General features: G+C 73.6%; 36 protein-coding genes, 6 pseudogenes and 1 riboswitch. Of the genes and pseudogenes, 20 read left to right on the top strand and 22 right to left on the bottom strand.

What is annotated here, in order from left to right:
• Positions 1–94: 94 nt before the first annotated feature.
• Positions 95–370, top strand: a pseudogene (locus ACFWMZ_RS23340) (MerR family transcriptional regulator); the annotation flags it as partial.
• Positions 371–388: 18 nt separating this feature from the next.
• On the opposite strand, the gene ACFWMZ_RS23335 reads toward ACFWMZ_RS23340, so the two are convergent.
• Both ACFWMZ_RS23335 and ACFWMZ_RS23330 read right to left on the bottom strand, forming a co-directional pair.
• Positions 389–1,117: an ArsR/SmtB family transcription factor gene (locus ACFWMZ_RS23335; RefSeq protein ID WP_383184065.1), complete on the bottom strand. Its 729-nt coding sequence runs from the start codon at positions 1,115–1,117 to the stop codon at positions 389–391.
• 71 nt (positions 1,118–1,188) lie between these two features.
• Positions 1,189–1,743, bottom strand: a complete 555-nt coding sequence (locus ACFWMZ_RS23330; protein WP_383184063.1) for a hypothetical protein — start codon at positions 1,741–1,743, stop codon at positions 1,189–1,191.
• A gap of 205 nt (positions 1,744–1,948) precedes the next feature.
• Between ACFWMZ_RS23330 and ACFWMZ_RS23325 the strand changes: the two genes are divergently transcribed.
• On the top strand, positions 1,949–2,890 hold the full coding sequence (locus ACFWMZ_RS23325; protein ID WP_383184061.1) for an oxidoreductase: 942 nt from the start codon (positions 1,949–1,951) through the stop codon (positions 2,888–2,890).
• Between the two features lie 306 nt (positions 2,891–3,196).
• Here ACFWMZ_RS23325 and ACFWMZ_RS23320 read toward each other — a convergent pair whose 3' ends face one another.
• Both ACFWMZ_RS23320 and metE read right to left on the bottom strand, forming a co-directional pair.
• Complete coding sequence (locus ACFWMZ_RS23320) at positions 3,197–4,186, bottom strand: PRC and DUF2382 domain-containing protein (protein WP_383203867.1); 990 nt, start codon at positions 4,184–4,186, stop codon at positions 3,197–3,199.
• A 334-nt stretch (positions 4,187–4,520) separates the two neighbouring features.
• Positions 4,521–6,805, bottom strand: a pseudogene (metE, locus tag ACFWMZ_RS23315) (5-methyltetrahydropteroyltriglutamate--homocysteine S-methyltransferase).
• 207 nt (positions 6,806–7,012) lie between these two features.
• Positions 7,013–7,163, bottom strand: a riboswitch (cobalamin riboswitch).
• Positions 7,164–7,983: 820 nt separating this feature from the next.
• Between metE and ACFWMZ_RS23310 the strand changes: the two are divergent.
• Complete coding sequence (locus tag ACFWMZ_RS23310) at positions 7,984–9,813, top strand: coagulation factor 5/8 type domain-containing protein (protein WP_383183294.1); 1,830 nt, start codon at positions 7,984–7,986, stop codon at positions 9,811–9,813.
• A 213-nt stretch (positions 9,814–10,026) separates the two neighbouring features.
• Here the strand turns inward: ACFWMZ_RS23310 and ACFWMZ_RS23305 are convergent, their stop codons facing one another.
• Entirely contained in the window at positions 10,027–12,294 is a 2,268-nt protein-coding gene (locus ACFWMZ_RS23305; RefSeq protein ID WP_383183292.1) for a heavy metal translocating P-type ATPase, read from the bottom strand.
• Positions 12,295–12,543: 249 nt separating this feature from the next.
• On the opposite strand from ACFWMZ_RS23305, the gene ACFWMZ_RS23300 reads away from it, so the two are divergent.
• Positions 12,544–12,867, top strand: coding sequence for a hypothetical protein (locus tag ACFWMZ_RS23300; RefSeq protein WP_383183290.1), 324 nt, complete (start codon positions 12,544–12,546; stop codon positions 12,865–12,867).
• Here ACFWMZ_RS23300 and ACFWMZ_RS23295 read toward each other — a convergent pair.
• Positions 12,845–14,005, bottom strand: coding sequence for an alkaline phosphatase PhoX (locus ACFWMZ_RS23295; protein WP_383183288.1), 1,161 nt, complete (start codon positions 14,003–14,005; stop codon positions 12,845–12,847). The genes ACFWMZ_RS23300 and ACFWMZ_RS23295 overlap by 23 nt on opposite strands.
• A gap of 530 nt (positions 14,006–14,535) precedes the next feature.
• Between ACFWMZ_RS23295 and ACFWMZ_RS23290 the strand changes: the two genes are divergently transcribed.
• Entirely contained in the window at positions 14,536–16,263 is a 1,728-nt protein-coding gene (locus ACFWMZ_RS23290; protein ID WP_383183286.1) for a stealth family protein, read from the top strand.
• Here ACFWMZ_RS23290 and ACFWMZ_RS23285 read toward each other — a convergent pair.
• On the bottom strand, positions 16,242–16,805 hold the full coding sequence (locus ACFWMZ_RS23285; RefSeq protein ID WP_383183284.1) for a TetR/AcrR family transcriptional regulator: 564 nt from the start codon (positions 16,803–16,805) through the stop codon (positions 16,242–16,244). The genes ACFWMZ_RS23290 and ACFWMZ_RS23285 overlap by 22 nt on opposite strands.
• 156 nt (positions 16,806–16,961) lie before the next feature.
• Here ACFWMZ_RS23285 and ACFWMZ_RS23280 point away from each other — a divergent pair.
• Positions 16,962–17,129: pseudogene (locus ACFWMZ_RS23280) on the top strand (MFS transporter); the annotation flags it as partial.
• A gap of 198 nt (positions 17,130–17,327) precedes the next feature.
• Here the strand turns inward: ACFWMZ_RS23280 and ACFWMZ_RS23275 are convergent.
• From ACFWMZ_RS23275 to ACFWMZ_RS23250, 6 genes are all read right to left on the bottom strand, one after another.
• Positions 17,328–20,456, bottom strand: coding sequence for a ThuA domain-containing protein (locus ACFWMZ_RS23275; RefSeq protein WP_383183282.1), 3,129 nt, complete (start codon positions 20,454–20,456; stop codon positions 17,328–17,330).
• 142 nt (positions 20,457–20,598) lie between these two features.
• Positions 20,599–21,471, bottom strand: a complete 873-nt coding sequence (locus ACFWMZ_RS23270) for a sugar phosphate isomerase/epimerase family protein (protein WP_383203865.1) — start codon at positions 21,469–21,471, stop codon at positions 20,599–20,601.
• Positions 21,468–22,679: a substrate-binding domain-containing protein gene (locus ACFWMZ_RS23265; RefSeq protein ID WP_383183278.1), complete on the bottom strand. Its 1,212-nt coding sequence runs from the start codon at positions 22,677–22,679 to the stop codon at positions 21,468–21,470. Before ACFWMZ_RS23265 ends, ACFWMZ_RS23270 begins: the two co-directional genes overlap by 4 nt.
• The gene (locus ACFWMZ_RS23260; protein WP_383203862.1) at positions 22,676–23,695 is read right to left on the bottom strand and encodes an ABC transporter permease; all 1,020 of its coding nucleotides are present in this window, start codon (positions 23,693–23,695) and stop codon (positions 22,676–22,678) included. Before ACFWMZ_RS23260 ends, ACFWMZ_RS23265 begins: the two co-directional genes overlap by 4 nt.
• Positions 23,692–24,711 (bottom strand): ABC transporter permease, encoded by a 1,020-nt coding sequence (locus tag ACFWMZ_RS23255; protein WP_383203859.1) that lies wholly within the window; start codon positions 24,709–24,711, stop codon positions 23,692–23,694. Before ACFWMZ_RS23255 ends, ACFWMZ_RS23260 begins: the two co-directional genes overlap by 4 nt.
• The gene (locus tag ACFWMZ_RS23250) at positions 24,708–26,228 is read right to left on the bottom strand and encodes a sugar ABC transporter ATP-binding protein (RefSeq protein ID WP_383183272.1); all 1,521 of its coding nucleotides are present in this window, start codon (positions 26,226–26,228) and stop codon (positions 24,708–24,710) included. The genes ACFWMZ_RS23255 and ACFWMZ_RS23250 overlap by 4 nt, the downstream gene beginning before the upstream one ends.
• Before the next feature lie 166 nt (positions 26,229–26,394).
• Here ACFWMZ_RS23250 and ACFWMZ_RS23245 point away from each other — a divergent pair, with 166 nt between their 5' ends.
• From ACFWMZ_RS23245 to ACFWMZ_RS23220, 6 genes are all read left to right on the top strand, one after another.
• On the top strand, positions 26,395–27,588 hold the full coding sequence (locus ACFWMZ_RS23245) for an ROK family protein (protein WP_383183270.1): 1,194 nt from the start codon (positions 26,395–26,397) through the stop codon (positions 27,586–27,588).
• Positions 27,589–27,934: 346 nt separating this feature from the next.
• On the top strand, positions 27,935–28,936 hold the full coding sequence (locus ACFWMZ_RS23240; RefSeq protein WP_383203856.1) for an asparaginase: 1,002 nt from the start codon (positions 27,935–27,937) through the stop codon (positions 28,934–28,936).
• 293 nt (positions 28,937–29,229) lie between these two features.
• Positions 29,230–30,360 (top strand): glutathione-independent formaldehyde dehydrogenase, encoded by a 1,131-nt coding sequence (locus ACFWMZ_RS23235; protein ID WP_383203853.1) that lies wholly within the window; start codon positions 29,230–29,232, stop codon positions 30,358–30,360.
• 56 nt (positions 30,361–30,416) lie between these two features.
• A complete protein-coding gene (locus ACFWMZ_RS23230) occupies positions 30,417–30,797 on the top strand; it encodes a hypothetical protein (protein ID WP_383203850.1) in 381 nt (126 codons plus the stop codon).
• Between the two features lie 201 nt (positions 30,798–30,998).
• Positions 30,999–32,219 carry an MFS transporter gene (locus tag ACFWMZ_RS23225; protein WP_383203847.1) on the top strand — a complete coding sequence of 407 codons (1,221 nt, stop codon included), beginning with the start codon at positions 30,999–31,001 and terminating at the stop codon, positions 32,217–32,219.
• A 74-nt stretch (positions 32,220–32,293) separates the two neighbouring features.
• Entirely contained in the window at positions 32,294–33,127 is an 834-nt protein-coding gene (locus tag ACFWMZ_RS23220) for an aldo/keto reductase (RefSeq protein WP_383183261.1), read from the top strand.
• A 101-nt stretch (positions 33,128–33,228) separates the two neighbouring features.
• Here the strand turns inward: ACFWMZ_RS23220 and ACFWMZ_RS23215 are convergent, their stop codons facing one another.
• Positions 33,229–34,452, bottom strand: a complete 1,224-nt coding sequence (locus ACFWMZ_RS23215; protein WP_383203844.1) for a lytic murein transglycosylase — start codon at positions 34,450–34,452, stop codon at positions 33,229–33,231.
• Between the two features lie 71 nt (positions 34,453–34,523).
• A pseudogene (locus tag ACFWMZ_RS23210) lies at positions 34,524–34,850 on the bottom strand (hypothetical protein); the annotation flags it as partial.
• Positions 34,851–34,957: 107 nt separating this feature from the next.
• Between ACFWMZ_RS23210 and ACFWMZ_RS23205 the strand changes: the two are divergent.
• A pseudogene (locus tag ACFWMZ_RS23205) lies at positions 34,958–35,644 on the top strand (helix-turn-helix domain-containing protein); the annotation flags it as partial.
• Between the two features lie 246 nt (positions 35,645–35,890).
• Here ACFWMZ_RS23205 and ACFWMZ_RS23200 read toward each other — a convergent pair.
• The 4 genes from ACFWMZ_RS23200 to ACFWMZ_RS23185 all read right to left on the bottom strand — a co-directional run bounded on the left by ACFWMZ_RS23200 (position 35,891) and on the right by ACFWMZ_RS23185 (position 39,647).
• Positions 35,891–36,475: a TerD family protein gene (locus tag ACFWMZ_RS23200; RefSeq protein ID WP_383177709.1), complete on the bottom strand. Its 585-nt coding sequence runs from the start codon at positions 36,473–36,475 to the stop codon at positions 35,891–35,893.
• 253 nt (positions 36,476–36,728) lie between these two features.
• Positions 36,729–37,271, bottom strand: coding sequence for a DapH/DapD/GlmU-related protein (locus ACFWMZ_RS23195; protein ID WP_383203841.1), 543 nt, complete (start codon positions 37,269–37,271; stop codon positions 36,729–36,731).
• Positions 37,272–37,303: 32 nt separating this feature from the next.
• Positions 37,304–39,229 carry a glycoside hydrolase family 15 protein gene (locus ACFWMZ_RS23190; protein ID WP_383177715.1) on the bottom strand — a complete coding sequence of 642 codons (1,926 nt, stop codon included), beginning with the start codon at positions 39,227–39,229 and terminating at the stop codon, positions 37,304–37,306.
• A 193-nt stretch (positions 39,230–39,422) separates the two neighbouring features.
• A complete protein-coding gene (locus ACFWMZ_RS23185) occupies positions 39,423–39,647 on the bottom strand; it encodes a hypothetical protein (protein WP_383203838.1) in 225 nt (74 codons plus the stop codon).
• 279 nt (positions 39,648–39,926) lie between these two features.
• Here ACFWMZ_RS23185 and ACFWMZ_RS23180 point away from each other — a divergent pair, with 279 nt between their 5' ends.
• Positions 39,927–40,100, top strand: a complete 174-nt coding sequence (locus tag ACFWMZ_RS23180; protein WP_383177718.1) for a hypothetical protein — start codon at positions 39,927–39,929, stop codon at positions 40,098–40,100.
• Positions 40,101–40,310: 210 nt separating this feature from the next.
• Here the strand turns inward: ACFWMZ_RS23180 and ACFWMZ_RS23175 are convergent, their stop codons facing one another.
• Positions 40,311–41,096 (bottom strand): SAM-dependent methyltransferase, encoded by a 786-nt coding sequence (locus ACFWMZ_RS23175; RefSeq protein WP_383203835.1) that lies wholly within the window; start codon positions 41,094–41,096, stop codon positions 40,311–40,313.
• Between the two features lie 183 nt (positions 41,097–41,279).
• A pseudogene (locus tag ACFWMZ_RS23170) lies at positions 41,280–41,702 on the bottom strand (molybdenum metabolism regulator); the annotation flags it as partial.
• 258 nt (positions 41,703–41,960) lie between these two features.
• On the opposite strand from ACFWMZ_RS23170, the gene ACFWMZ_RS23165 reads away from it, so the two are divergent.
• Positions 41,961–43,406, top strand: a complete 1,446-nt coding sequence (locus tag ACFWMZ_RS23165; RefSeq protein ID WP_383203832.1) for a glyceraldehyde-3-phosphate dehydrogenase — start codon at positions 41,961–41,963, stop codon at positions 43,404–43,406.
• A 192-nt stretch (positions 43,407–43,598) separates the two neighbouring features.
• On the opposite strand, the gene ACFWMZ_RS23160 is transcribed toward ACFWMZ_RS23165, so the two are convergent.
• A complete protein-coding gene (locus ACFWMZ_RS23160; protein WP_383203829.1) occupies positions 43,599–44,210 on the bottom strand; it encodes a DUF6716 putative glycosyltransferase in 612 nt (203 codons plus the stop codon).
• 130 nt (positions 44,211–44,340) lie between these two features.
• Between ACFWMZ_RS23160 and urtA the strand changes: the two genes are divergently transcribed.
• From urtA to urtE, 5 genes are read left to right on the top strand one after another with little or no spacing between them, the layout of a single operon-like run.
• A complete protein-coding gene (gene urtA, locus ACFWMZ_RS23155) occupies positions 44,341–45,594 on the top strand; it encodes an urea ABC transporter substrate-binding protein (RefSeq protein WP_383177730.1) in 1,254 nt (417 codons plus the stop codon).
• A 58-nt stretch (positions 45,595–45,652) separates the two neighbouring features.
• On the top strand, positions 45,653–46,549 hold the full coding sequence (gene urtB / locus ACFWMZ_RS23150; protein ID WP_383177732.1) for an urea ABC transporter permease subunit UrtB: 897 nt from the start codon (positions 45,653–45,655) through the stop codon (positions 46,547–46,549).
• Positions 46,546–47,703 carry an urea ABC transporter permease subunit UrtC gene (gene urtC / locus ACFWMZ_RS23145; protein WP_383177735.1) on the top strand — a complete coding sequence of 386 codons (1,158 nt, stop codon included), beginning with the start codon at positions 46,546–46,548 and terminating at the stop codon, positions 47,701–47,703. Before urtB ends, urtC begins: the two co-directional genes overlap by 4 nt.
• Positions 47,700–48,497 (top strand): urea ABC transporter ATP-binding protein UrtD, encoded by a 798-nt coding sequence (gene urtD, locus ACFWMZ_RS23140; protein ID WP_383177738.1) that lies wholly within the window; start codon positions 47,700–47,702, stop codon positions 48,495–48,497. The genes urtC and urtD overlap by 4 nt, the downstream gene beginning before the upstream one ends.
• Complete coding sequence (gene urtE, locus ACFWMZ_RS23135; RefSeq protein ID WP_383177741.1) at positions 48,494–49,192, top strand: urea ABC transporter ATP-binding subunit UrtE; 699 nt, start codon at positions 48,494–48,496, stop codon at positions 49,190–49,192. Before urtD ends, urtE begins: the two co-directional genes overlap by 4 nt.
• The last annotated feature ends 85 nt before the right edge of the window (positions 49,193–49,277 follow it).

Raw genomic sequence — 49,277 nt, 5'->3', positions numbered from 1 at the left:
CCCTCGTACTGGACGTACTCGGGTGATTCGGGCGTACGGCGAGAGTGCGTGCCAGGCGTCGCAGGCCCACGAAGATCCGCCGGACAGGGCCTAGCAGGCCAGGCTGGTGCGCCCGCGCCGGGACCCGCTGACGGGATACCGCGTGTACGACGCGGCCACCGTGCGGGACACCCGGATGGTCCACCAACTGCGGCGCGGAGGCTACCTGTTGGAGCAGATCGCCCCGCTGGTCGGCCAGGTGCGGGCGGCGGGCGGGAGGGCACCGCAGGCGGGCGTGCTGAGCGACTGGCACGGCCGGCTCTCCGCGCGCGGCCGGGCGCTGCCGGCCGGGGCGGCGGAGCTGGACGCGTACCCCGGCGCGCGCGGCTGAGGCGGTGGCGCCCGCCGCTCACTCCGGCAGCCGCCACGCCTCCGCGCAGACGCCGAGCAGCGTGCCCAGCCGCTCCTCGCCCTCGGGAGTGACCTCGACCGCCCGGCTGGTGCCGACGCGGCGGCACCAGCCGCGGTCCAGGGTGTGGCGGCAGAGGACCGCCCCGGCGTGACCGGCGAGGTGCGGGCGGCGCTCCGTCCAGTCCAGGCAGGCGCGGGCGACGGGGCGGCGGCCGGGCACCGCGAGGTCCAGGCCCTGGTCGGCGAACCAGGTGCGGCCCGCGCCGGTGGGCGTCAGCTCGCTTTCGGGGTCGAGCAGGCCGCGCGCCACCATGGCGTCGGTGACGGCCACGCCGATCCGGCCGGCCAGATGGTCGTAACAGGTACGGCCCCGGGCCAGGCGGCTGCCCGCGCGGACCGCGCGCAGGCCCACGGGCCGCTCGCCGCCGGGGGCGGCCCGGGCGGCGAGCGCCTCGACCAGGCGGGCCGCGCCGGGGTCGGCGAGCCGTACGTACCGGTGGCGGCCCTGCCGTTCCTCGGCGAGCAGGCCGCCCGCGACCAGCCGGGTCAGGTGCTCGCTCGCGGTGGAGGCGGCGACGCGGGCGCGGCGGGCCAGCTCCCCGGCGGTCCAGGCGCGGCCGTCGAGGAGGGCGAGGCACATGACGGCCCGGGTCTCGTCGGCGAGCAGGGCGGCCAGTGCGGCCACCCGCGCGGCGGCGGAGCCGGGGGCCACCGGATCGGTTCCCATGGCTCCAGGATGCCGCGCGAAGGGTTCGGCGGCGGCCGAAGGGTCGCCGCCGAGCCCCTGGGGAGTCGGCCCTATTCCTCGAAATAGGCGTCCAGGACCGCGTCCAGCGCGGTCAGCCACTCCTTGGCGGTCTCCTTGCCGTCCGCCTCGACCTCGGCGGGGTAGCGCCAGGGGCCGGGGGTGTGGACGGCGACCAGGAGGCGGCGGCCGAAGCGGGAGACGGAGGACTCCACGGCGGCCACCTCGGACCAGGTGAACTCGGCCTCCTGGTCGTCGAGGCGGAGCCGTATGCCGTCGGCGTCGGCCGTCACCGAGGCGCGGCGGTCGGCCGCCTCGAAGACCGGGCCGTCGGCGGGCGCGGCGGTGGCGGAGGCATCGGTGTCCGCCTCCTCGGGGTCCGCCGCCTCCTGTTCGGCGTCGGCGGCCGCCCGCGCCTCGGGCGCCGCGGCGGCCGTGGCCTCGGGCGCCGCGTCCTCGGGCGGGGCCGCGGCGTCGGGGGTGCCGCCCGCGGCGTCGCCGTCCTGCTCCGCCGGGCCGGCCGAGGGGGCGGTGATGCCCGGAATGTGCGCCGGTGAGGTGGTGGCGACGTACACGGGCGGGGCCTTGGTCTCTATGCGCTCGTCCACGGTCCGCAGTATGGACGACGAAGCTGTGGGCCCACCAGCCGCCGCCCGCCCACCGGACGCCCCGTCAGCCGTCCGGCCCGGCCCGGCACCCCGCGTACGGGCGGCGCCGTACGCTGTCCGTCCCCGTGTGAAGCCCCCGCCGCCGGGCAGGCGGCGGGGAACCGCAGTAGCACCGCCCACCGGCCCCGTCGGGAGACGAACACCCATGGCTCCGCGCACCACCCCCCGCCCCCTGCCCGACCTGACCGGGACCACCGCCGTGGTCACCGGCGCCAACGGCGGCATCGGTGCCGCGACCACGCTGGCGCTGGCCCGGGGCGGCGCGCGGATCGTGATGGCCTGCCGCGACCTCGGCCGGGCCGAGCGGACGGCGGACGCCGTGCGGCGGGCGGTGCCCGAGGCGAAGGTGCCGCTGGTCCGCCTCGACCTGGCGGACCTCTCCTCCGTCGCGGAGGCCGCCGAGGAGATCGGCAAGACCTCCGGCGGCCGGATCGATCTGCTGATCAACAACGCGGGCGTGATGGCCCTGCCGGAGCGCCGTACCGCGGACGGCTTCGAGATGCAGTTCGGCACCAACCACCTGGGCCACTTCGCGCTCACCGCCCATCTGCTGCCGTACCTCGGCACCGAGGGGCCCGCCCGCGTCGTGACGGTCTCCTCGCTCGCCCACCGGATGGGCCTCATCGACTTCGACAACCTCAACGCCGAGCGCGGCTACGGCGCCTGGCCCGCCTACGGCCGCTCCAAGCTGGCCAACCTGCTCTTCACCGCCGAACTGGCCCGCCGCGCCCGGCACGCCGGACTCGACCTGGCCGCCGTCTCCGCCCACCCGGGCCTCGCCGCCACCGAACTGGGCCAGGCCGGGCCGAAGATGGCCGGGCGCGCCTGGGCCGCCCGGATGGAGCGGGCGACGCGGCTCTTCACCCAGTCAGCCTCGTCGGGCGCGCTGCCCGTCCTGCTGGCCGCCACCGACCCGGCCGCGCGCGGCGGCGCGTACTACGGTCCGGCCGGGCCGCTGGAGTGCCGGGGCGGCGCGGGCCCGGCCCGGCTGTCGGCGCGCGCCAAGGACCCGGTCACCGCGCGCCGCCTGTGGGACGTCTCGGCCGCGCTGACCGGCGTCGACCCCGGGCTGGAGCCCGCCGCGTGACCGCTCCCCCGGTCGGGGGAGCGACTCACCGGCGCGCCCGGCGCCGGAGCCGGCGCACCGCGCATCAGACCAGCACGATCACCAGGACCGCCACGAGGAAGACGCCGATCAGGGTCAGCGCCACCTGAACCAGGGCGCTCGGGGCCACCCCCCTCCCGCCGTGCACGGCGTACGCGTACGTGTCCCGCGGCGGAAGGGTGCCCGGGGCGGGCCCTCTCCACGCCCGGACGCACGGGCGGCCGGCCGGACACCTAGGTGTCCGGCCGGCCGGCTGCCCCGGGTCGGCTCCCGGGTACCGGGACGCCGTCAGCGGGTCGGGCCGCTGCGGCCGCCCTTCCAGTCGTCCTCGTCGGCGCCGCCGGTTCCGGTGGTGCCGTCGTCGTACTGGATCTCCTCCTTGCGGACGGTGTCGCTGACCTCCCGCTGCTCGGTGACCTTCTCCGTCTCCAGGCGCACCCGCTCGACGGGGACGGCCTCCTTGCGGACGACGGGGCGTTCGGCGTGGAGCGTCACCTCCGCCTCGGCCTCGCCGATCTCGGTCCCGCGCGTCCGGTCGCCCTCGCCGATGGGCTCCCGGACCAGGTGCACCTCCTCGTGGCTGACGGGGACGGTCGTGGTGACGTTCTCGGTCACGACCACCTTCCGCAGGCGGGCGCGGCCCACCTCCTGCTCCTCGGTGCCGACCCGGAGCTGCTCCTCGGAGCGCACCATCTCGTCGGCGTACTTGGCGCGTTCGTCGTCGCCCATGTCGGCGCCGGAACGGCTCATCGCGGGCGATCCGGCCCCGGCTCCGGCCAGCGGCCGGTCCTCGGGGGGCCGGCCCGTGCCGGACTGGCTGCGGCCACCGGCACCGGCGGCTGCTCCGGCGGCACCCGCCGCCGCGGCCTTGGTGCCGGCGTCCATGCCCGTGCCCTTGCCGGACGTGGTGTCCGTACGGCCGCTGAGCTCGTCGCCGGTCTTGCCGCTGCCGCCACCGCGGGTGACCCCGTAGTGGGCGTACAGCTCGCGTTCCTCGGCGGCGTCGAGATGCTCGTCGGCGTCGACGCGAGGGGCGTCCTTGATGGTGTCCTTGGCGTAGGCGAGGTGCAGTCCCTCGCCGTCGTGGCCCGCCCCGGCCAGCGGTACGAAGGTCTCCTTCATGCCGAACATGCCGGTCTTGACCGTGACCCACTCCGGCTTCCCCGTGCCGTCGTCGAGGAAGACCTGTTCGACACTGCCGACCTTGGCTCCGTCGCGGTCGTAGGCGGTCAGCCCCACCAGCTGGTCGGTGGTGAGGAAGCTGTCACCTGCTGTCATGTCGTGATCACTCCTTGGACGGCGCGTGGCGGAGGATTCCGGGAGCACCCCCATGGGCCCACACACCCACGTCCCCATGGCGCACCCGGAACGCGGCCGCGGCAACCCGGGCCGGCCCGCGCCCCGCCCCCCGTGGCACGCGCCACACCCGGCAAGGCGCGCCCATGGGGCTCCGGGGGCGTCCGTGAAGCGGGTTCCGGAAACCGGGAGCATTACTCCATACGAGTGAACGCCTTCCGCGAGGCCCGGTCTCCCCGCGGTCGGCACGGCGGAGCCGGGGCGCCCGGCGGGCACCCCGGCTCTCTGCGGCGCCCCCTCTCAGGGGCGCCCCCGCTCAGGAGGCGGTCAGGGTGGCGCGGACGGCGCGGGCCGCGGCCACCAGGTTCTCCAGCGAGGCGCGGGTCTCGGGCCAGCCGCGGGTCTTCAGACCGCAGTCCGGGTTGACCCAGAGGCGCTCGGCGGGGATGGCCGCCAGCCCCTCGCGGAGCAGGGCCGCGGCCTCCTCGGCCTCGGGGACGCGCGGCGAGTGGATGTCGTACACCCCGGGGCCCGCCTCGCGCGGGTAGCCGTGGGCGGCCAGCTCGTGCGCCACCTGCATGTGGGAGCGGGCGGCCTCCAGGCTGATGACGTCGGCGTCGAGGTCGTCGATGGCCTGCACGATGTCGCCGAACTCGGCGTAGCACATGTGGGTGTGGATCTGGGTGCCCGGCGCCACGCCGCCGGTGGTGAGGCGGAAGGCGCGGGTGGCCCACTCCAGGTAGGCGGCCCGGCCGGCGGCGCGCAGCGGCAGCGTCTCGCGCAGCGCCGGCTCGTCGACCTGGATCACCGAGGTGCCGGCCGCCTCCAGGTCGGCGACCTCGTCGCGCAGGGCCAGCGCGACCTGCCCGGCGGTCTCCCCAGCATGGTGACGGGCCCGGTCAGCATGGCCTTGACCGGCCGGTCGGTGAGCGACTGGGCGTACGTCGTCCAGCGGACCGTCATCGGCGCGGGGCGGGAGATGTCCCCGGCGAGGACCGGCGGGCGGACGTAGCGGGTGCCGTACGACTGGACCCAGCCGTGCTGGGTGGCGAGGTAGCCGGTGAGCTGCTCGGCGAAGTACTGGACCATGTCGTTGCGTTCGGCCTCGCCGTGCACCAGGACGTCGAGCCCGGCCTTCTCCTGGAAGGCGACGACCTCGGCGATCTCGGCGGCGATGCGCTCCTCGTACCCGGCGGTGCCGATCCGGCCCGCGCGCAGGTCGGCGCGGGCGGCGCGCACCTCGCCGGTCTGCGGGAACGAACCGATGGTCGTGGTGGGCAGCAGCGGCAGCCGCAGCCGCTCCCGCTGGGCGGCGGCGCGCTCCGGGTACGGCTGGGGGCGGCGCGCGTCGGCCTCGGTGACGGCGGCGGTCCTGGCGCGGACGGCGGGGTCGCGGGTGAGCGGGGAGCGGGCGCGGGAGACGAGGTCGGCCCGGTTGGCGGCGATCTCCGCGGCGATGGCGCCGGTGCCCTGGGCCAGGCCCTTGGCGAGGGTGACGATCTCGGTGGTCTTCTGCCGGGCGAAGGCGAGCCAGCGCAGGATCTGCGGGTCGATGTCGCGTTCGGGCGCGGTGTCGAGCGGGACGTGCAGCAGGGAGCAGGAGGCGGCGACGTCGACGCGGTCGGCGAGGCCGAGCAGGGTGGCGAGGGTGGCGAGCGACTTCTCGTAGTCGTTGATCCAGATGTTGCGGCCGTTGACGACGCCCGCTACGAGCCGCTTGCCGGGCAGGCCGCCGACGGCGGCGAGGTCGTCCAGGTTGGCGGCGGCGGCCTCGGTGAAGTCGAGGGCCAGCCCCTCGACGGGGGCCTTGGCCAGCACCGGCAGCGCCTCACCGAGGCGGTCGAAGTACGAGGCCACCAGCAGCTTGGGCCGGTCGGTGAGGGCGCCGAGGTCGCGGTAGGCGCGGGCGGCGGCGTTCAGCTCGGCCGGGGTGCGGTCCTGGACGAGGGCGGGCTCGTCGAGCTGGGCCCATCCGGCGCCGGCGGCGCGCAGGTCGGCCAGGACCTCGGCGTAGACGGGGAGCAGCCCGTCGAGCAGGGTGAGCGGCTCGAAGTCGTCGGCGACGCCGGGGGCGGGCTTGGCGAGCAGGAGGTAGGTGACGGGGCCGACGAGGACGGGGCGGGCGGTGTGGCCGAGCGCGAGCGCCTCTGCCACCTCGGCGACCTGCTGGGCGGAGTCGGCGGTGAAGACGGTGTCGGGGCCGAGTTCGGGGACCAGGTAGTGGTAGTTGGTGTCGAACCACTTGGTCATCTCCAGCGGCGCGACGTCCTGGTTGCCGCGGGCCATGGCGAAGTAGCCGTCGAGCGGGTCCGCGTCGACGGCCGTGCGGTGGCGCGGGGGGACGGCGCCGACCATGACGCTGGTGTCCAGGACGTGGTCGTAGTACGAGAAGTCACCGGTGGGCACCTCGTCGATGCCCGCCTCGGCCAGCTGGCCCCAGCGGGAGCGGCGCAGCGCGGCGGCCGTCTCCTTGAGGGCGTCGGCGGTGACGCGGCCCTTCCAGTAGCCCTCGACGGCCTTCTTCAGTTCCCGGTTCTGTCCCTGGCGGGGGTAGCCGTACACGGTCGGCCGTGCTGCCGCGGCTGCGGACTTCGCTGTCACGGAACTCTCCTTCGCGAGATGTCTCCTGGCATCCCGGGGACGGGACGCGAGCGCGAAGGGACGACGGACCGGACGGCGAACCCGCGCCCGGGGGCGCGCCCTGTCCGTCCGATGTGTACTCCCCCGGACTTCGTCCGAGGGTGTCCCCGACCCGCCCACGAGGTCACCGGGATGTCCGCACACGATCGTCGCGTGCGGGCGGCGGGCAGGTCTTCGGACTCGCGGGCACGTCCATCTGGGCGGACATCTACTGGCCGTCGCTTCCCGGGTCCGTGTCTCCGGACCCAGTGCGTATGACGGCGGTCGTTCCCACTCACCGCTGCGGGGCAGTCCCGGATTCCCCCCGGGTTCCCTCTTACGACGCCCTGCCTGGCGGACAGGGCGAACCAGTCGCACCGGTCAGCGTAGCGGGGGGTCGTCTCGCGTGGGCGGCTGTTCACATGCCGGGATCCGGGGGTGGGACGCGGCCGGGGCGACGGCCTCCCCGCCGTACGGCCAGACGGCGAGGGCGCGCAGGGTGACCGCTGTCTCGGCGCGCAGGCAGGAGTGCGCCGCCGTCCCCCCGTGATCTTGCGGGACGTCCACGCCGCTGACCTGCGGCCGAGCCCCGGCGGGCGAGCAGGGCCCGGGTCCGCGGGACGCGTCCCCGGCTTCCGGTTCGCCGCACCGTCAGGCGGCCGCCGCCCGGAACCCGTTCATTCGCGGGCTGGGACGGGGTGCGGGAGCTCCGGAGTTCGTCGTCATGTCTTCCCAGTGACGAACGTGTTCGTCACGAACAAGTCCAACACGTACGCGTTCGTCGGCGCCCGGTCGGACGCGCACGTCGCCGTTGCCGGGATCGCCCCGCCCGAGCCCCACCCGCCCGGAGCGGCATCCCGGCAAAAGCGGAGGCCAGGCGCCCGCCGAGCACCCCCGTCGGCCGACTCTCGCCCTCACTTCACTTCCTGACGCCACGCCAGGACTTCCTTCACGTCTTGTTACAACTCTTGACGCACCAGGTTTCCGGGAGAACCATCAGCCCCCATGGAGAGCGCTTCCACAGCGCTCTCCCGCCTTTCCCTGTGCTCAATCGGCCCCACCCCCGCACCCCCCAGCGCCCCCGCACCGGCCGCCGGCAGCAGCCACGGACGGGACGGCGGGCCCATGTCCCCCCACTCCGACAGCTCAGGAGAGCCGACATGCTCACCACCTTCTTCCAACCCCCACGACCGGGCGGCGGGCCCCGTCCCCGAGCCCGGCACCGCAGAACACTCTCGGCGCTCGTCGCGGGCGCCCTCACCGCCACGGCACTGGTCATGCTCCCCGCCACCTCGTCGCAGGCGGCACCCGCACCCGCCGCCCAGAACAACGTCGACCCCGTCGAGGGCGGCGGCGACCTCGGCCCCAACGTCCACGTCTTCGACCCGTCGACGCCGGACATCCAGGGCACGGTCGACCAGATCTTCAAGGAGCAGGAGTCGGCGCAGTTCGGCGAGGGACGCCACGCCCTCATGTTCAAGCCGGGCACCTACGACGACCTCAACGTGCAGATCGGCTTCTACACCGCCATCTCCGGGCTCGGCCTCTCCCCCGACGACACCCACTTCAACGGGGACGTGACGGTCGACGCCGGCTGGTTCGACGGCAACGCCACGCAGAACTTCTGGCGTTCGGCGGAGAACCTCTCGCTCAGCCCCGTCAACGGCACCAACCGCTGGGCCGTGTCGCAGGCGGCGCCGTTCCGCCGGATGCACGTCCGCGGTGGTCTGAACCTGGCGCCCGACGGCTACGGCTGGGCGAGCGGCGGCTACATCGCCGACTCCAAGATCGACGGCGAGGTCGGCCCCTACTCGCAGCAGCAGTGGTACACCCGCGACAGCTCGGTCGGCGGCTGGACCAACGGCGTCTGGAACATGGTCTTCTCCGGTGTGGAGGGCGCCCCGGGGCAGGGCTTCCCGGAGCCGCCGTACACCACGCTGGAGACCACGCCGATCTCCCGTGAGAAGCCGTTCCTGTACCTGGACGGCGACGACTACAAGGTGTTCGTCCCCGAGAAGCGGACCAACGCGCGCGGCGTCTCGTGGGAGGGGAACCAGCAGGGCGAGTCACTGCCGCTGGACCAGTTCTACGTGGTGAAGCCGGGGGCGACGGCGGCGACCATCAACGCCGCCGTGGACCAGGGGCTGCACCTGCTGTTCACGCCGGGCATCTACCACGTGGACGAGACGATCGACATCGACCGGGCGGACACCGTCGTCCTCGGCCTCGGCTACGCGACGATCATCCCGGACAACGGGGTGACCGCGGTGAAGGTCGGCGACGTCGACGGGGTGCGGCTGGCCGGACTCCTGATCGACGCGGGCACCGAGAACTCCGAGACGCTGGTGGAGATCGGCGAGGAGGGCTCCTCCGCCAGTCACGCGGACAACCCGACGACCGTGCAGGACGTCTTCATCCGCATCGGCGGCGCCGGCCCCGGCAAGGCCACCACCAGCCTCGTCGTCAACAGCAACGACACCATCGTCGACCACACCTGGATCTGGCGCGCCGACCACGGCGAGGGCGTCGGCTGGGAGACCAACCGGGCCGACTACGGCGTCCAGGTCAACGGCGACGACGTGCTGGCCACCGGCCTCTTCGTGGAACACTTCAACAAGTACGACGTGGTGTGGGCCGGTGAGCGCGGCCGGACGATCTTCTACCAGAACGAGAAGGCGTACGACGCGCCGGACCAGGCGGCCATCCAGAACGGCGACACCCAGGGGTACGCGGCCTACAAGGTCGAGGACTCGGTGGACACCCACGAGGGCTGGGGCCTGGGCAGCTACTGCAACTACAACGTGGACCCGACCATCCGGCAGGAGCACGGCTTCCAGGCGCCGGTGAAGCCCGGGGTGAAGTTCCACGGGCTGCTCACCGTGTCGCTCGGGGGGATGGGGCATTACGACCACGTGATCAACCAGGTCGGGGAGCCCACTCAGGGATCGGACACGATCCCTTCGACGATCGCTGAGTTCCCTCTGCCCTAGCGGGGTGGCGGCCGTAGGCCGCCTCGGGTGGAGTCGTGTACGGGAATGGGAGCCGGTCCCCAGGGGGCCGGCTCCCGGCGTCGTCCCCCGGGACGTGGGGTGGCCTCAAGCGCCGGCCGGGCTTGAACCAGCGGCCTCACCTGCCGCCCGGGCTCGGTACAAGTGGCCTCAAGCGCCGGCCGGGCTGGATTTCGGGTGAGGTTCAGGCCCCGCTCAGGCCCCCCGGAACGTGCGGAGCCTCAGGGAGTTGCCGACCACGAAGACCGAGGAGAAGGCCATGGCGGCTCCGGCGATCATCGGGTTGAGGAGGCCGGCGGCGGCGAGGGGGAGGGCGGCGACGTTGTAGGCGAAGGCCCAGAAGAGGTTGGACTTGATGGTGGACAGGGTGCGGCGGGCGAGGCGGACCGCGTCTGCGGCCACGCGGAGGTCGCCGCGGACCAGGGTGAGGTCGCCGGCCTCGATGGCGGCGTCCGTGCCGGTGCCCATGGCGAGGCCGAGGTCGGCCTGGGCGAGGGCGGCGGCGTCGTTGACCCCGTCGCCGACCATGGCGACCGTACGGCCCTCGGCCTGGAGGCCCTTGACCACCTCGGCCTTGTCCTCGGGCATCACCTCGGCGATCACCTTCTCGATGCCGACCTCGCGGGCGACCGACTCGGCGGCGGCCCGGTTGTCGCCGGTGAGCAGGACCGGGGTGAGGCCGAGCGCGCGGAGCCGGCGGATCGCCTCGGGGCTGGTCTCCTTGACGGCGTCGGCGACCTCCAGGACCGCGCGGGCCTCACCGTCCCAGGCGACCGCGATCGCGGTGCGCCCGGCGGCCTCGGCCTCGGCGTGGGCGCGCTCCAGGCCGGCGGGGAGCTCGATCGCCCACTCGGTGAGGAGGCGGGGGCGGCCGACGAGGACGGCGTGCCCCTCGACCACGCCCTGGACACCGAGCCCGGCGACCCCGGCGAAGCCCTCGGAGGCGGGGAGCGGTCCGGTGCGGTCGGCGGCGGCGCGGGCGACGGCCTGGGCGATGGGGTGTTCGGAGGCGTGCTCCAGGGCGCCGGCCAGCCGCAGCACCTCGTCCTCGGAGATGGTGCCGGCGGTGTGCACGCCGAGCAGGGTCATGCGGCCGGTGGTGACGGTGCCGGTCTTGTCGAGGACGACCGTGTCGACCTTGCGGGTGCTCTCCAGCACCTCGGGGCCCTTGATGAGGATGCCGAGCTGGGCGCCGCGCCCGGTACCGACCATGAGGGCGGTCGGCGTGGCGAGACCCAGCGCGCAGGGGCAGGCGATGATCAGTACGGCGACGGACGCGGTGAAGGCGACGGTCAGTCCGGAGCCGGAGCCGAGCCAGAAGCCGAAGGTGGCGACGGCGAGGGCGATGACGACGGGGACGAAGACGGCGGAGATGCGGTCGGCGAGCCGCTGGGCGGCGGCCTTGCCGTTCTGCGCCTCCTCGACCAGCTTGGCCATCCGGGCGAGCTGGGTGTCGGCGCCGACCCGGGTGGCGGCGACGACGAGGCGGCCTCCGGCGTTGAGGGTGGCACCGGTGACGGCGTCGCCGACGCCCACCTCGACGGGGACGGACTCACCGGTGAGCAGGGAGGCGTCGATGGCGGAGGAGCCCTCGACCACGGTGCCGTCGGTGGCGACCTTCTCGCCAGGGCGGACCACGAAGTGGTCACCGGTACGCAGCTCGCCCGCCGGCACCCGCTCCTCGCGGCCGCCGCGCAGGACGGTGACCTCCTTGGCGCCCAGCTCCATCAGGGAGCGCAGCGCCGCCGAGGCGCGGCGTTTGGAGCGGGCCTCGAAGTAGCGCCCGGCGAGGAGGAAGGCGGTGACTCCCGCGGCGGCCTCCAGGTAGATGTTCCCGGCGCCGTCGGTACGGGCCACGGTGAACTCGAAGGGGTGGGTCATCCCCGGTGTTCCCGCGGTGCCGAGGAACAGGGCCCAGACGGACCAGAGGAAGGCGGCCGAGGTGCCGACCGAGATCAGGGTGTCCATGGTGGCGGCGCCGTGCCGGGCGTTGGTCCAGGCGGCCCGGTGGAACGGCCAGGCGGCGTAGACCACGACGGGCGCGGCCAGGGTGAGGGAGAGCCACTGCCAGTAGGTGAACTGGAGGGCGGGGATCATCGCCATGGCGATGACGGGGACGGCGAGGACGACGGCGGTGGTCAGCCGCTGGCGCAGGGGGCGCAGCTCCTCCTCGGCCCGCGCGTCGGCGCCGTCGCCCGTCTCCGCGCCGCCGGGGCCTGACCGGGGCGGCTCGGGTTCGCGAGCGGTGTAGCCGGTGGCCTCGACGGTGGCGATGAGGTCGCCGACCTCGACGGGGTCGGCGTAGGAGACCTTGGCCTTCTCGGTGGCGTAGTTGACGGTGGCCTCGACACCGTCCATGCGGTTGAGCTTCTTCTCGATGCGCGCGGCGCAGGAGGCGCAAGTCATCCCGCCGATGGCGAGTTCGACCTGCGCTGTGTCCGCTGCCGTCGTCCGGCCACTCATGACCACTGCTCCTCCGTCGCTCACGGGTCCTGCGGGCCTCACAGGTGCCGCCTCCAGGGACGTGCGGTGACGGCCTCCGGGGCGGGCCCCCACCCCTCGAATACCACCAGGGGGTACCCGTCATTGTCAGGTATACCCCCCGCCCGTATGCAACGCAAGCCACTCCGGCCGCTTGACTTGGTACCCCCCCGGGGTAAGTTGAAAGGGAGATCACCGGGCGCGGAAGCGCCCCCGGACGAGGGAGCGGCCATGAGCACAGGAGTACGGATCGGGCTGTACGCGGCCGGTCTCCTCGTCGCCTTCGGCGCGGCGTACGGCGTGGGCGCGCAGGTCGGCCCCGAGCCGGCCCGCCCGGCACCCACCGAGCACGACGAGCACGCCCCGAGCGCGCCCGGAGCCCCCGGCGGGGAGAGCCAGGAACACGGCCCGGATCACGGCGCCGCCCTGCCCGCCCCCGACCTGCGGGCGGTTCGCGCACGCCGAAGGGCCGTCCGGCGCCCCGGGCGGCGGCGGGCCGGACGGCCCTCGGGTGATGCGGAGGCGGACGGGGTCAGCGGCGGAACGGGCCGGTGACCTCGTAGGTGATACCGCCGGAGGAGCTGCCGCTGGTCCCCCGCTGGCTGGAGAAGTAGAGGCGGGTGCCGTCGGGCGAGAAGGCGGGTCCGGTGATCTCGGAGGCGGACTGGCCCTCGATCCGCAGGAACGGGGTGACCACGTCGTCCGGCGTGATGACGCAGATGTCCATCGACCCGCCGTCCTCGGCGACGTACAGGTCGCCGTAGGGGCTGCCGGTGACGTTGTCGACGCCGGTCAGGGGCGCGGCCCCACCGGGGACCAGCGAGTCGTCGTAGGTGAGGTCGAGGCGCTGGGCCGCGGCGTCGTACCGCCAGACCCGGTTGTCGCCCTTGGTGGTGAACCAGCAGGTGCCGTCGGCGTAGTGGCAGCCCTCGCCGCCGTTGAACCGCTTGGCGCCGGAGACCTGGTCGCGGGTGGCGGTGGAGGCGCCGGACGGGTCGGGGACGGGGGCCCAGGTGACCGGACCGCTGGTACCCGACCCCATCCGGAGCACCTCCAGCCGACCGGCGGAGAGGTCGCCCCAGGTGGCCGGAACGAAGCGGTAGAAGCAGCCGTCGGTGACGTCCTCCGTCAGGTACACCACCTTGCGGACCGGGTCGGCCGCGGCGGCCTCGTGCTTGAAACGGCCCATGGCGTCCCGCCGCACCGCCGCCTTCACGCCCCACGGGTCGGTCTCGTAGACGTACCCCCGGTCGACCTCCTCACAAGAGAGCCAGGTCTGCCACGGGGTGCTGCCGCCCGCGCAGTTGGTGCGGGTGCCGGAGAGGACGGCGTAGGCGCCGGTGACGGCACCGGCCGCGGAGAACCGGATCGCCCCGGCGCCGCCGTTCGGGCTCACCTCCGAGTTGGACACATAGATCCAGCCACTGCCGTCGGCGTAACAGGCGCCACCGTCCGGCGCCGGGTGCCAGGTGTACGAAGTACCGGCGACCCGCCGGCCCGAGCGGGCGACGACCCGGCTGCTGAACCCGGCCGGAAGGCGGACGCCCTGAGCGTCCGCCGATCCGATCGGCCCGTACGGACCGGCGCCGGGCTGGGCGGGTGCCGCGTGGGCCGCGCCCGCCCACAAGGTGCCGCCGAGGGCGACGGCCGAGCCGCCGACGACCGTGGTGCGCAGGAAGGTTCGACGTTCCACTGCCACTCCGTGGGGGTGTTGTCCGCCCCCCGGCCCGCTGACCGGAGGGTCCCGCTCGGGCGGAACGTTAAAGGCCCACAATTGACCGAGCATGGACAACCGGTGAACAGCGACCCGGGCGACCACCCACCACGCGGACGCCATCCTCCAGGCCCTCCTCCCGCGGCGGCCGGGGGCGCGCTACCGGGCCCGGTGGGCGCTGGGCCCGTCGGAGTCGACCAGCGAACCCACGAAAGGTTGTACGAGACGAGGACGCATTTCGGCAGCAAACGCGACACGGCCGTCTCACGCTTGCCGGGGCGGCGTAGCGGCCCTCACCGTCGAACGGCAGTCTGAACAGGTACGGAGAACGTGCCCCGAGGGCACCGGCCGAGGGAACGGTCCCGTGCCGCACGGGCGCGTCCGCGCGTCCAGCGGTCGGCTCCGGCTGCGCACCTGCCCTCACGCGGACGAAGGAGAGACCGCCAGGCGAGCGGCCACCCGGCGGGCCAGTACCGTCCTTCCCCTTTGACAGACCAGATCGGATACGCATGTCGACGTCCAAGCCGCTCCTCTCCCGCCTGCGCCGCGAGGCGCGGCGGAGCGTCCCCCCGGCCGAGCAGACGGCCCAGAAGGCGGCGGAACGGCGCAAGGCCCTGCTGGCGGCGGACCCTGATCTGACCGAGGTCGAGGTCGGCGGACGCGCCTGGGTGGGACGCCGCGTGCGCAGCCTGGAAGAGGCCGAGGCGGCCGGACGCAACCTCACGCTGATCACGGAGGCGCTGAAGCACGCGGGCGTCGACTACTTCATGGTGCCCGGCCGCTCGGTCCAGCGGTACGTGGTCGGCGTGCGGCTCTCGGACCGCAAGGCCCTGCTCAGCGCCGTGCGGGAGCTGTACGCGACCACCGGCCTCTACGCGGCGGAGCCGGGCCTGAACCCCTGGCCGGAGGAGGCCGCGCTCTACGCCGAGGGCGCGCTGCCCACGGAACTGAAGCGCCGGACGGTCATCCGGTTCGGCGAGATCCTCCTCGGCCCCTCGGGGCAGATACTCGCCGGGCTGGTCAGGGGCTGCGACGTGGAGTTCTGGCGGGAGGGACAGCAGCTCCTGGAAGAGGCGGGGCAGGGGAGCGAGCGCGCCGCAGAGATCCTGAGCGGCCTCCGGTACCAGGCACCACCCGCCCTGCTGACCGGTGCGCTGGTCGGCCCCCGGCCCAACGCGGTCTCCGACGTGGTGCCCGCCGATGACCAGACGCCGGCCACCCGCACCGCCGGCGGGGCCGGCCACCCGACCTTCGCCGGGTTCAACGAGCCGGTGATCGACACGGTCGACTTCCCCCTCGACGTCGTCTACACCTGGGTGGACGGCGACGACCCCGTCCTGGCCGCCAAGCGCGAGGCGCACCGGACGGGCGGCGCGCCCGGGACCACCTCCCGGGAGGCCGGAGCCTCCCGCTACACCAGCCATGACGAACTCAGGTACTCCCTGCGTTCCCTGCAGATGTACGCGCCCTTCCTGCGGAACATCTACATCGTCACCGACGGCCAGACCCCGTCCTGGCTCGACACCTCGGCGCCCGGCGTCCAGGTCGTCGACCACAAGGACATCTTCCGCACGCCGGATGCCCTGCCGGTCTTCAACTCCCACGCCATCGGCACCCAACTGCACCGCATAGCCGGTCTTTCCGAGCACTACCTGTACTTCAACGACGACATCTTCCTCGGCCGACCGGTCACCCCCGGCCACTTCTTCCACGGCAACGGCATCGCCAAGCTCCCCTTCTCCCCCTCGCAGCTCGGCCTCGGCCTCCCGCACCCCGAGGAGCCCGCGCCGAACTCGGCGGGCAAGAACGTCCGGCGTCTGCTGCGGCAGGAGCACGGGCGGATGACGGTGAACAAGTTCGCCCACACCCCGCACCCGCAGATCCGCTCGGTCATGCGGGACATCGAGGAGCGGTTCGCGGAGGACGTCGACCGCACCGCCCGCTCGCGGTTCCGGGCCCCGACCGACATCGCGATGGGCGCCTCCTTCCACCACCACCAGGCCTTCCTCACCGGCCGCGCCGTACCCGCCACGTACAAGACCCGCTACGTCGACGTCGCTCGCCCGGACGCCGACGAGCGGCTGGAAGAGCTGGTCGCCAACCGCCGGTTCGACTTCTTCTGCCTCAACGACGTCAACACCCCCGTCGAGGAGCAGGACGCCGTCAACCGGAAGATCAACACCTTCCTGGAGACCTACTTCCCCTTCCCCAGCCGCTACGAGCGCGGCGACGCCTGACCCCCTGCCGTGATCCGCTCCACCGCCTCCACCGTCACCGCGCGCTCGTGCGGCTCCGTGTCCAGGGCGCGGTGGAGGGAGAGGCCCTCGATGAGGGCGTCGAGCTGGCGGGCCGTGGCGGGGTCGAAGTGGCGTTCGAGGATGTCGCGGCTGCGGGCCATCCAGGCGCGGGTCAGTTCGCGGTAGGCGGGGCGGCGGGCGGCGAGGGTGTAGAGCTCCTGGGTGAGAATCAGGTCGCGCTGGTTGCCGCTGGAGAGGTGATGAACCAGGCCGACCACGGCGGCGCGGGCCTCGTCCGCGGTGGTGGCGGCGCCGAGGCGGTCCTCGAAGACCGCCACGATGGTCGAGGAGAAGCGGGTGAACGCCTCGCGGAGCAGTTCGTCCATCGAGGCGAAGTGGTAGGTCATCGACCCCAGGGGAACCCCGGCGCGGGCCGCCGCCTTGCGGTGCGAGACACCGGCCACACCGTCCTCGGCGATGAGGTCCAGCACGGCGGCGAGGATGCGCTCCCGCCGGTCGGGGTCGGTCTGTCCGGTCGCCACCTGATCCTCCTGGTCGTGCGGGCGGTCCTGCCGCCCGGGGGTTCACCGTAGCGCCGGGCGGGGGCGCGGGATGACCCCGCCGGGCGTACGGTCATACACCCCGGGGCGTACGAACGTACATTCCGCTGCCCTGTGTCCGCCGAGGATTCTTCCGCGCTGGACTTCCCCACCCGCCGCCGGCGTGCGGCGCTCTTCGTCTTCGTGCTGGTCGCCGGGGTCGGCATGGCCTCCTGGGTGGCGCGGACCCCGGCGGTCCGGGAGGCGCTGGGGGTGAGCACCGGCGGGATGGGCGTGGTGCTGGTGCTGCTGGCGGCCGCCGCCGTCCTCGCCCCCGCGCTGCCCCCGCGCTGCGGCCGCGCGAGCAGCGGATGACGGCGACGGCCGTACCGCCGCGGACCGCTACGGCGGCGGGACGGCCGCTGGACGACGGCGCCGGCCGTCCCTGATATGGGGTGGGCCGCCCGTTCCTGGGGGGACGGACGGCCCACCCATCTGCCGGGCTCCTGGCCGGAATCGGGCCGGTCAGGGGCTGTGGAAGGTGACCGCGTCGAGGTCGAAGGCGTTCTCGTCCGGGGTGGTGAAGACGAGGTAGAGCTTGTGGGTGCCCTCCACCGCCTCGACGTCCACCGCCTCGGTCTCCTCGTACGCGTCCCAGTCGCCGGTGGCCGGGACGGGGGTGGTGGCCAGCAGCTCGCCGTCAGGGGCGTCCGCGCGCAGTTCGACGGCGCCGCCGCCCTCGGGTGAGGAGAGGCGGTAGGTGACGCCGGCGACGCCGGTCTCGACGCTCATCGGGTCGAAGGCGATCCAGTCGCCGTCGGAGATGTCCCCGATCCGCTTGCCGTTCTCGGCCCCTTCCTGGCTGACGATCCGGGTACCGGACTGGTCGTCGTGGTACTCGGCCTGCTTGTGGCGGGGCTGGAGGACGGACCGGCCGTAGCCGGTGAGCTCGCTGGTGCCCTCGGCGCCGTGGTCGGTGTAGCGGGCGTTGAGGACGTAGGTGAGGTCGGCGCCCTCCGGATGGCCGCCGAGGTCACCGGTGTCGACGGTGCCCTCGCAGCCGCGCAGGTCGGTGGTGGGGTGTTCGTGGTCGTCGTGGCCGAGGGCCGGGTTGAGGACGACCTCGGAGCAGTCGACCTCGCCGTCCTCGGGGTCGGTGACGGTGATCCTGTACGGGATCTTGTCGCCGAACTCGATGAGGGTGCCGTCGAGGGGGGTCTCGACGGTGACCTTCGGGGCGGTGTTGCCCGCGGTGACGGGGATGTTGGCGTAGCCGGACTTGCCGCTGGAGTCGGTGACCTTCAGCTGGGCGGTGAAGTCACCCCTCTCGGTGTAGGTGTGGGTGGCGTCGGCGTCGGTGGAGTCCCAGGTGCCGTCACCGTCGAAGTCCCAGGCGTACTCCAGGCTGTCTCCGTCCGGGTCCTCGCTGCCCTCGCTGGAGAAGTCGACCTCCAGGGGGACCGGGCCGTCGGTGGCGGAGGCGGCCGCCTTGGCGACGGGGTTGCGCTGGCCCTGGGCGTAGTCGATCCGGTAGAGGCCGGAGTCGTTGTTGCCGCCGCCGAACTCCGAGCCCCATTCGAGGAGGTAGAGAGAGCCGTCGGGGCCGAAGGTCATGTCCATGGGCTTGCTGAACTTGCTCGTGGAGAGGAAGTCGTTGATCTTCAGCAGGGAGCCCTCGTCGTCGAAGCGGATCTCCTTGACGTAGTCGCGGGACCACTCGTAGAAGAAGGCCGCGCCGTCGTAGTAGGCGGGGAACTTGGTGGGCGAGGGGTTGTCGGCGTCGTAGTGGTAGACGGGGCCGCTCATGGGGGCGGAGCCGCCGCTGCCGACCTCGGGGAAGGTCTCGGACTCGCCGTAGCCGTACCAGACTTCGGGGAGCTGGACGGGCGGGAGTTCCTTCAGGCCGGTGTTGTTGGGCGAGTCGTTGACGGGCTGGTCGCAGTCGAACTTCTCCCCGACCTCGCCGGTGTCCGGGTCGTAGGGGGCGTAGGGCTGGTTGTCGCCGTGGCAGAAGGGCCAGCCGTAGTTCCCGGCCTCCTTGATGACGTTGTACTCGACCAGGCCCTCGGGCCCCCGGTCGGTGGTGGGCAGGCCGCGGTCCGGGCCGTAGTCGGAGGCGTGCACGTCGCCGGTCTTCTGGTCGACGGTGAAGCGGAACGGGTTGCGGAAGCCCATCGCGTAGATCTCGGGGCGGGTCCCCTCGGTGCCCTCGGCGAAGAGGTTGCCGTCGGGGACGGTGTAGCCGCCCTCGTCGGTGGGGGTGATGCGCAGGATCTTGCCGCGCAGGTCGTCGGTGTTGCCCGCGGTGCGGGCGGCGTCGAGCCGCTCCTTGCCCTCGCGCCAGTCGAGCGGGGCGTACCCCTGCCAGTCGGGGTCGAGGTTGGGCGGCACGTCGTCGCCGACGCCGAGGTACAGGGTGCGGTCGGGGCCGAACTCGACGGCGCCGCCGGTGTGTCCGGGCTCGGGGAAGGTGCGGTCCCGGTAGGCGGGGACGTCCAGGAGTTTCTTCTCGCTCTCCTTGTCGAGGGTGCCGTTCTCGACGGTGAAGCGGGAGAGCCGGTTGACGTCCTCCTCGGCCCCGGCCGGGGCGTAGTAGAGGTAGACCCAGTTGTTCTCGGCGAAGTCCGGGTCGAGCTCCATGCCGACCAGGCCGTCCTCGCCGCCGGTGTAGACGTCGAGCTTCCCGGCGGTGCGGGTGGTGTGCGAGGCGGGGTCGAAGATGTTCAGCTCGCCGCTGCGCTGGACGTAGAAGACCCGGCCGTCGGCGGCGACGTCGAGTTCCATCGGGTCGGCGGTGTTGTCGTCGAGGGTGACCTTCTCGTAGCCGTCCCAGACGGTGCCGCCGCAGTCGCCCGGCGCGTTCCCGGCAGCCCACTTCAGGCCGCCGACGACGTGCTCGCGGAAGGCCTCCTCCTCGTACGAGGCGGCGTCGTGGCCCATGGCGGTGGCCCAGACCTTGCCGCCCTCGGAGGTGCGGCACCAGGAGATCGGGTGGTCGGCGCCCATCGCGGAGCCGCCCGGGTCGTAGGTGGTCTCGTCGGCGGTGACCAGGACGTGCACGTCACCGCGCGGGTTGGCGTCGAAGTTGTACCACTCCTCGGCGCGCTCCCAGCGGTCGGGCAGGTGCTGGGTGGAGGGGTGGACGCGGTCGGCGACCTTGGCGGTGCCCTCAAGGACGCCGGGCGAGTGGGCGGGCATGTGGGCGCCGCCGTTGATCAGCTCGTCCCACCAGGGGAACTCCTCCTCGACGCCCATGTCGAGGGTGTTGTGGACGGCGACGATGCCGCCGCCGCCCTGGACGTAGCCGCGCATCGCCTCGCGCTGCTCCTCGGTCTCCCAGACCATGCCGGAGTTCTGGAGCATCGCCACGGCGTCGAACCCGGCGAGGTTCTCGGCGTCGAAGACGACCGGGTCGTCGCTCTGGACGACCTCGAAGCCGTTCTCGGCGGCCTCCTCCTCGAACATCTGGATGCCCGCGGGGATGGAGTCGTGGACGTAGCCGACGGCGCCGGTGAAGAGCAGGACGCGGAAGTCGGCCTCCTCCTCGTCGGCCGCGGCGGGGGCTGCGGTGGCGGGCAGGGCGGTCAGCGCCAGGAGCAGGGCGCTGCCGAGGGCGACGGCCGATCTCCGTAAGGCGCGTGCGTGACGGCGCATGTGCGGTCCTCTCTGCGGCTCGTGCGGTGGGGGTCCCGTCGGTTCCGGTGCGCTGCCGGCGGGGGCTGGGTGGGGGTGCTCCGGCCCGCTGCCCGGGCTCCCGTCGTGGGGGCGGGAGCCCGGGCGGCGCCGTGGGGGGAGGTCAGGGGAGGGTAATGAGCGCGCCGCGCAGGAAGGCGAGGCCGTCGACGGCGAGGGCGTCCTGGCTCTCGGCCAGCGGCCGCCAGACGGAGGCGGCGACGGCGATGGAGGCGTTGTGGGCGGTGAACGACTCGATGCAGAGCGGGCCCGTCCAGCCGCCCGCCACCAGTTCGGCGAGGAAGCCCGTCCAGTCGAGCGCGTCGGCGCCGGGTGCGCCCCGGTCGGCCGCGCACACCTGCACGTGGGCGATACGGCCGCGCGCCTGCCGGGCCGCGCCGGGCAGGGAGCGCTCCTCGATGTTCTGGTGGTAGGTGTCGAGGGCGAGGCCGATCAGCTCCGGGGGCAGGTCGCCGAGGCCGTCGAGGGTCTGGGCGACGGTGTTGAAGAGGCTGGTCTCGTACCGGTTGAGGGGTTCCACGGCGATCCTCACGCCCGCGTCCCTGGCGTGTTCGAGGACGGGCAGCAGGTTCTCCCGCCACTGGCGGCAGGCGTCCGCGCGGGCCGCGTCGTCGAGCCGCCCGGTGCGGCCGACGGAGCTGTAGACGGGCCCGGCGACGGCGGGCGCGCCCAGCGCGTGGGCGGCGTCGACGCAGGTCCGCAGGTAGTCCTGGGTCTCCTGCACCGTACGGGCTCCGGCGCGGACCAGTTCGCGGCCGGGTGGCATGACCGCGATCACGGCGGCGGGTGTGAGGCCGGTCTCGCCGAGGAGCGCGGCCGCCTTGGCGGGCTCCCAGTCGCCTGGGTTCTCCAGCGGGAGTTCGACACAGTCGAAGCCCCATCCGGCCAGGCGCGGCAGCAGCGCCGTCAGCTCCCGGCCTGTCACCGGCGAGTACCAGATCCAGGGGTTGGCGCCGAGCGGCAGCGCGGCCGTCATCCCTTGCCTCCCCACTTCTCCGGGAAGCCCGGCAGTTCCTCGCAGCCGCACATGGCGTAGTGCAGCGGCGGCATGCCCGGCTTCAGGTAGGTGTCGAGCTCCTTCTCGGTGATGACGGGCTGCGGCAGGGTCCACTCCTCGGGGACCTGTTCGCCGCCGAGGATCTTCAGGGCGGCGATGACCGGGGTGCGCCACTGGAAGGTCGGGTAGGCGGGGGCGATGGCGGTGAGCTCCTTCTCCTTCCACGCCTGGAGGAAGTCCTGCTGGTCCTCGCCGGTGACCGGCGGCACCTCCTGCCCCGCGTCCTCGAACGCCTCGACGGCGGCGACCGCGGTGGCCCCGGAGTCCATCCAGACGCCGTCGATCGAGCCGTGCCGGGTCAGCGCGTCGGCCACGATCGACTTGGTACGGGCCGGGTCGCCGTCGGTGAACTTGGCGTCGACCACCTCCACCCCGGCCTTGTCGAAGGCCCGCTTCGCCGCCGACCAGCGGGTCTCCAGCGCGTCGACGCCGGGCGAGATGCGCAGGGCGAGGATCTTGTCGCCCGGCTCGGTCTTCTCCACCAGGAAGTCGGCGGCGGCCGCGCCGTAGCCGTAGCCGCCGACGGGGCTGATGAAGGTGACGGCGCAGTCGGTCTCCACACCCCGGTCGAAGACGATGACGGGGAGCTTCTCGCAGGCCCGTTCGACGGCCGGGGTGAGGGTGGCGGTGGTGTTGGGCGAGACGATGAGCGCGTCGCAGCCCTTGCCGGTGAGCTCCTGGATGTCGGAGATCTGCTTGTCGTCCTTGCCCTGGGCGTCCAGGACGGTGAAGTCGCCGATCTCCTTGTGCAGTTCCACCTCGGCCCGCATGTTCTTCAGCCCGACCTGCCGCCACGGGTTGAAGACACCCGCGTTGGAGAAGCAGAGGTGGACGTCGCCGCCGCCCTTCTTCTCGTACGCGGCGGTGGAGACGAGTTCGGGGCGGAGCATCTGCTCCCAGGGCTTGTCCTTCGGGCCCTGGGGGGTCTCCTTCGCCAGCTCCAGCTGGCGGTCGTACTCGGCCTGGTCGAAGAAGTCGGAGTCGCCCGAACCGTCCTGGGCGGAGGCGGAGCCGCTCGCGGAGGGGGCGGCCGGGCCGTCGGCCGGGGCGTCGCTGGTGCAGCCCGCGAGGAGCGCCGCGCCGAGCAGCGCGGCCAGCGAGGTCAGGGTGGTGGAGCGCGGTCTCATCGGTGTTTCCCTTCCGGGGATCGGGTGCGGCGACGGCGCAGGCGGGAGAAGTCGGCGGCGCCGAGTCCGACGGCGGCGATGACGATGACGCCCTGGACGGTGGATTCGAGGGCGCCGGAGACGCCTTGGAGGTTGAGCAGGGTGAAGAGGGCCTGGAGGGAGAAGGCCCCGGCCATGGCGCCGACCACGGAGCCGCGCCCGCCGCCGAGCAGCACCCCGCCGAGGACGACGGCGGTGATGGCCTCGAACTCGTAGCCCCGGCCCGCCTGGGCGGAGACCCCGGAGAAGCCGCCGACCAGGACGGCGGCGAGACCGGCGGCCACCCCGGAGAGGACGAAGGCGGTGACGCGGACGCGGGTGACGCGCACCCCGGAGAGGTGGGCGGCGCGCTCGGAGTCGCCGGTGGCCAGCAGGGTCCGGCCGAAGTCGGCCCGCATGAGCAGGTACGCGCCGAGACCGACGGCGAGGCAGACCGGCACCGCCCACGGCAGCCAGCCGAGCGCGGTGCCCCGGCCCAGCTCGCGGAAGGCGGTGGGCAGGGCGCCCTGCGGGGATCCGCCGGTCCAGAAGAAGACGGCGCCCTCCAGGATGAGCATCATGCCGAGCGTGGTGATGAAGGAAGGGACGCGGAGCCTGGTCGTCACCAGCCCGCTGACCAGTCCCGCGACGCCGCCCGCGGCCAGCAGGACGAGGGTGGCGAGCAGCCAGTGCAGGGCGGGGAAGGCGGCGTACAGCTCGGCGGCGACGACCACGCCCGCGGTGACGACGGCGCCGACGGAGAGGTCGAACTCGCCGCAGACGATGACCAGGTACTGGCCCGCGGCGAGGATGACCAGGGGCGCTGCCCGCTTGACGAAGGCGAGGAAGCGGTCGGTCTCGTAGAAGCCGGGGTCGGTGAGGGCGAGGGCGATCAGCACCGCCGCGAGCAGCACGTAGACCGGGGTGGCGGTGCCGAAGGCGGTCAGGACGCGGCGGCCCGCGCCGACGGTGGGCCGGGCCGTGGCGGTGGTGCTCATACGGTCCTCCGGCGGGGGGTGCGGCGGCGGGCGTAGAGGGCGACCGCGGCGATGATGACGACGCCGCGCACCACGTTCTTGAAGAACGGGTCGACGGCGAGCTGGTTGAAGACGCTGTCCAGGACGGCGAGGACGAGGACCCCGCCGAGGGTGCCCGCCACTCCCCCGCGCCCGCCGGCCAGCGCGGTGCCGCCGAGGACGACGGCGGCGATCGACTCCAGGTCGTAGCGGGCCTCGGTGCCGGCCCAGGGCGCGCCCGCACCGAGCCGGGCGGCGAGGAAGAGGGCGGCGGCTCCCACGCAGAGCGAGCACAGAACGTGGGCGGCGACCACGGTGCGGCGGGTGCGCACCCCGGAGAGCCGGGCGGCGTGCTCGTCGCCGCCGGTGGCGTACATGTGGTGGCCGAGCCGGGTGCGGCGGGTGAGGAACCAGGCGGCCGCCGCGACGGCGAGCAGTAGCAGGACGGAGACGGGGACGGGGCCGATCCGGTCGTAGCCCAGCCGCTGGAAGGCCGGGGTGACTTCTCCGGCCGGGCCCGTGTACCGGTCCTCGATCCAGCCGCGGAGGATGAAGGCGGTGCCGAGGGTGGCGATGAAGGCGTTGACCTTGAGCCCGGCGACGATCAGGCCGTTGGCGAGGCCGACCGCCGCCGACAGGGCGAGCACGGCGAGCACGGCGAGGAGCACGCCGCCGGACTGCATGGTCTGGGCGGCGACCAGGGTGCCCAGGCTGATCAGGTACGCCACCGACAGGTCGAGCGAACCGGTGAGGATCACCATCGACTGGCCGACGGCGACCAGGCCGAGGGCGACGCAGTTCTGGAGGACGGCGACGACGTTGGTGGTGGTGAGGAACTGCCCGCCCTGGGCCGCGACCACCGCCCAGCCGAGCAGGGTGACGGCGAGCGCGGCCAGCCACACCCCGGTCACCGGGTCGGTCAGCCGCAGGCGGCGGCCGGTGCGGGCGGGGCGGCCGGCGGGCGCCTCGCCGGGGGCGGTGAGCAGGTCGCCGGTCATGCGGCGTCCCCCTGTCCCCGGCCCGGCTCGCCCTGCGGGCGGCCGGGCACCCGGCTGCCGCCGGTGGCGACGCTCATGACGGCCTCCTCGGTGGCTCCGGCGGGGAGTTCCCCGGCGAGGCGGCCGTCGGCCATGACCAGGACGCGGTCGCTCATGCCGAGGAGTTCGGGGAGTTCGGAGGAGACGATCAGCACGGCGAGACCTTCCGCGGCCAACTCCCTGACCAGCGTGTGGATGGCGGCCTTGGCGCCGACGTCGACGCCCCGGGTGGGTTCGTCGAAGAGCAGTACGCGCGGGCGGGCGGCGAGCCATTTGGCGATGACGACCTTCTGCTGGTTGCCGCCGGAGAGGTACTGGACCTCCTGGTCGTCGCCCGTGGCGCGCAGCCGGACCCGTTCCAGCAGGGCGGCGGCCCCGCGGGCCGACGGCGGGCGCGCGCGGTCCGGTACGGCCCGGGTGACGAGCAGGGCGTTGTCCCGCACCGACTGGCGCAGCGCCAGCCCCTCGCCCTTGCGGTCCTCGGTGACCAGGGCGACGCCCGCCCGGATCGCCTCGCGGGGGCGGGACGGGCGCAGGGGGCGGCCCGCCACGGTCATGGTCCCCCGGGTGAACGGGGCGGCGCCGAACAGGGCGCGGACCAGGGAGGTACGGCCGGAGCCCTGGAGCCCGGCGACGCCGACGACCTCCCCGGCGCGCACCGTCAGGCCGATGCCCGTCAGGCGGTCGTTGGCGCCGTCCTCGACGGTCAGGACGGGGTCGCCGATCTCCTCGGGGCGGGCGCGCGGCGGGTAGTAGGCGTCGAGGTCGCGGCCGACCATGGCGCGGACGACGGCGGCGGAGTCGGTCTCGGCGGTGGTGAGGGTGGTGACGCGGCGCCCGTCCTTGAGGACGGTGATGCGCTGCGACAGGTCGAAGACCTCGCGCAGCCGGTGCGAGATGTAGAGGATGCCGAGGCCGCGCGCGGCGAGCCGGCGCACCAGGACCGCAAGGCGGGCCACCTCGTGCTCGGCGAGCGGCGCGGTCGGCTCGTCCATGACCAGCACCCGTACGTCGGAGGCGAGCGCCTTGACGATCTCGACGGTCTGGCGGCGGGCGACGGAGAGGGTGTGGACGGGGGTGCGCGGGGTGATGCCGGTCTCGTCGATCTCGGCGAGGAGTCCGGCGGTGCGCCGCTCCATGGTGCGCCGGTCGACCAGGCCGAAGCGGCCGGGTTCCCGGCCGAGGAAGACGTTCTCGGCGACGGTCCGGTGCTCCAGCAGCGCGAACTCCTGGTGGATGACGCCGATTCCGGCCGCCTGCGCCTCGGCCGGGTGGCTGAATGAGCGGGTGGTGCCGTCGAGGGTGAGGGTCCCGCCGTCCGGTACGTGCTCACCGGCGAGGACCTTCATCAGCGTCGACTTGCCCGCGCCGTTCTCACCCACCAGGGCGTGCACCTCTCCCGCCCGGAGGTCGAGGTCGACGTCGTGGAGGACGCGCACTCCCAGAAAGCTCTTGGACACGCCTTGCATCGTCAGCATCGCGACTGGCTCCTCGGTCAGCGGTCTGCCGAGCAGAGTCCGCCCGGACCTTTGACCTGTCAAGGGACCAAGTAACTTTGTTTTTACGGGAGTTGAGCGCAACTTCGGCCAACTGCCGAACAATGCGCGCCTTGTGAGCAGCGGAACTCCTCCTTAGGGTGACGGCATGCCTTCCTCGCCCGAGCGGCCCCCGGCAACCTCCTTCCACTCGCCGGGCGAGGTGCTCGCACTGATCAGTTCCGGCGCCGCGCAGACCCGCGCCGACATCGCCCGGCTCACCGGACTGGCCCGCTCCACGGTCTCCTCGCGGGTCGACGCGCTGATCGCGCACGGCTTCGTGGACGAGGCGGCCGAGGGCGGCTCGACCGGCGGGCGGCCACCGAGGCGCCTCGCGCTGCGCACCGGCGGGCACACCGTCGCCGGGGTGGACCTCGGCGCCTCGCACTGCCGGGTGGTGCTGATGGACATCGGCGGCGCCGTCCTCGCCGTCAGGGAGGACCCGCTGTCGATCGCGGACGGGCCCGAGCCGGTCCTGCGCCACGTCGAGCGGACGCTGCGCGCCCTCACCGAGGAGGCGGGGCGCCCGCCGCGCACCCTGTGCTCCATCGGCGTCGGCGTGCCCGGTCCGGTGGAGTTCTCCACCGGCCGTCCGGTCGATCCGCCGATCATGCCGGGCTGGCACCACTACCCGATCCCCGACTTCTTCGCCGCGCGCCTGGGCGTCCGCGCCCTCGTCGACAACGACGTGAACGTGATGGCCCTGGCCGAGCAGCGCCGGGCCTTTCCCGACTGCCGCTTCCTGCTGCACATCAAGGTCGGCACCGGCATCGGCTGCGGCATCATCGCCGACGGCCGCCTCCACCGGGGCGCGCAGGGCTCCGCCGGGGACATCGGCCACATCCGGGTCACCGAACGCGACGAGCCCTGCCGCTGCGGCAACACCGGCTGCCTGGAAGCGGTCGCCGGGGGCTCCGCCCTCGCCGCCGAACTGACCCGGCTGGGCCGGGACGCCCGCTCCGGCAGCGACGTGGTCCGGCTGGCGCAGTCCGGCGACCGGGAGGCGGTGCGCCTGGTCCGGGAGGCGGGGCGGGCCGTCGGCGACGTCCTCGCCGGGCTGGTCAACTTCTTCAACCCGGACACCGTGGTCGTCGGCGGTGCCCTGGCCGCGGCCCACGATCCGCTCCTCGCCGGTCTCCGCGAGGTGGTCTACCGCCGCTCGCACCCGCTCGCCACCCGCGTCCTGCGCATCGAGCCGAGCCGCACCCAGGAGAGCGCCGCCGCCCTCGGCGCGGGCATCCTCGCCATCGAACACGCCCTCTCCCCGGCACAGGTGGACCGGGAGGTCGCGGGGCGGGGGTAGCCTCCGGCGGGGTTCGGGTCCTGTGGCTGGGCGCCGCTCTTGCGCCCCAGCCGAACCCAGCCCGGGCGGCGTTTGAGGCCACCTGTGACCGGCACGGTCAGACGCACCCCAGCCAACTCCAGCCCGGCCGGCGTTTGAGGCCACCCACCCGCCCGGGACCGGCGGGGCACCCGACCCCGGTGGACCAGCCCGGCCGCAGGCCCCCCCAAGCCGCGCCCCCGCTCGCGCCCCGCGCGATGTGCCCCGATCCTGGAAGCGGGCGCGCGAAGAGGCACGCCTTCCAGAAGTGCGGCACACCCTCGCACCCCCGCCCGGCCCTGGAGGGCACGGCACGGAAGGACCGCCCATGCCCACCGTCGCGCTGCTCGCCACGGGCGGGACCATCGCCTCCGCCGGGGGCGCCGACGGCCGCGTCCCGACCGCTTCCGGCCGGGACCTGCTGCGCCAGGCGGGGCTGGGCGGCGGCGATCCGGCCGTCCCGGTGCGCGAGCTGGAGCTGGGCGGGTCGTTCGCCTGGGACCTGGAGAAGATGCGCCTGGTGGTCGAGGAGATCCGTACCTGCCTGGCGGCTCCCGTCCCCGGCACGGACGGCGCGCGGCCGGACGGCGTGGTCGTCACCCACGGCACGGACACCATGGAGGAGACCGTCTTCCTCGCCTCACTGCTCCTGGACGACCCCCGCCCGGTGGTGCTGACCGGCGCGCAGGAGCCGTACGACTCGCGCTCGCCCGAGGGCCCGGACAACCTGCGGGACGCCTTCGCGGTCGCCGCCGACCCGCTGGCGCGCGGCCGCGGCCCGCTGCTCTGCTTCGACGGGCTGGTCTTCGCGGCCCGGGGCGTCACCAAGGTCGAGACGCTGTCGCACCGCGCCTTCGGCGCTCCCGGCCGGGGCCCGGTGCTGCGGGTCCACGACGGCCGGGTGACCCCACTGGCCCCGCCCGGCCCGCCACGCCCCCTGCCGGGCGTCGACCCGGACACCGGGCTTCCCCGCGTCGACGTGGTCGCGCTCTACCCGGGCGCCGACGAGACCCTGCTGCGGGCGGCCGCCGAGGCGGGGGCGGCGGGCCTGGTGCTGGCGGCGCCGGGCACCGGCAACACCGCGCCCCGGGTCGCCCGCGAGGTGGCCCGGCTGACCGGCGCGGGCGTCCCGGTCCTGGTCTGCTCGCGGGTCCCGTGCGGCCCGGCCGTCCCGCTCTACGGCGGCGGGGGCGGCGTCGACCTGGTCAAGGCGGGGGCGGTCTTCGCGGGCGACCTCAGCCCGTGGCAGGCCCGGCTGCTGCTCTCGGTGGCACTGGCGGCCACCCGGCTCGGGGCGGCACGGGCGGTCGCGGGCTGGCTGGAGGGCTGAGGCCCCGCCCGCTTGAGGCATCCCGAACCGGTACCCGAAGCCGCACCGCGACGAAAACCAGTGCGGACGACGCTTGAGGGCCGATCGGTGACGGCCCCGTCCCGCGCCGAGCGCGCCCAGCTCACCCGTTCGGCCCCAAGAGGCGAGCCGCCCCGATCTGCGTCACGGTGGAGAGGTGGCTCCAGCCCCGCCCCGGGCGGCCACGGGAGCACCCGCCCCAGCGGGCTTCGAGCACGCCCGGGCGCAGCCCGGCGCTGCGGAGCCGAATCCCGAGACGAGGAGCGGTGAACCCCATGAAGGCACTGGTGTACCAGGGCCCCCGCCAGGTCGCGGTCGAGGAGGTCCCGGACGCGCGGATCGAACGCCCGACGGACGTCCTGGTGCGGGTCACGTCGACCAACATCTGCGGTTCGGACCTCCACATGTACGAGGGCCGCACCACCCTGGAGACGGGCCGCACCCTCGGCCACGAGAACCTCGGCGTCGTCGTCGAGGTCGGCTCGGGCGTGGACCGGGTCAAGACCGGCGACCGCGTCTGCCTCCCCTTCAACGTCGCCTGCGGCTTCTGCGAGAACTGCGAGGCGGAGCGGACGGGCTTCTGCCTCACGGTCGACTCGGACACCCCGGGCGGCGCCTACGGCTTCGCGGAGATGGGCACGTACTCCGGCGGCCAGGCCGAGTACCTGCGGGTGCCGTGGGGCGACTTCAACTGTCTGGTCCTCCCCGAGGACGCGCAGGAGAAGGAGAACGACTACGTGATGCTGTCGGACATCTTCCCGACCGGCTATCACGCCACGGAGCTCGCCGACGTCTCCCCCGGCGAGTCCGTCGTCGTCTACGGCGCGGGCCCCGTCGGCCTGATGGCCGCGTACTCGGCCGCGTTGCGCGGCGCGAGCCAGATCCTGGTCGTGGACCACCACCCGGACCGCCTGGCGCTCGCGGAGAAGGCCGGGGCGATCCCGGTCGACGACACCGAGGGCGACCACGTCGAGCAGATCCTCGAACGGACCGGTGGCGGCGCCGACAAGGGCTGCGAGTGCGTCGGCTACCAGGCGCACGACGCCGACGGCCACGAGAAGCCGGAGTCGACCATGAACGACCTGGTCGCCTCGGTGCGCGCGACCGGCGCCATCGGGGCGGTCGGGGTGTTCCTGCCGCAGGACGAGGGCGCGCCGACCGAGCTGGCGCGTGAGGGAAAACTCCCCTTCGACTTCGGCGACTTCTGGTTCAAGGGCCAGAGGATCGGCACCGGCCAGGCCAATGTCAAGGCGTACAATCGGCATTTGAGGAACCTGATCCACCATGACCGGGCGAAGCCCTCGTTCATCGTCTCGCACGAGCTGCCGCTGGACGACGCCCCCGAGGCGTACCGGAACTTCGACGACCGGCTCTCCGGATGGACCAAGGTCATCCTCAAGCCCTGACCGGCCGCCCTTGACCCCTTGACAGCGGAGGGCCACCCCAACCGAGGAGGCAACCGATGCATGACAAGTCGAGCGACCCCCAGCCGTCCCGCGAAGAGCTCCCGCTCCCCGACTACGACCACATCCCTGTCTCCGGCCTCGAACACCGGATGCGCGCGCTTCCGGCGGAGGAGCTGCGGACGGTGCGGGAGTACGAGGTGGAGCACGCGGACCGGCCGCAGGTCAAGCAGATGATCGACCACCGGCTCGACCAGTTGGAGCACGGCGCGACGCCCTCGGGCGGCGACCCGGCGGCGCACGGCGCCGAGCAGCCCGGTCCCACGCGGGGCGGCTCCCCGGTCACGCCCCAGACGGCGGCGCCCCCGACCGAGCCGCTGCGGCACGGGAGTTACGACCGCTCGAATCCGACGCAGCCGAACAGCCCCCGCAACCGCTGAGTTCCACCGGCGGGACGTTCAGGCCGGGGCCTCCACCGGAGGCGGCCCCGGCTCTCCCGGTTCACGGAGCGTCTCGGCCTCGAAGGCGAGGGGTCCCCGGGGAGCCGGCCGACGGTGGCGAGGAGGGCGCGTTCGGCGGCGCCCCGCCCGCGCCGCCCGGGGTCCCGCGTTCGCGGGGTCAGGGTTTTTAGGCTGCCGCTTGTGGGAAACGATCAGCGGGACCCGGCGGGCAGCCTTAGTTCGTGGCCGTACGCGGCCGCCGCGTACGTCTTCGCCGTCGTCATGGTGGGGACGACGCTGCCGACGCCGCTCTACGGGCTGTACCAGGAGGAGATCGGGTTCTCCTCGCTGATGATCACGGTGATCTTCGCGGTGTACGCCGCCGGGGTGATCGCCGTGCTGGTGGTGGCGGGCGGGGTGTCGGACGTGCTGGGGCGGCGGCCGGTGCTGCTGGCGGGGCTCGGGTGCGCGGCCGCCAGCGCGCTCTGCTTCGTCTTCGAGGGCGGGCTGCCGCTGCTCTTCGCGGGGCGGGTGCTCTCCGGGTTCTCGGCGGGGCTCTTCACCGGCACCGCCACCGTCGCGGTGATGGAGCTGGCGCCCCGCCACCGGCGGGGCCGCGCCTCCTTCGCCGCCACCGCTGCCAACATGCTGGGGCTCGGCTGCGGACCGCTGCTCGCCGGGCTCCTCGCCGAGTACGCGCCCTCCCCGCTGCGGCTGCCGTACCTGGTCCACCTCGGGCTGGTGGTGGTGGCGTGCGGCCTCACCCTGGTCCTGCCCGAGACCGTCCGGCACTCCGGGCCCCGTCCGCCGCTGCGGCCCCGGACGCCGTCGGTGCCCGGCGAGGCGCGGGCGGTGTTCGTCCCGGCGGCGCTGGCGGCCTTCGCCGGGTTCGCCATGTTCGGGCTCTTCACCTCGGTGGCGCCGAGCTTCATGGCCGAGGCGCTGGGCGTGCACAACCTCGCCGTCTCCGGGCTGGTCGTCTTCCTGACGTTCGCCGCCTCCACCGTGGGGCAGGCGTCCATGGGCGGCGTACCGGCCGAACGGGCGCTGCCGCTCGGATGCTTCGTCCTGGTGGCGGGGCTGGCGGGCATCGGCGGCTCGCTGCTGCTCTCCTCGCTGGCGCTGCTGGTGGCGGGCGCGGTGGTGGCGGGAATGGGGCAGGGGCTGCTGTTCCGGGCGGGACTGAGCGCGGTCAGCGCCCGCGCCCCGGCCGACCGGCGCGGGGAGACCACGTCGGCGTTCTTCGTCGTCGCCTACCTCGGGATCTCGCTGCCCGTGGTCGGCGTGGGCGCGCTCTCCCTCGCCCTCGGCCTGCGGGACGCGGGGCTGGTGTTCAGTGCCTGCGCGATGGTGCTGGCCGGCTCCATCGGAGCCTGGCTGCTGCTGCGCGGCACCCCGGACCGGCCGCGCCCCGGCGCCTGACCGGCCCCCGGCCGGGGCCCTGTACGAACGGTCCGGCCGACTCGGCCCGGGCCGCAACGGAAGAAGGAGTGACGATGACGACGACCAGGACCGTGACCCTCCCGTCGGGGGCGGTGGTCCCCGCCCTCGGCCAGGGCACCTGGCACATGGGCGACGACCCGGCGCGCCGCGCCGAGGAGATCGCCGCGCTGCGCCACGGGATCGACCTCGGCCTGACCCTGATCGACACCGCCGAGATGTACGGCAGCGGCCGCGCCGAGGAGCTGGTCGGCGAGGCCGTCCAGGGCCGCCGCGACGACGTGTTCCTGGTCAGCAAGGTCCTGCCGTCGAACGCCGACGCCCAGGGCACCGTCGACGCGTGCCGCGCCAGCCTGCGGCGGCTGGGGACCGACCGGATCGACCTCTACCTGCTGCACTGGCGCGGTCCGGTCCCGCTCGACGAGACGGTCGAGGCGCTGGAGGGGCTGGTGGCGGACGGCACGGTCGGCGCCTGGGGCGTGAGCAACCTGGACGTGGACGACCTCGCCGACCTCCCGGCAGCCGCTCACCCCGACACCGACCAGATCCTCTACAACCTCACCCGGCGCGGCCCCGAGTACGACCTGATCCCCCGCTGCCGCGAACTGGCGGTGCCGCTCATGGCGTACTCGCCGGTGGAGCAGGGGCGGCTGCTCGGCCACGAGGCGCTGCGCGAGGTGGCCGAGGCGCACGGCGCGACGCCGGTGCAGATCGCGCTGGCGTGGGTGCTGCGCCACGACGACGTGATCGCCATCCCGAAGGCGGGCTCGCGCGAGCACGTCGAGGAGAACGCGGCGGCCCGCGACATCCGCCTCTCCGCCGACGACCTGGCCGCGCTGGACCGCGCCTTCCCGCCTCCGACGCGGAAGGTGCCGCTGGAGGTGCTGTGACACGCCGCGCCTCGGCGCGGCCGCGGACAGCCTCGGGCGCGGGGGCGTACGCGACGTGCGTACGCCCCCGCGCCCGCTGTCGTCCCGAGCGCGCCGCTCCGTCAGCCGTCCGTCGGGGCGGGGCACTCCGGGTCGGTCGGGGACGGGCTGGGGCCGGGTTCGGGGTCGGGCGTCTCGGTCGGGTCCGGAGCGGGGCTCGGGGTCTCGCACCCCTCCGGGGGCGTGGGCGTGCCCGGGTCGGTCGGGGTGCCGGGGTCGGAGGGGTCGGGGCTGGGGCCGGGGGTCTCGGCCGGCGGCTCCGAGGACCCCGGGGACGGGCTGGTGGGCGGCTTCGGGGAGGGGGACGGCTGGGAGGGCTTGGTCGGGTCCGGCTTCGGAGTGCCGGGCTTGTCGTCGCCCGGGTCGGGGCCGATGACGATGCCGCCGTCCCCGTCGTCCCCGTCCACGGGCCGGGTGGCGGGGGCCTTGCCGCCCGGGCCGGGGCTGGTGGGGAGGGTGCCCTTCCCGTCGGGGACGGTGTGGACGCCGCCCCGGTAGAACTCCATCCAGTGGCGGACCAGCCTCAGGTAGTCGCGCGAGTAGTTGTAGCTGAGGATGGCGCGGTCCAGGTCGGCGCCCCGGCCCAGGTCGCGGGAGCCGGCGCAGAGGTAGTGGCCCGCGGCGAGGGCGGCGTCGTGGATGTTGTCGGGATCGCTGCGGCCGTCGCCGTTGCCGTCGGCGCCCCAGCGGGCCCAGGTGGAGGGGAGGAACTGCATGGGCCCGACCGCCCGGTCGTAGACGGTGTCGCCGTCGTGGGCGCCGCCGTCGGTGTCGCGGATCAGTGCGAAGCCGTTGCCGTCGAGCGCCGGGCCGGTGATCCGGCCCCGGGTGGTGCCGCCAGCGTCCACGGCGCCGCCGCGGGCGTGCCCGGACTCCACCTTGCCGATCGCCGCGAGGAGCTCCCAGGAGAGGCGGCACCCGGGATCGCTGCCGGCCACTCGGCGCTCGGCCGCGCGGTAGGCGCGCAGCACCGTCGCCGGGATACCGGACTGGTCGCGGGCCGGTACGGCGGGCGGGGCGCCACCCGAGGGGCCCTTGCCGCCCTTCGCGCCCTTCAGCGGCGGGAGTTCGGTGTGGTAGGCGTCCTCGCCCGGCGGATCCGCCGGGGGCGGCGGGGCGGCGTAGGCGGCGCGTTCCTCGTCCGCCGGGGCGTCGCTCAGCGCCTCGGGGAGGAGCCCGGGGGCCTGGGAGGCGGTGAGGAGGGCCATGGCGGCGATCGCGACGGCGCTGGAGCGCAGCCCCTTGCGGGTGCGCGCGGGCAGGCGTCGTCCACGGGGTACGGGCATCGCGGTCACTCCTGTCGGTGGTGGTCCCTGCGGGCGCGGCGGCGGCCCGGGCCGGTCGGGGCCGGGCCGGGTCAGCGGCCGAAGGTGTCGATGGAGCTGACGAGCCAGCGTCCGTCGCGGTGGACGACGTCGACGGCGAACATGGCACCCGCGTAGACCCCTTCGTCCTGGGCCTGGCCCTTCTTCCCGTCGCCGCCCGCGGTGCTGACGCTGCTCTGGTCGGCGTAGACGAGGACCCGGGCGCGGTCGCCGTCGATCCGCTCCACGGCGCTGTCGGTGACGGTGGTGGTGAGGACGGCCTTCTGCTCGTCGGCCTGGGCGGCGACCTGGCCGAGGAGCGTGCGGTGCTGCTCGACGGCCTTGCCGGTGAGCAGGGTCTTGGCGGGGCCAGCGCGGTCATCTTGGCGGGCGTCGTGGCGAGGAACTCCTCGATCTGCGAGGTGTGTTCGCCGAGGGTGCCGGAGAGCCGGCCGAGTTCGGCGCTGTCCTTCTTGAGCGGCGCCCGGCCACGCCGCCCCTGCCGCACGCCACCATCGCCTCCCTCTGCGAGGCCGCCGCCTGGGATCTCCCCGCGGAATGCACGCTCATCGCGCTGCGCACCCCGGTCCACGACCAGCTCCAGGCCCACCTCGACGCCGACGTGCTGGCCGACCCCGGCATCCCCCAGCCGCACCTGCTCGTCCCCGGCCCCCTCACCCCCGCCCGGCTCCAGATGCTCGACCGGGCCCTCGGCTCCACCCACGCCGTGGCCGGGGTGACGCTCCCCCCGGCGCAGGCCGCCGACTCGATCCGCTGGGCCCGCCGCGTCCTCCAGCTCATCGACGACCGCGTCATCCCCGACGCCCCCCTGGTCTTCTGCGAGGACCACCTGACGACCCTGTGGCTGCTGTCCGACCCTGCCCTCGTCGCCCGCCTCGCCGCCCGCGAACTGGCCCCCCCTCGACGGCCTCTCCCCCAGCCGCCGCGACCGCCTGGTCGAAACCCTCCGCGTCCACATCTCCACCCGCGCCCCCGCCGAACAGGTCGGCGAGGCCCTCGGCGTCCACGCCCAGACCGTCCGCTACCGCCTCCGCAACCTCGACACCCACCTGGGCCCCCGCCTCACCCCCGCCTCACCCACCCCGACCACCGCTTCGCCCTGGAGGCGGCCCTGCGGTCACTTCATCTGCAGGGGAGGGGCGAGCGGGGCTGAACGGTCCGCCCGCCAAGGGGGCGCGCCTTCCCGCGTGCCCTCGTGAACAACAGCAAGGCCCGGCTCCCGCGCCGCCTCCGCACCGGTGTGTCGGTGCGGGGGCGTGGCGCGGGGGCCGGGCCCTGGATTCCGTTGCCCGTTCTGGCAGTCGTCGCGTCAGCAGCCCAATACCCGCGCCCCTGTTCCGGGTTCGGCCGGAGTGGGGGCGCCCACCAGGTACGACGGTGGCAGGACGAGAGTGGGTAGTTACTTGCTGACGGCGAAGCGCATCAGGGCGCGCTCGTCGCCCTGCTTGATCTTGCCGGTCTCGTTGATCACCTGGAGCTTCCAGCTGGAGCCGACCCGCATCGCCTTGGCAACGGCACAGCCGTTGTCGTCGGTGAGGAGGCTCGGCCAGATGTCGGCTACCTGCTGGGCGCTGCCGCCGGTCGCGTCGTAGACCTTGAAGCTGATGTTCCGGGCGTTCTGGAACGAGCTGCGCTTCTTGTAGGCGGCCGCGATGAAGACGATGGCGTTGATGTTGGTCGGCACCCGGGAGAACTCCACGGTCACCGTCTCGTCGTCGCCGTCGCCGTGGCCGGTCTGGTTGTCACCGCTGTGCACCAGCGAGCCGTTGCCCAGCGGGTCCAGGGAGTCCAGGCCCGCGAGGCGGACGGGCTCGCCGTTCTGCATCGCGATGGCGATCAGGTCGAGGTCCGTACCGGCCTTCTGCCGGATCTTGCCCAGGATGCCGCCGCTGGCACCGACGGTGGCGTCCCAGGACACCCCGATGGACAGGTGGGTCACTCCGTCCAGATCGGCCGGGCCGTCTTCCTTCTGCAACGTGATCATGCGTGATCCCCTTGGTGGTGAGACTGCTACAGATGAAGTGTGCCTGGTGGGTCCGGCGGCCGGGCGGGGAGGGGGCGAATTGCCCTTCCTCGTGCGCTATCGGGGCGTCGCGGCGTCAGCAGGTGACCACCTCCTCGTCGGCGAGGGCCTCGGTGCGCCGGGTGACCGTCTCGCGCGGCCGCGAAACACGGCGCCGAGTGCGGTCATGGGAACGTACCGCGCGGCCGGGCGGGCCGCCCACCCCTTCAGCGCGTCACCACTGCCGGCGCACGGTGGCCTTGCCGCCGGTCACCAGGCTGGCCGCCGGGACGTCCTCGGCCACCACGGCTCCGGCGGCGACCACGGCGTCACGGCCGATGCTGACGCCGGGCAGGATGGTGGCACCGGCGCCGATCCAGACGTTCTCCGCCACGTCGATCGGCCCGCCGGTCAGCCACCCCCGCCGCTCGCCGGGGTCGACCGGGTGGCTGACGGTGATGAAGGTGGCTCTCGGACCGACCATCACCCGCTCGGCGAGCCGGATGCCCGCGTAGTCGAGGAACGTGCAGTTCTGGTTGATGAACACCCGCTCGGCGAGGTCGAGGCGGAGACCGTGGTCGGTGTAGAAGGGCGGGTAGATCGTGGCACTCTCCGGCAGCGGCCTGCCGAGGATCCGCTCGAACAGGGCCTCCTTGCCCGCCTCGTCGTCGAAGGGCAGGACGTTCAGGCGGGAGGTGAGTTCGGTCGCCCGCAGGACCCTCTCGGCCATGGCCCGGAACTCGGGGCTGTGGATGCGCAGGAGGCGCTCGCTGGACATACCGCGATCCTCTCCGGCCGCGCGCCGGCTGGTCATCCCATGGCGCGGTCAAGGTTGACGGCGGCGCTGATGAGGGCGAGGTGGGTCAGCGCCTGGGGGAAGTTGCCGAGGTGTTCGCCGGTGACGCCGACCTGTTCCGCGTACTGGCCGAGGTGGTTGGCGAAGCTGAAGGTCTTCTCCAGCGCCAGCCGGGCGTCCTCGGTCCGCCCGGTGCGGGTCAGCGCCTCCACCCACCAGAAGGAGCAGAGCGAGAAGGTGCCCTCGGTGCCGTCCAGGCCGTCGCCCGCCACCGAGGCGTCGTAGCGGAAGACCAGTGAGTCGGCGACCAGGCCCTTACTGATCGCGCGCAGCGTGGAGCGGAACATTTCGTCGCGCGGGGAGACGAACTTGACCATGGGCATCAGGAGCAGCGCGGCGTCGAGGATCTCCGGCGGCTGCTCGCCGTCCTCGTCGGCGAGGCGCTGCACGAAGCTGCCCAGCCGGTCGTTCCACCCCTGCGCCATGACCTGCCGGTAGATGGTGTCGCGGACGGAGGTCCAGCGGACCAGGTCGGCGGGGAGGCCGCGCTGGCGGGCGATGCGGACCATCCGCTCGACCGCCACCCAGCACATCACCCGCGAGTAGGTGTGCCGGTGCGGCCCCGAGCGGGCCTCCCAGATCGACTCGTCGGCGCTGTCCCAGTGGTCGAGCAGCCAGTCGAGGACGCCCACCAGGTCGGACCAGGTGTCCCAGGAGATGCCGTCGCCGTACTTGTTGAACAGGTAGACGGAGTCGAAGAGTTCGCCGTACACGTCGAGCTGGAGCTGCTGGGAGGCACGGTTGCCGACGCGTACGGGGGAGGCGCCCCGGTAGCCCTCCAGATGGGGCAGTTCCTCCTCGGGGAGGTCGGAGTGGCCGTCGATGGAGTAGAGGACGTGCAGCGGACCGGTGCGGCCGTCGTCGCAGCGGCGGACGGAGCGGGCGAGCCAGTCGAAGAACGCCTCGGCCTCGTCGGTGAAGCCGAGGCGCAGCAGTGCGTAGAGGGAGAAGGCGGCGTCGCGGATCCAGACGTAGCGGTAGTCCCAGTTGCGGACGCCGCCCTGTTCCTCGGGGAGGCCCAGGGTGGGGGCGGCGATCAGGGCGCCGGTGGGTTCGTGGGTGAGGAGTTTGAGGGTGAGGGCGGAGCGGTGGACCATCTCGCGCCAGCGGCCGGTGTAGGTGGAGCGGGCGAGCCAGTTCCGCCAGAAGGCGACGGTGGCGCGGAAGAGGTGTTCGGCGCCATCCGGGGTGATCTCCTCCGGCGGGCGTGCGCCGCCGGGCTCCCGGGTCTCCAGGACGAACAGGGCCGATTCGCCCTCCTGCAGGGCGAACGTCGCCTCGGCGTCGGTGCCGTCGGGCCCCGCCTCCTTCCAGGGGCGGTCGGAGCGGACGCTGACCACCAGCCCTTCGCCGGTGAACTCGGCGAGGTGCCCGTGCAGGCTCAGCTCGTGCGGGGCGCGGCCGTAGTCCATGCGCGGCGCGACCAGCGAGCGCATCCGCATCTGCCCGCGGACCGCGACGACGCGGCGGACCAGGCGCTGCTGGTGGCCGGGGTCGCGGGGCCGCAGCACCGGCATGAAGTCCTGCACCTCGACGATGCCGTCCTCGGTGAGCATCCGGGTGACGAGGATGTTGGTGTCGGGAAAGTAGAACTGCTGGCGGGAGGCGACCCGGCAGAGCGGGTCCAGCCGCCAGCTGCCGCCCTTCTCCGCGTCGAGCAGCCCGCCGAAGAGGCTCGGCGAGTCGAACCGCGGTGCGCAGAACCAGTCGATCCGCCCGTCGGTGCCGACCAGGGCGGCGGTCCGCAGGTCACCGATGATGCCGTGCTCGCCGATGGGCAGATAGCCCGCCGCGGGCTCCGCGCCCGGCTCGGAGGAGGGCGTGTCGGCCTCCTCGCGAGGGGTGCTGCCGGGGCGGTCGGGCGGGCCGGTGTCGTGCATGGCGGATCCTCTCCTCTTCCGGCGGGCGGTCCGGGGCGGCCGGGGCGCCCCGGGCTCCAGGGTCGAGCATGCGGCGGGGCGGGGCCGGATGAGCGGCGCGGACGCGGCGCGTCGCGGAAGGGGACCCGGGTGCCGGGTGCCGAGCGCCGAGCGCCGGGCGGGGGCGGGCTGAGGGCCCCGCCGCCGCCCTCCCCTACAGCGCCCTGTGCGCGGGAACGGCGGCCGGATACACCGCCTCGGCAGCCCTCGTCCTGTCGACCGCCCTGCCCCGGCCGAACACCGTCGAGCGGGCCGACGCCTTCGCCAGAGCCTTCTTCGGTGCTCGCCTGTTCTGGGCGACGACCCGCCTGCGCGCCTGCTCCTCCTGAACCTCGCGGTCGCCACCGGTTCCCTCGTCCTCGTCCGCACGGGGCCGCACGGGCCACAGCACTTGGCCGGCGGCGCCCCAAGGGGGGACGCCCGCAGGCGTGGGCGGTCGCAGGCGTGGGCGGTCGCAGGCGTGGGCGGTCGTAGGCGTGAGCGGCGAGTGGCGCGCCGCGTGCCGTCCGGGCTCGTACGAGCCCGGGCTCCTTCGGAAGGCCAATTGGGGCCGCCCGTGCCCCCGTTCCGGGGGCAGCCCCATGTCCCGTCGCCGGTATCCTTGGGCATGATGGGGCTCCGCCAGGACGGTGTCCTGGACCGACGAAAAGGATGGCCCATGAAGCCCCTGCTCTGGATTCTGCTGGTGGCGGCGTTGGCCGCCAATGTCTCCACCAGCTTCGCCTTCGAGGGAGTGACGCAGATCGTGGTCAGCGTCGGCACCGGTCTCGTGGTCCTGGCGTGCGCCGGAGGGCTCTCCGCGATCCGGATCCGCGAGAAAGCCCGCGCCTGACACCCGGTCGGGCTGAGTGCGGCACGCTCCAGTCCGGCCGGCGCTTGAGGCCACTTCCGGAGGCGCCCGGCTGAGCTCAGGGGTGGTGCGGCGGCACGGTGCGAGAGAGAAGGTGGCGTACCGCGAGGTGCCGGGGCTCCTGGGGGCCGCCGCACCCTCTGGCCCCCTGCCCGGCCGGGCCACGCCGACCGGGCCACGGCCTGTCAGTGCCTACCGCTTGACCCCCACGAAGCCCCACTGCTCGACCGGCTCGCCGGTCGGCGGTGTGTCGGGGCGCCAGAGGCTGATCGAGCCGAAGCCGGGGGGCAGGAGGTCGAGGCCGTCGGAGAACGAGGCGATGATCTCCTGGGGGCGGGAGATGTAGGGGACGGCGCCGCCCTCCGCGTACTCGTCCGAGCCCGCCTTGGTCTCGGGGGTCTCGATGGTGTCGCACAGGACCAGGTGGCTGCCGGCGGGCAGGGCGTCGAGGTAGGCGCGTACCAGGGCGGACGCCTGGGCGTCGTCGGCGACATGGCCGAGGGTCGACATCAGCAGCACCGCGACCGGCTGGGTGAGGTCCAGGGTGCGGCTCGCCTCCCGCAGCACGGTGGGCGCGTCGGTCAGGTCGGCGTGCACATAGTCCGTGGCGCCCTCGGGGCCGCTGGTCAGCAGGGCCCGGGCGTAAGCCAGGACGATCGGGTCGTGGTCGACGTAGACGACGCGGGAGGTGGGGGCGACCGCCTGGGCGACCTGGTGGGTGGCCTCGGCGGTGGGGAGCCCGGTGCCGAGGTCGAGGAACTGCCGCACCCCCGCCTGTGCCGCGAGGTGGCGTACCGCGCGCGCCTGGAACTGGCGGGAGGCGCGGGCGATGTCGACGATCTGGGGGAACATCTCCGCCATCCGCTGCCCGAGCTCGCGGTCGGCGTCGTAGTTGTCCTTGCCGCCCAGCCAGTAGTTCCAGATCCGCGCGGAGTGCGGCACCCCGTTGTTCAGCTCTTGTTCGGCCGGCGGCGTCATCTTCCGTCTCCCATCAGGCAGTTCAGCGGGCCGCCCGGCCTGGGGCGGCCACTCGGCGCGCCCGGCGGACCGGGCCCGATCATGGTCGCGCACCAACTCCTCGTGCACCAGCCCCTCACGCCCCGGAACTGACCGCCCGTCACGCCCCCGGCCCGGCGGACGGCCGGTCCCGCGTACCGCCGGTCAGAGCAGGCGGCGGATGTCCCCGCGGACCCGGTAGAAGCCGCCGGAGGCGGCGTGCAGGGCGTCCACCACGTACCGCGCGCCGGACTCGCGTATCGCGCGGGGGAACTGGACGTTCCACGACGGGTCGTACCCCTCGGAGGTCACCTGGACCCGGAGGCGGCCGCCCTCCTGGACGCACTCGACCACGACGGCCCCGGCAGGAGCCCGGCCGACGGTGGCCAGCGCGCCGGCGGCGGTGGCCGGGGCGCGGGCGGGCAGCGCGGCGGCGAGCTTGACGTCCCGGGCGACCGGCACCGTGCCCTGCTGGGCCGCGGTGACCGCCGCCTCGCTCGCGTCCACGCAGACCAGCGAGCCGTCCGTGGTGACCAGGTAGAGCCGCTCGTCGCGGTACTGCATGGAGAGGGCCGAGCCGCGCCCGGAACGCCGTGCGGGAACACCACGGCGCCGGCCGCCCCGGGCGACGCCCCGGCGGCGCTCACCAGTCGGAAGCTCACCTTCTGACCCGGCAGGCACCGCGAGGGCGGGCGGACGCCGACCGGTCCGTCCGCCCTGGCGGGCGCGTGAACGCCTCGTATCGCCACGCGAGGGACGCAGTCGGCACCCTCGGGGAGACCGCCGGGAGACCGAAAGGATGAGCGGGTTAGCATATGAGCACCGCCTAGCTCGAAAGATAAACCTGTGACTGTCAACGAGGACTCGTTCACCAACTGGAAGAACCGCGAGGAGATCGCGGAGTCGATGATCCCGATCATCGGGAAGCTGCAGCGTGAGCGGGACGTCACCGTCCTCCTCCACAGCCGCTCCTTGGTGAACAAGTCGGTGGTCAGCATCCTGAAGACCCACCGGTTCGCCCGGCAGATCGCGGGCGCCGAGCTCTCGGTCACCGAGACGATGCCGTTCCTTCAGGCGCTCACCACGCTCGACCTGGGGCCGTCGCAGATCGACATCGGCATGCTCGCCGCGACGTACAAGAGCGACGACCGCGGCCTGAGCGTCGCCGAGTTCACCGCCGCCGCCGTCGCCGGTGCCACCGGCGACCAGAAGATCGACCGCCGCGAGCCGCGCGACGTCGTCCTCTACGGCTTCGGCCGGATCGGCCGCCTCGTCGCCCGCCTGCTCATCGAGAAGGCCGGGTCGGGCAACGGCCTGCGGCTGCGCGCCATCGTGGTGCGCCGGGGCAAGGGCCAGGACATCGTCAAGCGCGCCTCGCTGCTGCGCCGCGACTCCATCCACGGCCAGTTCCAGGGCACCATCACCGTGGACGAGGCGAACGACAAGATCATCGCCAACGGCCACGAGATCCAGGTGATCTACTCCGACGACCCGACGACGGTCGACTACACGGAGTACGGCGTCAAGGACGCCATCCTCATCGACAACACCGGTCGCTGGCGCGACCGCGAGGGGCTCTCGAACCACCTGCGCCCCGGCATCGCCAAGGTCGTGCTGACCGCGCCGGGCAAGGGCGACGTCCCCAACATCGTGCACGGCGTCAACCACGAGGACGTCAAGCCGGACGAGCGGATCCTCTCCTGCGCCTCCTGCACCACCAACGCGATCGTCCCGCCGCTGAAGGCGATGGCGGACGAGTACGGCGTGCTCCGCGGCCACGTGGAGACCGTCCACTCGTTCACCAACGACCAGAACCTGCTGGACAACTACCACCCGTCCGACCGCCGCGGCCGCTCCGCGCCGCTCAACATGGTCATCACCGAGACCGGCGCCGCCTCCGCCGTCGCCAAGGCGCTGCCCGAGCTGAAGGCGCCGATCACCGGCAGTTCTATCCGCGTCCCGGTGCCGGACGTCTCGATCGCCATCCTCAGCCTGCGGCTGGGCCGCGAGACCACCCGCGAGGAGGTCCTCGACCACCTGCGCGAGGTGTCGCTGACCTCGCCGCTGAAGCGCCAGATCGACTTCATCACCGCCCCCGACGCGGTCTCCAGCGACTTCATCGGCTCGCGCCACGCCTCGATCGTCGACGCCGGCGCCACCAAGGTCGACGGCGACAACGCGATCCTCTACCTCTGGTACGACAACGAGTTCGGCTACTCCTGCCAGGTCATCCGGGTCGTCCAGCACGTCTCCGGGGTCGAGTACCCGACCTTCCCCTCGCCGGAGGCCTGACCAGGCCGCTCCTCCCCACACGGGCGCCGCCCGCTGCCCGCCGTCACGGCAGGGGGCGGGCGGCGCCCGTCGGCCGTCCCGCCGGGGCGTGGGCGGGACAGCAGGGGGGGGCTCAGAAGAGCTGGCGTTCCCTGGCCCACCGCTTCGGCCGGCGCCGCACCACCGGCGGCAGGCCGTTGTAGGCGACATGACTCATCGTCTTCTTGACCGGCCCGTGCTTCTGCCGACGGCGGGCGAGGGGGGGGTCTGCCGCGGGACGAGCGTGCCGGTGGTGGCCAGGTGGGGCTCGGCGGCGCTGCGGAAATAGTCCGTCTCCCACACCGCTCTCGACGGGCGCTCCCCCGAGACCGGCAGCTCCTCCACCCGGTCGGCGATCAGTTCGGTGCCGGTGCGGTGGGCGCCGTGGAAGTAGCCGTCCCGCCAGGCCGGGGCGGGGGCGCCGATCCGGTCGTCGGCGATCTGCCGGAAGGTCCGCAGCAGGCCGCTGTCGAGGAACACCTGGTTCCCGTAGCGTTCGTGCACGCCGAGATCGAGGACGAGAAGCCCCCCCCTCGGCCAGCCAGGCGACCGCGCGGGGTCGCTCGGGGCGTAGTGGTGGTCGATCACCGTGGTGATGCCCGCCCGGGCGGCCTCGACGGCGCCGAGCTGGGCGGCGGTACGGGCGTCCTCCGTGTCGAGGTAGAGGGCACAGGGCCACAGGAACTCGTTGAGCCAGGGGCGGATGGCGAGGCCGTCGCCGATGCCCCGGACGCGGGACTGGAAGAGGCGGGTGCGGGCGTCGGTGAAGCCCCGGACCGAAAGCAACCTCCGCTTAAGTGCCGGGAAACACGGGAGAAACACCACCCTTCGACGCTGTGAGCCCCCGCGCGGCCCACGGAGTCGTCTGGTCGAACTCCGTACCGGCCGCGTGCCCTTGCCGGCCAGGAGGCTCTTCTTGCGTGCGACTTCCCCCTCCCGACGCACCGTGCTCGGCGCGTTCCTGCTCTGCGGTGCCCTCACCGCGACCGGCTGCGGCGCCAAGACCGGCGACGCGGCCGGTGGCGCCGGCAAGGCGGTGGCGGCCGACACCTCGGGCTCCACCGTCAAGGTCGGTCTGCTCAACTCCCTCTCCGGCACCATGGCGATCAGCGAGGTGACCGTCCGCGACTCGGTCAGGCTCGCCATCGAGGAGATCAACGCCTCCGGCGGCGTCCTCGGCAAGAAGATCCGGCCGGTCAGCGAGGACGGCGCATCCGACTGGCCGACCTTCGCGGAGAAGGCGCAGAAACTCGTCCGGGAGGACCGGGTGGCCGCCACCTTCGGCTGCTGGACCTCGGCCAGCCGCAAGGCGGTCAAGCCCGTCTTCGAGAAGAACCGCTCGCTGCTCTTCTACCCGGTGCAGTACGAGGGCCTGGAGCAGTCCCCGTACATCTTCTACTCCGGCGCCACCACCAACCAGCAGATCGTCCCGGCCCTCGACTACCTGAGGAGCAAGGGCACCAAGTCGCTCTACCTGGTCGGCAGCGACTACGTCTTCCCGCGCACCGCCAACAAGGTCATCAAGGCGTACGCGAAGGCCCACGGCATGACGGTGAAGGGCGAGGACTACGCGCCGCTGGGCTCCACCGAGTTCTCCACCATCGCCAACAAGGTGAAGGCGGCCGGGGCCGACGCGGTCTTCAACACCCTCAACGGCGACAGCAACGTGGCCTTCTTCAAGGAGTACAAGTCGGCCGGGCTCACCGCGAAGGGCATGCCGGTGCTGTCGGTGTCGATCGCCGAGGAGGAGGTGAAGAGCATCGGACCGCAGTACCTGAAGGACCAGCTCACGGCGTGGAACTACTACCAGACCACCGAGACGGGGGCGAACACCGCCTTCGTCAAGGCCTACCAGGCGAAGTACGGGAGGGCCAAGCCGACCAGCGACCCGATGGAGGCGGCGTACACCTCGGTGTACCTGTGGAAGGCGATGGTCGAGAAGGCCAAGTCCTTCGACCCGGAGAAGGTCAGGGCCGCCGCCGACGGCACCGCCTTCGAGGCCCCCGAGGGGACCGTCACGGTCGACGGGAAGAACCAGCACCTGGCGAAGACCGCGCGGATCGGGCGGATCGGCGCCGACGGGCTGATCGACGAGGTGTGGAACTCCGGCGAACCGATCGAGCCCGACCCGTTCCTCAAGGGGTACGACTGGGCGTCCGGTCTGTCCTGACCCGCCCGCACCGCAGCTCCCCCGCTCGTCCCCCCACCCTCACCCCGGAGCCGCTTCCATGACGGTGATCCTCGGGCAGACCTTCACGGGCATCAGCATCGGCGCCGTCCTGCTGCTGATCGCCCTCGGGCTCTCCCTGACCTTCGGCCAGATGAACGTCATCAACATGGCGCACGGCGAGTTCATCATGGCCGGCGCCTACACCACGTACGTCCTCCAGCAGCACCTCGCGGGCGCCGGGCTCTCGCTGCTGCTGGCGCTGCCGCTGGCCTTCCTGGTGGCCGGTGCGATGGGGGTGGTGCTCGAACACCTCCTCATCCGGCGGCTCTACCTGCGGCCGCTCGACACGCTCCTGGTCACCTGGGGCGTCTCGCTCATGCTCCAGCAGCTGGCCCGTGACCTGTTCGGCGCACCGAACGTGCAGACCCGCGCCCCCGACTGGCTGACCGGGCACGTCACCCTGCCACTGGGCGGCGCCGAACTCTCCCTGCCGACCAGCCGGTTGTTCATCCTTGCGCTGGCGCTGGCGGCGGTCGGCGCGCTCGCCCTGGTGCTGCGGCGCACGCCGCTGGGCCGCCGGGTCCGCGCCGTCGTCCAGAACCGCGACCTGGCCGAGGTCTCCGGCATCCCCACCGGCCGCGTCGACCGCACCACCTTCTTCCTCGGCTCCGGCCTCGCCGGGGTCGCCGGAGTCGCCCTGACCCTGGTGGGCCCGATCGGCCCGGCCATGGGCACCAACGTCATCATCGACGCCTTCCTCGTCATCGTGGCCGGCGGGATCGGGCGGCTGCGCGGCTGCGTCGTCACCGCCTTCGTCCTCGGCGTCCTCCAGTCCGTCCTGGAGTGGTCCACCACGGTGAGCGTCGCCAAGGTCGCCGTCCTCGTCGCGATCGTCGCCTTCCTCCAGTGGCGGCCCCAGGGCCTCTACACCCTGCGTACCCGGAGCCTCGTATGACGACCACCACCGCACCCCCGCCCACGCCCGCCCCGCCGGTGCCCCGGCGCAGGCGGAGCCTGCTGCCCGCCGCCGGGCCCCGGCGCACCCTCGCCGGGTTCGCGGTCGGCGCCGTCCTGCTCTTCGCCGTCGCCCCGCTCGCGCTGACCGACTTCCGGCTGGGGCTGCTCGCCAAGTACCTGTGCACCGCGATCGTCGCCGTCGGCGTCTGCCTCGCCTGGGGGCGCGGCGGCCTCCTCACCCTCGGCCAGGGCGTCTTCTTCGGCCTCGGCGGCTACGCCATGGCGATGCACCTCAAACTGGCCGACGCGGGCCCCGGCAACCTCCCCGACTTCATGGTGCTCTACGGGACGACGGACACCCTGCCCTGGTGGTGGGTGCCGTTCGCCAACCCGGTGTTCGCGCTCGCCGCGACCGTGCTGCTGCCGATGGGGGCCGCCGCGCTGCTCGGCGCGCTCATCTTCCGGCGCCGGGTGCGCGGCGCGTACTTCGCGCTGCTCAGCCAGGCGCTGACGGCGGCGTTCGCGATATGGCTGGTCGGCCAGCAGGCGACGACCGGCGGCACCAACGGCCTCACCGACATCCAGGGCTTCTTCGGCTACGCCCTGGACGACCCGGCCAACCAGCGGATGGTCTACTTCGTCATCGCCCTGGTCCTGCTCCTTCTGATGGCGCTGGCCCGCCAGTTGATCCACTCCCGCTACGGCGAACTCCTCGTCGCCGTCCGCGACTGCGAGGAACGCGTCCGCTTCCTCGGATACGACCCGGCCAACGTCAAACTCGCCGTCTACGTCGTCGCGGCGGGCATGGCGGGCCTGGCCGGTGCCCTGTTCGTCCCGGCGGTCGGCATCATCTCGCCCGCCCTGATCGGCATCGTCCCCTCGATCGAGCTGGTGATCGGCGCGGCCGTCGGCGGCCGGGCGAGCCTGCTCGGCGCGGTGCTCGGAGCGCTGGCCGTGGCCTGGGCGAAGACGGCGCTCTCCGAGGAGTTCCCGGCCGCCTGGACGTACTTCCAGGGGCTGCTCTTCGTGGTGGCGGTCGCCTTCCTGCCGGGCGGCCTCGCCTCGCTGGCCAGGACCGTACGGGCGCGGCTCGCACGGCGCGGGCGCGGCGGGGACCAGACCACTGCCGAACCGAAGGAGGCGGTCGCGTGACCGGCACCGAGCAGAGCCGCTGCGGGCTGGAGATCAGCGCGCTGCGGGTGGAGTTCGACGGGTTCACCGCCGTCGACGGGGTGGACCTGCGGATCGCCCCGGGCGACCTGCGGTTCCTCATCGGGCCCAACGGCGCGGGCAAGACCACCCTGGTCGACGCCGTCACGGGCCTCGCCCGGGCCACCGGCTCGGTCCGCTTCGAGGGCACCGAGCTGCTGGGGCGGCCGGTGCACCGGATCGCCCGGGCGGGCGTCGGCCGGACCTTCCAGACCGCCACGGTCTTCGAGAACCTGACCGTGCTGCAGAACCTCGACATCGCGGCGGGCGCAGGACGCTCCGCCCGCACCCTGCTGCGGCGGCGCAAGGCGGTGCCCGAGCCGGTCGTCGAGGCGCTGGAGACCATCGGCCTGACCGCGCTGCGGGACCGCCCGGCCGGGGTCCTCGCCCACGGCCAGAAGCAGTGGCTGGAGATCGGCATGCTGCTGGTCCAGAACGTACGGCTGCTGCTGCTCGACGAGCCGGTGGCGGGGATGAGCCACGAGGAGCGGGACGCCACCGGCGCCCTGCTGAACCGGATCGCGGGCGAGCGCACGGTGGTCGTCATCGAACACGACATGGAGTTCCTGCGGTCCTACGCGCGCACCGTCAGCGTGCTGCACGCGGGCCGGGTGCTGAGCGAGGGCACGGTGGACGAGGTGCGGGCCGATCCGGCGGTGCAGGAGGTGTACCTCGGCACCGCCGAGGACGCGGCGGCCGTGGCCGAGGCGGAGGAGAAGGCGGTGACGGGCGCATGACGCTGCTGGAGATCGACGCGGTCCACGCCGGGTACGCCCGCTCCGACGTGCTGCACGGGGTCTCGCTCGCGGTGCCCCGGGACGAGGTGGCCGCGGTCCTCGGCCACAACGGCGCGGGCAAGAGCACCTTGCTGCGCGCGGCGGCCGGGCTGCTGGCCCCCTCCCGCGGCGCCGTCCGCCTCGACGGCGAGGACGTCACCCGGCTGCGCCCGCATCAGCGGGTGGCGCGCGGCATGGCCTACGTGCCACAGGGGCAGCAGTGCTTCCCCCAGCTGACGGCGGCCGAGAACCTGCGCCTGGTCGCCGACGGGCGGCGCGGCGGCCGGGCCGCCACCGACGAGGCCCTGGACCTCTTCCCGGCCCTGCGCGCCCTCGGCCACCGCCCCGCCGGCCTGCTCTCCGGCGGCCAGCGCCAGCAACTCGCCCTGGCCCGCGCCCTGGTGACCGGGCCCCGGCTGCTCCTCCTGGACGAGCCGACCGAAGGCGTCCAGCCCTCGGTCGTCGCCGAGATCGAGGCGGCGATCCTCGCCCTGACCCGCCGCGGCGGTCTCTCCGTCCTCCTCGTCGAACAACACGTCGGCTTCGCCCTCCGCGCCGCCGCCCACTACCACGTCCTGGAGTCCGGCCGGGTCACCTCGTCGGGGGCCGGCGGGGCGGGGGCGGAGGAGGTGGTGCGGGGGGTGCTGCGGGTGTGAGCCACCGGCCCTCGGCGCGGGCTCAGCGGGCGCGGGGCAGGCGGAGCACAGGGGCGCGTACGGCTGCCGGGGGACGCCCGGCAGC

Source organism: Streptomyces sp. NPDC058373 (assembly GCF_042723275.1).
GTDB lineage: Bacteria > Actinomycetota > Actinomycetes > Streptomycetales > Streptomycetaceae > Streptomyces.
The sequence above is the reverse complement of the archived record's forward strand: the minus strand, read 5'-3'. Positions and strand labels throughout refer to the sequence as shown.

Bases quoted from the DNA above. Each gene is read 5' to 3' on its own strand.
- ACFWMZ_RS23275 (WP_383183282.1), bottom strand. From the start codon at position 20,456: ATGCGCCGTCACGCACGCGCCTTACGGAGATCGGCCGTCGCCCTCGGC.
- ACFWMZ_RS23220 (WP_383183261.1), top strand. From the start codon at position 32,294: ATGACGACGACCAGGACCGTGACCCTCCCGTCGGGGGCGGTGGTCCCC.
- ACFWMZ_RS23335 (WP_383184065.1), bottom strand. From the start codon at position 1,117: ATGGGAACCGATCCGGTGGCCCCCGGCTCCGCCGCCGCGCGGGTGGCC.
- ACFWMZ_RS23255 (WP_383203859.1), bottom strand. From the start codon at position 24,711: ATGACCGGCGACCTGCTCACCGCCCCCGGCGAGGCGCCCGCCGGCCGC.
- ACFWMZ_RS23320 (WP_383203867.1), bottom strand. From the start codon at position 4,186: ATGACAGCAGGTGACAGCTTCCTCACCACCGACCAGCTGGTGGGGCTG.
- ACFWMZ_RS23290 (WP_383183286.1), top strand. From the start codon at position 14,536: ATGTCGACGTCCAAGCCGCTCCTCTCCCGCCTGCGCCGCGAGGCGCGG.
- ACFWMZ_RS23270 (WP_383203865.1), bottom strand. From the start codon at position 21,471: ATGACGGCCGCGCTGCCGCTCGGCGCCAACCCCTGGATCTGGTACTCG.
- urtE (WP_383177741.1), top strand. From the start codon at position 48,494: ATGACGCTGCTGGAGATCGACGCGGTCCACGCCGGGTACGCCCGCTCC.
- urtC (WP_383177735.1), top strand. From the start codon at position 46,546: ATGACGACCACCACCGCACCCCCGCCCACGCCCGCCCCGCCGGTGCCC.
- ACFWMZ_RS23190 (WP_383177715.1), bottom strand. From the start codon at position 39,229: ATGCACGACACCGGCCCGCCCGACCGCCCCGGCAGCACCCCTCGCGAG.
- urtB (WP_383177732.1), top strand. From the start codon at position 45,653: ATGACGGTGATCCTCGGGCAGACCTTCACGGGCATCAGCATCGGCGCC.
- ACFWMZ_RS23180 (WP_383177718.1), top strand. From the start codon at position 39,927: ATGAAGCCCCTGCTCTGGATTCTGCTGGTGGCGGCGTTGGCCGCCAAT.
- ACFWMZ_RS23230 (WP_383203850.1), top strand. From the start codon at position 30,417: ATGCATGACAAGTCGAGCGACCCCCAGCCGTCCCGCGAAGAGCTCCCG.
- ACFWMZ_RS23175 (WP_383203835.1), bottom strand. From the start codon at position 41,096: ATGACGCCGCCGGCCGAACAAGAGCTGAACAACGGGGTGCCGCACTCC.
- ACFWMZ_RS23265 (WP_383183278.1), bottom strand. From the start codon at position 22,679: ATGAGACCGCGCTCCACCACCCTGACCTCGCTGGCCGCGCTGCTCGGC.
- ACFWMZ_RS23215 (WP_383203844.1), bottom strand. From the start codon at position 34,452: ATGCCCGTACCCCGTGGACGACGCCTGCCCGCGCGCACCCGCAAGGGG.
- ACFWMZ_RS23235 (WP_383203853.1), top strand. From the start codon at position 29,230: ATGAAGGCACTGGTGTACCAGGGCCCCCGCCAGGTCGCGGTCGAGGAG.
- ACFWMZ_RS23200 (WP_383177709.1), bottom strand. From the start codon at position 36,475: ATGATCACGTTGCAGAAGGAAGACGGCCCGGCCGATCTGGACGGAGTG.
- ACFWMZ_RS23325 (WP_383184061.1), top strand. From the start codon at position 1,949: ATGGCTCCGCGCACCACCCCCCGCCCCCTGCCCGACCTGACCGGGACC.
- ACFWMZ_RS23195 (WP_383203841.1), bottom strand. From the start codon at position 37,271: ATGTCCAGCGAGCGCCTCCTGCGCATCCACAGCCCCGAGTTCCGGGCC.
- ACFWMZ_RS23300 (WP_383183290.1), top strand. From the start codon at position 12,544: ATGAGCACAGGAGTACGGATCGGGCTGTACGCGGCCGGTCTCCTCGTC.
- ACFWMZ_RS23305 (WP_383183292.1), bottom strand. From the start codon at position 12,294: ATGAGTGGCCGGACGACGGCAGCGGACACAGCGCAGGTCGAACTCGCC.
- ACFWMZ_RS23245 (WP_383183270.1), top strand. From the start codon at position 26,395: ATGCCTTCCTCGCCCGAGCGGCCCCCGGCAACCTCCTTCCACTCGCCG.
- ACFWMZ_RS23310 (WP_383183294.1), top strand. From the start codon at position 7,984: ATGCTCACCACCTTCTTCCAACCCCCACGACCGGGCGGCGGGCCCCGT.
- ACFWMZ_RS23260 (WP_383203862.1), bottom strand. From the start codon at position 23,695: ATGAGCACCACCGCCACGGCCCGGCCCACCGTCGGCGCGGGCCGCCGC.
- ACFWMZ_RS23240 (WP_383203856.1), top strand. From the start codon at position 27,935: ATGCCCACCGTCGCGCTGCTCGCCACGGGCGGGACCATCGCCTCCGCC.
- ACFWMZ_RS23250 (WP_383183272.1), bottom strand. From the start codon at position 26,228: ATGCTGACGATGCAAGGCGTGTCCAAGAGCTTTCTGGGAGTGCGCGTC.